The organism is Cupriavidus sp. 05N38, from assembly GCF_056397345.1.
In genome coordinates this window covers 1-56,761 of sequence record NZ_JBFTNF010000011.1, presented here as the reverse complement: position 1 = coordinate 56,761, position 56,761 = coordinate 1, and the positions used below count along the sequence as shown (strand labels likewise).

The following is a 56,761-nucleotide window of genomic DNA, read 5'->3' as shown; positions in this document are numbered from 1 at the left end:
ACCCTCATCACCGCCGCCGCGCTCGCCGCCACTGTGTTCGCCGGCTCGGCGCAGGCCGCCTATGTGAACCACGTCGTCGACAGGGCGGCACGCAACACCGCCGTGCAGGGCGCGCTTGCCCGCGAGCGCGATGCCCGCGCCGACGGTGCCCATGCCCGTGTCGATCCCTACCTGGCCGGCGCGCGCATCGCCGGGCTCGACCGCAGCGGACCGTCGGCGGATCCGGCGCGCCAGCGCGACACCTTCACCGACGGCGCCCGCACCAAGGCCGATCCTTTCACCGACGGCGCGCGCGCGTAAGCCATCGCCACAGCGCGCATGCCGGCGCGCCGGGCGGGACGCCAGGCAGGGTCCCGCGCCGGCGGCAGCAACCGGCATGCCCCCGGATAGCCGGCGGGCACGGAAATGCGTACAGGAATCCCAATGAAACAGAATTTACGGACCCGGCGCCTGGCGCGGGCGGCCGTGCTTGTTGCGCTGCCGCTGGCGGCCCTGGCACTGATGTCGGGCTGCCGGTCGGAAGATGTCGGCAAGCCCGCGCGGCAGACCGTGACGGTGAGCAAGCCCGCCGCGCGCGAGGTGCAGGACGTGGACACCTACACGGGCCGCTTCGAGGCTACCGACGCGGTGGAAGTGCGCTCGCGCGTCAGCGGCTATCTCGAGAAGATCGCCTTCCAGGACGGGGCCTTCGTCAAGAAGGGCGACCTCCTCTTCGTGATCGATCCCCGTCCCTTCCAGGCTGCCGTCATGGAGGCCGAGGGGGCGCTGGCAAAGGCGCGCTCGCAGCTGGCCCTGAGCGAGCAGGAGTTCGAGCGCGCCAACGTGCTGATCGGGACCAATACGATCGCCAGGAGCCTGTTCGACCAGCGCAAGCAGGCGGTACAGGGCGCGCGCGCCGAAGTCACCAGCGCGCAGGGCACGCTTGCCCGGGCCAGGCTGGAGCTTTCCTTCACGCGCATCGCCGCGCCGATGTCGGGCCGGATCAGCCGCAAGCAGGTCAGCGAAGGGAACCTGGTGCGGGGCGGCGACAGCGCGGCAACCGTGCTGACCAGCATCGTCTCGCAGGATCCGATCGACATCTATTTCGATGTGGACGAGCAGAGCTACCTGAGGTACGTCCGCGCGACGGCGGCAGGCGGGCAGGGTGGCGGCGCGGGGGCGGGCAGGGAGGTCACGATCTCCCTGCCCGGCGATGCGCAGCCCACGCTCGCCGGCAAGATGAACTTCGTGGAGAACCGTCTGGACAGTTCGACCGGCACGCTCAGGCAACGCGCCAGGGTGCCCAACCCGGACCTGGCGCTGAGCCCCGGGCAGTTCGGCCGCGTGCATCTCGCCAGCACCACGCCCCATGCCGCGCTGCTGGTCCCCGACGCCGCCGTCGCCACCGACGCCACGCGTCGCGTGCTCTATCTCGTCAAGCCAGACCAGACCGTGGAAGTGCGCGCGGTGACGCTGGGCAAGCTGTTCGGCAATCTGCGGGAGATCGCCTCGGGCCTGCAGGCCAGCGACAACGTCATCGTGGAAGGCTTCCAGCGCGTGCGCGCCGGGGAAGCCGTCACGCCCAGGGCGCGGGCCGCGGAGTCCAGGCTGGCGCAGCAAGGCAAGCCGGAGGCCACGCCATGAATATCGGCCGCATATCCGTGGAGCAGCCGGTGCTTGCCATCGTGCTGTCCATCGTCCTGACCATCGTGGGCGGCCTGGCGTATTTCTCGCTGGCCGTGTCCGAGTACCCGGAGATCGCGCCGCCCACCGTGGTGATCCAGGCCAGCTATCCCGGCGCCTCGGCCGAGACGGTATCGCAGACCGTGTCGACGCCGATCGAGCTGGAGGTCAACGGCGTGGAGGACATGATCTACATGTACAGCCAGGCCACCTCCGACGGTGGCCTGAACATCACCGTCACGTTCAAGCCCGGCACCGATGTCGACAAGGCCCAGGTGCTGGTGCAGAACCGCGTAGCGCTGGCCACCCCGCGGCTGCCGGAGCCGGTGCAGCGCAGCGGGGTCTCGGTGCGCAAGTCGTCGCCGACCCAGCTGGCCACCATCTTCCTGTATTCGCCGGACAAGAGCTACGACCAGCTCTACGTCTCGAACTACGCCATCCGCAACGTGGCCGACGCCCTCAAGCGCATCGACGGCGTGGGCGATATCAACCCGCTGGGCGCGCGCGAATACGCGATGCGCATCTGGCTCGATCCCGAGCGCGTGGCTTCGTTCAGCCTGGCCCCGGGCGACGTGATCGCGGCGGTTCGCGCGCAGAACACCCAGGTGGCGGGCGGCGTGGTCGCGCAGCCGCCGATCAGTGCCCAGGCCTTCCAGCCCAACCTGATCTTCGAGGGGCGGCTCAAGGAGCCGGCCGATTTCAGCAATATCATCGTCAAGCAGGGCGCGGACGGCCGCATTGTCCGCCTCAAGGACGTGGCGCGCGTGGAAGTAGGCGCGCTCGCCTATGCCACGGACAGCTATATGCTGCGCAATCCCACCATTGCCCTGCAGGTGCTGCAGCGGCCGGGGGCCAACGCGGTCGCCACCATGGCCGCGGTCGAGAAGACCATGGCCCGCCTGGGCAAGGACTTTCCCAAGGGCATCGTCTACAACATCGGCTACAACCCGACCGAGTTCATCGGCGACAGCATCGACGAACTGGTCAAGACCATCTACGAAGCCGTGGTGCTGGTCGTGCTGGTGGTGCTGGTCTTCCTGCAAGGGTGGCGCGCGTCCATCATCCCCATCCTCGCCATCCCGGTGTCGCTGGTGGGGACCTTCGCGGTGATGGCGATGCTGGGCTACTCGATCAACAACCTCACGCTGTTCGGGCTGGTGCTGGYGGTGGGCATCGTGGTGGACAACGCCATCGTCGTGGTGGAGAACGTCGAGCGCCATCTCGCCGGCGGGGCCAGCCCGCGCGATGCCACGCTGCTGACCATGAAGGAAGTGGGCGGCGCCCTGTTCGCCATCACGCTGGTGCTGTGCGCGGTGTTCGTGCCGACCGCCTTTATCAGCGGCATCTCGGGGCAGTTCTTCCGGCAGTTCGGGGTGACCATCGCCGTTTCCACCGCGATCTCGTTCTTCAGCTCCATCACCCTCGCGCCGGCGCTGGCCGCTTCGATCCTCAAGCGGCACCAGCACGGCGAGCCGGCCACGGACGCCACCGGCCTGCGCGGGCGCATGCGGCGCCTGGCGGCGGCATTCAACCGGGGCTTCGAGCGTCTTGCGCAGGCGTACGGCAGGCTGGTGCGCCGCGTCGTGGCGGCGATGCCGGCAATGCTCGGGCTCTACGTGCTGCTGATCGGGGCGACGCTGTACCTGCTGGCATCGACGCCGAAGGGCTTTATCCCGCAGCAGGACCGCGGCTACCTGGTGGTCCTGGTGCGGATGCCCGATGGCGCCACGCTGGAACGCACCAGTGCCGTGGCCCGCAAGATAGAGGACATCGCCCTGCAGGTGCCGGGCGTGGCGCGGGTGCCGGTATTCTCCGGCGTCTCGGCCGCCACCGGCACCAACTCCGCGAGCAATGCCGGCCTGTTCCCCGTGTTCAAGCCGTGGGCCGAGCGCAAGCCGCTGGGCCTTACCATCGACAAGATCGCCGCGGACCTGCGCGGCCGGCTGGCGGGCATCACCGAAGCCTCGATCGTGGTGGCCATGCCGCCGCCGGTGCAGGGTCTGGGCAGCACGGGCGGTTTCTCCATGCGCCTGGAGGACCGCGGCGGGCTGGGCACGGCGGCGCTGGCGAAGGCCACCGAAGACCTGGTCGCAGCGGCCGGCAAGACGCCAGGCATGGTCGGCGTCTACTCGCCGTACTCTGCCGCCACGCCGCAAGTCTTCGTCGAGCTGGACCGCGAGAAGGCGGAAATGCTGGGCGTGCCAAGCAAGGAGATCAACGACGCGGTGGAAACCTATTTCGGCTCCACGTATATCAACGACTTCAACATCCTCGGGCGCACCTATCGCGTCACGGCGCAGGCCGACCTGCCGTTCCGCGTCACCGCCGAGGACCTGGCGCGCCTGAAGGTGCGCAACAAGGATGGAAACATGGTGCCAGTGGGCAGCGTGACGCGCATCGAGCAACGGCCCGGGGTGGACCGGGCGCCGCGCTACAACCTCTATCCCGCCACCGAGATCAGCGGCGATACCGAGCCCGGGCTCGGCTCCGGGTTCGCGATCCGGACCATGGAAAGGCTGGCCGGCGAAGTGCTGCCGCCGGGCATCGCCTTCGAATGGACCGACCTGTCCTATCAGCAGAGCACGGCGGGGAACTCGGGCCTGCTGGTCTTCCCGCTGTGCGTGCTGCTGGTCTACCTGGTGCTTGCCGCGCAGTACGGCAGCTGGAGCCTGCCGGTGTCGATCCTGCTGATCGTGCCGATGTGCCTGCTGGCGGCGTCGCTCGGGGTGAAGGGCATGGGACAGGACATCAACATCCTCACGCAGATCGGCTTTATCGTGCTGGTGGGGCTGGCGGCGAAGAACGCGATCCTGATCGTGGAGGTCGCGCGGCAGCTCGAGGCGCAGGGCGTGGCCCTGGTCGAGGCGGTGGTGGAGGCATGCCAGCAACGGCTGCGCCCGATCATCATGACCTCGCTCGCCTTTATCCTGGGGGTGCTGCCGCTGATCCTCTCCGAGGGCGCGGGCGCCGAGATGCGCCAGGCCGTGGGCGCCGCCGTCTTCTTCGGCATGATCGGCGTCACCTTGTTCGGCCTGGTCTTCACGCCGGTGTTCTATGTCGGCATCCGCAAGCTGGTGACGCGACGAAGGGGAGCGCACGCCGCGACGCTGGCATTGCCGGAGGTGACGCAATGAACGCCGTTCGCCTGATTCCTGCTTTGCTGGCCGCCGTCGCGTTGCTGGGCGCCTGCGCCGGCGCGCCGCCCGCGGCACCCACGCCGCTGCCGCTGGCGGATGGCTATGCCAATGCCTCCCTGGCCAGCGACGCGGCGGTGCCCGATCTGTCCGGCTGGTGGAAGGGCTTTCGCGATCCCGTGCTGGACAAGCTGGTCGATGCCGCGCTGGCCGAGAACCTGGACCTGAAGACGGCGGTCGCCCGCATCGACGCGGCCCGCGCCTTGCGGGCCGGCACCGCCGCGCAGGGGCTGCCGGAAGTCAGCCTGGGTATCGACACCGCGCGGCGGCGGCTGCCGGCCGCGCAATCCCCCTCGGGGGTGCCGGTCACCGCCAACGCATTCGGGGCAGGCCTCGAAGCTTCCTGGGAAGTCGATGTCTTTGGCCGTATCCGGCAAGGCGTGGCCGCGGCCGAGGCCGACGTGAGGTCGGCGCAGGAGGACGCCCGGGCGGTCGGGATCGCGGTGACGGCCGAGGTCGTGCAGACCTATCTCGCCGCGCGCAGCCTCGAGTACCGGCTGACGCTGGTCAGCGAGAATGCGCGCAACCAGTCGGAGACGGAAAAGCTGACGCGCCTGATGTTCGACGCCGGCGCGCTGCCGGTGGCGGACGTCGATCGCGCGCAAGCCCAGGCGCAGACCACGCTCGCCCAGTTGCCGCTGCTCGAGCTGGAGCGGCAGAACGCGCTGCACCGCTTGTCCATCCTGGTGGCGGCCACGCCCGCGGAGGTCTACCAGCAGATGGAGCCGCTCGCGGCGCGCCCGCGCTGGACACCGCCCGCGGGCATCGGGACGCCGGCCGAGCTGCTGCGCCGGCGTCCCGATATCAGGGCGGCCGAGGCCCGGGTGGTCGCCGCCTATGCGCGCGTCGGCGTGGCGCAAGCCGAGCTGATGCCGCACCTGCAACTGGCCGGCGCGATCGGCGCCGTGGCGGACGGGTTCTCCGGCGCGGGGCTGGCGCGCTCAATTGCATGGATGCTGGGGGCCGGCGCCAGCGCGCCCGTGTTTGACGGCAACCGCCGCCGCAGCGTGGTGACGCTGCGGCGCGCCGAAGCGGAGCAGGCGCTCTATGCCTATCGCGCCGCGGTGCTGAGGGCGGTCGCCGAGGTCGAGAGCGCGGTGGCGGCGTCCGCGCGCAGCCGGGACCGGGTTGCCAGGCTGGCAAGCGCGACTTCCAGTGCCCGCGCTGCCTATGAGCAGATCGATCGTTCCTGGCGGGCGGGCGAGACGCCCTTTATCGATACCCTGCAGGTGCAGCGCACGCTGCTGGAGGCCGAAGACGCGCTGTGCGTGGCGCAGACGGTGGAACTGCAGAGCCAGGCCGGTCTTGTCACGGCCCTGGGGCAATAAGAACGGTCGGCGGGGCCGGATCACCGCTCCGCATGGGGCGGTGATGGCCGCGGGGCGGCAAGACCTACAATACCCCGCGCTCCTTCAGGCCCTTCACTTCCGCCTCGCTCAGGCCCAGCTCCGCCCGGAGCGCGCCCTCGGTATGTTCTCCGAGCATCGGCGGCGCCTTCACCACCACCGGCGTGGCTGAAAACCGCAGCGGGCTGCGCAGGCTCGGCGCCGTGACGCCGCGCCCGTGCGGCAGGTGCATCAGCAGGTCGCGGTGCCTGACCTGCTCATCCTCGAAGACCGCGTCGAGCTGGTTGATCGGGCCGCCGGGCACGYCGGCGCGCTCCAGGGCTGCGAGCAGATCCGCGCTTTGCCATTCGGCGATGCGCGCGCCGATGATCTCGCGCAGGGCGTCGCGGTTGTCGACGCGGCCCATGTTCTGCACGAAGCGCTCGTCGGTGGCGACCTCGGCACAGCCGAGCAGCTTGCACAAGGCGGCGAACTGCCCGTTGTTCCCGGCGGCGACGATCAGGTGGCCGTCGCGGCAGGGGAAGACCTCGGAGGGCGAGGCCACGGGGTTGGTGTTGCCGGCGCGGCGCGGCAGATTGCCGGTCATCTGGTAGCCGAGCGCGAGGTGGCCGTTGGCGGCGACCGAGGCGTCCAGCATGGCGGCGTCGATGTACTGGCCTTCGCCGGTGGCCTGGCGGTGGTAGAGCGCGCCGAGCAGGGCGACCGAGGCGTACAGCCCGGTGAGGATGTCGGTGATGGGGATGGCGGTGCGCATGGGCGCGCCGCCCGGGCTGCCGTCGGGCTGGCCGCAGGTGCTCATCAGGCCGGCCATGCCTTGCAGGATGAAGTCATAGGCCGGGCGCGCGCTGTAGGGGCCGTCCGGGSCGAAGCCGGTGACCGAGCAATAGATGATGTCGCGGCGCAGCGCGCGGATGGATTCGTAGTCGAGCCCGTATTTCTTCAGGCTGCCGGCTTTGTAGTTCTCCACCACCACGTCGCAGCGCGCGGCCAGCTGGCGCACCAGCTCGGCGCCCTCGGGCTGGGAGATATCGATGGTGACGGACTGCTTGCCGCGATTGCCGGCGAGGAAGAAGGCGGAGTCGTTGGTGACGTTGCCGTCGGCGTCGGTCAGGAAGGGCCCCAGCTTGCGGGTATCGTCGCCGTCGCCGGGCTTCTCTATCTTGTAGACGGTGGCGCCCATGTCGGCCAGGTTCTGCGTGGCCCAGGGACCGGCCACCACGCGCGTCAGGTCCAGTACCTTGATGCCTTCCAGGATTGCGCTCATGTACGTGCCAGCCAAATAAGGAGATCCGGCATCATTGGCCGGATCCGGGGTTCATGCAATTCGCCAATGCCAAAGCCGGATTACGGCGCGGCCAAAGCGTGCTAGTGGGCGGCGTGGGGCTTGTGCTCGCCAGCGTGGCCGTGGTCGGCCTCGTGCACATGCATTGCCGCCGCCTGGTTGGGGTCGAAATCGCAGCTCGGGTTGTCCGCGTCGTGCGAGTGCGGGTGCAGCGCGCCGGGGATGTGCCGGTTGTTGAGGCCGTCGGCATTGAGCCAGGCGAGCGTGGCGGCCGCGGCGCGGTCGATCAGCGTGCCGCACTGCGTATAGTCGTACGGGGAAACATCGAGCGGGCACAGCGGCGGCACCACCGAGATATGCGCCCGGTCGGCCCAGCGCTCGAGGTCCTGCACCAGTTGGCGCGCCACCAGCAGCGACAGCGCATTGAAGGCATGGTCGATGGGGCCGCGCGGCTCGCGCCTGGCCGCGCAGGCAAAGCCGGCCGGCAGCACCACCACGCGCGTGGCGCCAAGCCGGATGGCGGTGGAGACCGGGGTGTTGTTGGCCACGCCGCCGTCGATCAGCGTGCGCCCGCCCAGCGCCACCGGCGGGAACACGCCGGGGATGGCGGCGCTGGCCAGCACCGCCTGCACCAGGCTGCCGGAGGAGAGCACCACCTCCGCGCCGCTCTGCATATCGGTGGCGACCACATAGAGCGGGACTTCGGCTCGCTCCAGCGGCATGTCGCCGAAGTGGTGCGACAGCAGGCGCCGCAGCGCGGCGGATTCCACCAGGTGGCCGCGCTGCCCGCGCAGCATGCCGAACAGGCTGCGCCACGACCACGGCATCACCTCGGCGCGGCGCAGGCTGCGCCAGATCGATTCCAGTTTCGCGGTGCCGGCGGTGTGGGGGTTGCAGGCGTAGTAGGCGCCGTTGATGGCGCCGGCCGACGCGCCGATGACCATGTCCGGCTTGACGCCCCAGGCCACCAGTTCACGCAGCATGCCGGCTTCGATCGCGCCGAGGCTGCCTCCCCCGGCGAAGACAAATGCGGTTTTTTCCATGGTTCGTGGTGCAGAGCAACAGCGCTAGAAGAATCCTGACAAGGACAGCATAGGCGACATTGGGCCGGCTTGACAGGCGTTGGACGCGCGAGGGTGCGCCTATGGCACATAATGTGCATACAGTGCCAGAAAAAGCACGAGCGCGCCTGCTTTTCCGGGCCGACAAGAGAGGAGACGATGAGTAGTTCAACCGACAAATTCTCGGCCACCATGCGCGATGGCCTGGCCAATCTTGCGCGGCGCCTGCGCTTTGTGATGGAGGAGGGCTCCATCTGGCTCGACGAACAGCGCATGATCCTGCTGCATACCGCCGCACTGGGCGCGCTGCGCAAGGAGTTGGTGGATACCCTCGGCATGGAGCGGGCGCGCGGCCTGTTCATGCGCATGGGTTTCCATTCCGGCATGCGCGACGCCGAGCTGGCCAAGAAGATGCGACCCAACGAGAGCGACTTCGGCCTGCTCGAGATCGGTCCCTGCCTGCATACCATCGAAGGCGTGGTGCGGGTGACGCCGGTCAAGGTGGACATCGACATCGCCGCCGGCATCTACGATGGCGAATTCCTGTGGGAAGACTCCTTCGAGGGCGACGTGCACCGCCAGCTGTTCGGCGTCGTCGACGCGCCCGCCTGCTGGATGCAGATCGGATACGCCACCGGCTATACCTCGGCGCTGATGGGCCGCACCATCCTCTACCGGGAGGTGGAGTGCATCGCCTGCGGGCATGCGCATTGCCGCATCATCGGCAAGCCGCTGGAGGCATGGGAGGACGGCGCCGAAGTGCTGGCCCTGTACCAGCCCGACCCGGTGATCGAGACCATCCTGGARCTGCAAAGCGAGGTCGAGCACCTGCGCGCSCTSCAGCGCAACAACGGCAAGCCCGCCGACCTGGTGGGCTGCTCGCCCGAGTTCCGCGCCGCCTGGGGCCTGCTGCAGCGCGCCGCCGCCAGCAACGTGACCGTGCTCCTGCTGGGCGAGACCGGGGTCGGCAAGGAGCGCTTCGCGCAGGCGCTGCACGGCGTGAGCGCACGCGCGGACAAGCCCTTCGTGGCGGTCAACTGCGCGGCCATCCCCGACGAGCTGATCGAGTCCGAGCTGTTCGGCGTGGAGAAGGGCGCCTTCACCGGCGCGCACCAGTCGCGCCCGGGCCGCTTCGAGCGGGCGCATGGCGGCACCCTGTTCCTGGACGAGCTGGGCGAGCTGTCGCTGCCGGCGCAGTCCAAGCTGCTGCGCGTGCTGCAGGAGGGCGAGCTGGAGCGCGTGGGCGGCACCGAAGCGCGCCGCGTGGATGTGCGGCTGGTGGCCGCCACCAACGTGGACCTGGCCGAGGCGGTCAAGGCCGGCACCTTCCGCAAGGACCTGTATTACCGCCTCAACGTCTATCCCGTCACGATCCCGCCGCTGCGCGAGCGGCTCGACGACATCCGCCTGCTGGTGGAGCGCTTCGTGGCACGCTATGGCGCGCGCCACGGCAAGAAGATCGTCGGCATCACCGACCGCGCGCTGGCCGAGCTGCGCCGCTACGACTGGCCCGGCAATGTGCGCGAGCTGGAGAACGTGATCGAGCGCGGGGTCATCCTGGCCAGCAACGGCGGCCWGATCTCGGCCGACCACCTGTTCCTGCCCGCCAGCGCGCCGGCCGCCATGGACACGGCGCCGCGGCTCGGCGCGGGCGGCACCCTGCCGGCCTTGCGCGAAGCGGCCGTGCACGGCTTGCTGGACCATATGGCCGAGCAGCAGCTGGCGCTGGGCGACGTGGAAACGGTGCTGATGGAGGCGGCCATGGAGCGGGCCAACGGCAATATGAGCCAGGCCGCGCGCCTGCTGGGCATTACCCGGCCGCAGCTGGCCTACCGCTGGAAGAACCGGGGCAGCCGCGGCGCCTGAGCGCCCGATCTCCTGGCCGCCCCGCGAAAACGCTCGCCAGGCAGCGTTTCACCATTTGATGCACTCCCCCGAACGGCGCGGCCAGGCCGCCAGCGCGGCCTGCTGCACCGCATATGCCGCGCGGCCCAGCCCGCGCATGGCATTGCGCCGTCTCCGGCAAATCGCCTGTTGCACCGCGGGGCATCCGCGCCGCGCCGCAAGCCTGTCCGCAAACGTCCGCCCCGGGCGGCTTTTCACCATTTGATCAAGCCCCTTCGCCGGATTGATCAATTCATCGATGGCGCGGCACCCGGCGCTTGCGGGTAAACGCGCAGGCGAATCCCGCCTCGACGCCGCCGGCCCTTGTGCCGCCGTGCTTCGCGCTGCCTGGCACGCTCTTCGCAATAGAGCTCGTATCTGCCACCAGAGGAGCGCGCCATGATCAACCAGTCGGTCCCCCTGTTCGAAGCCACGCCGCGCTATGTGCGCGTGGACGGCCGCACGCCCGAGGGCTTCGTGCAGTTCGCCTTCAGCGTGGCGGACCCCGAGCTCAACGTCGAGCTGATCATGCCCGAGCCGATGTTCGAGGCGTTCTGCAGCGTCAACCACGTGCGCTTCCTCCCGCCGCAGGCCCCGCCGTCCGGGCAGGACGCCTGACCAGGCCGGCGGCACCCGGCCCGATCCCCCCGACAAGAACAACACGACAAGAACAACACGACCCAGGAGACCCAGCGATGCAAGTCGATATCAAGACCCAGCAGATCCAGCCCTTGCGCCAGACCTACGGCAATATCGCGCGCCGCTTCGGCGACAAGCCGGCCTCGCGCTACCAGGAAGCCACCTACGACGTGCAGTCGGAGGTCAACTTCCACTACCGCCCCACGTGGGACCCGCAGTACGCGCTCTACGACAAGCGCCGCACGGCGATCGTGATGGAAGACTGGTACGCGCTGAAGGACCCGCGCCAGTACTACTACGGCGCCTACGTCGGCGCGCGCGGCCGCCAGCAGGACGCCGCCGAGAAGAGCTTCGCCTTCGTGGAAAAGCGCGGGCTGCTGCCGGCGCTGCCGCTGGAGTGGCAGGAACGCCTGGCCGACGGCCTGCTGCCGCTGCGCCACGTGGAGTGGGCCGCCAACATGAACAACTTCTACTGCGCGGACTATGGCTGGGGCACTGCCATCACGCAGGCCTGCACCTACTGCGCGATGGACCGGCTCGGCATTGCCCAGTACCTGTCGCGCATCGGCATGCTGCTCGACGGCAACACGGGCGTGGCGCTCGAGCGCGCCAAGGCCGCCTGGATGGACAGCGCCGCGTGGCAGCCGCTGCGCCGCCTGGTGGAGCACAGCTTCGTGATCGAGGACTGGTTCGAGACCTTCGTCACCCAGAACCTGGTGCTCGACGGGCTGCTCTACCCGCTGGTGTACCAGCACGCCGACGCCGTCATCGCGCGCGCCTGCGGCACCGGGCTGGCGGTGCTGACCGAGTTCATGAACGACTGGCGCGAGGAGCATGCGCGCTGGGTCGACGCGGTGGTACAGGCCGCGGCAGCCGAGTCCGAGGCCAACCGCATGCTGCTGTCGGGCTGGGCGCGCGCGGCGCGACAGCAGGTGGGCGCGGCGCTGGTGCCGGTGGCGGACACGCTGCTGGGCGACGGCGGCGAGCAGATCGTGGCGCTGTGCCTGGAGCAGTTCGACGCGCGCCTGCACAAGCTTGGCCTTGCCTGAGGAGAGCGCCGCCATGACCGCCAATGTCTATATCGCGCTGCAAAGCAACGACGACACCCGTCCCATCATCGACGCCATCACCGAAGCCAACCCGCATGCCGTGGTGTCGCGGTTTCCGGCCATGGTCAAGATCGACGCGCCGGGGCACCTGACCATCCTGCGCGAGCTGGTGTCCGAGAAGCTCGGGCGCGAGTGGGACCTGCAGGAGATCCACCTCAACCTGATCTCGCTGTCCGGCAACATCGACGAGGACGACGACGCCTTCACGCTGCGCTGGAACGACTGAATTCGCCGCCGCGCCCGCGGCAGGCAAGCAATAACGGAGACATCATGGACGCACGCAAGAAACTCAACCTGCGCGAGAAGTACGCGACGATGACGCGCGACCTGGGCTGGGAAACCACCTACGAGCCGATGGACAAGGTCTTCCCGTACGACAAGTACGAGGGCATCAAGATCCATGACTGGGACAAGTGGGAAGACCCGTTCCGCATGACCATGGACGCCTACTGGAAATACCAGTCGGAGAAGGAGCGCAAGCTGTACGCGATCATCGACTCCTTTGTGCAGAACAATGGCCACCTCAACGTCTCGGACCCGCGCTACCTGAACGCGCTGCGGCTGTTCCTGACCGGCGTGACGCCGCTCGAATACGCCGCGCACCGTGGCTATGCCCACCTGGGGCGCCATTTCCGCGGCGCCGGCGCGCGGGTGGCGGCGCAGATGCAGTCCATCGACGAGCTGCGCCATGCGCAGACGCAGCTGCACACGCTCTCGGTCTACAACAAGTACTTCCATGGCTTCGGCGAATGGCGCCACATGCACGACCGGGTCTGGTACCTGTCGGTGCCCAAGTCCTACTTCGAGGACGCCATGAGCGCCGGCCCGTTCGAGTTCATCACCGCGATCTCGTTCTCGTTCGAGTACGTGCTGACCAACCTGCTGTTCATGCCCTTCATGTCGGGCGCGGCCTACAACGGCGACATGGCCACGGTCACCTTCGGCTTCTCGGCCCAGTCGGACGAGTCGCGTCACATGACGCTGGGCCTGGAAGTGGTGAAGTTCCTGTGCCAGCAGGACCCGGACAACATCCCCATCCTGCAGAAGTGGCTGGACAAATGGTTCTGGCGCGGCTTCCGCCTGCTCACGCTGGTCGGCATGATGATGGACTACATGCTGCCACGCCGCGTGATGTCGTGGGCCGAAGCCTGGGAGATGTACTTCGAGCAGGCCGGCGGCGCGCTGTTCAAGGACCTGGAGCGCTACGGCCTGCGCATGCCCAAGTACCACGAGGTCGCCACCAAGACCAAGGACCGCATCACGCATGAGGCCTGGGCCACCTTCTACAACTACGCCGGCGCGGCGGGCTTCCATACCTGGGTGCCCAAGCCGGACGAGATGGGCTGGCTGGCCGAGAAATACCCGGACACCTTCGAGCGCTACTACAAGCCGCGCCTGGACCACTGGCAGGAGCGCCAGGAAGCCGGCGAGCGCTTCTACAACGGCACGCTGCCGATGCTGTGCCAGACCTGCCAGATTCCCATGGTGTTCTCCGAGCCGGACGACCCCACCCAGACCTGCTACCGCGAAAGCAGCTACCACGGCATGAAGTTCCACTTCTGCTCGGACGGCTGCAAGGACATCTTCGACGGCGAGCCGGAGAAATACGCGCAGGCCTGGCTGCCGGTGCACCAGATCTACCAGGGCAACTGCGGCGGCGCCTCGCTCGATGACGTGCTCAAGTGGTATCGCCTCGACCCCGGCGCGGACAACCTCGATTTCGAGGGCTCGCAGGACCAGAAGAACTGGAACGCCTGGAAGGGCGTGGCGGGCGGCGCGGGCTGAACGACGCGCACGCAAGACCGCAGACCGCAGACCGAAGACACAAGACACAAGACACAAGACAGAAGACACAAGACAGAAGACAGAAGAGAGCAAAGGAGACCACCATGCCCGTCGTATCCATCGGCCCCTACGCCTTCGAGGCGGCAGACCGCGAAGCCGCCTTCCACGGCAACCGGCTGCTCTATATCGGCTGGGACCGCCACCTGCTGTTCTGCGCGCCGCACTGCTTCCCGTTCCCGCCCGCGATGCGCCTGCGCGACGTGGTGGAGAACGTGCTGCCTGGCGTCTACGGCTATCACCCCGACTTCGCCCGCATCGACTGGAGCCGCGTGGAGTGGCTGCGCGGCAATGCGCCGTGGCAGCCGGAGCTGGACCGCACGCTGGCGGAAAACGGCCTCGGCCACAAGGACGTGATCCGCTTCCGCACGCCGGGGCTGGACGGTATCGCAGGCAGCTGCAGCTGAGCGCGGCGCGGGTTTGAAGGAGAACCGAGATGTATTCCCTGACCATTGAACCGATCGGCCAGACCATCCCCATCGCGCCGGGACAGACCGTGCTGGATGCCTGCCTGCGCAACGGCGTGTGGCTGCCGCATGCCTGCTGCCATGGCCTGTGCGCCACCTGCAAGGTGCAGGTGGTGGGTGGCGAGTTCGAGCACGGCGAGGCATCGAGCTTCGCGCTGATGGACTTCGAGCGCGACAACGGCCAGTGCCTGGCGTGCTGCGCCACCGCGCAGTCCGACATGGTGATCGAGGCCGATATCGAGGAAGATGCCGACTCGCTCGGCCTGCCGCTGGCCGACTACCGCGCCGAAGTGGTGGCCACGCGCGCGCTCACGCCCACCATCCGCGGCATCTGGCTGCGCGTGAAGGACGGCGGCGCCGCCGCCTTCCAGGCCGGGCAGTACCTCAACCTGCGCGTGCCCGGCTGCGACCAGCCGCGCGCCTTCTCGCTGGCCAACCGGCCCGGCGACGACCTGGTCGAGCTGCATGTGCGGCGCGTGGCGGGGGGCCAGGCCACCGGCTACCTGCATGAGCAGCTCGCGGTGGGCGACGAACTGCGCTTCTCGGCACCGTACGGGCGTTTCTTCGTGCGCAAGTCCGCGCGCGTGCCGATGATCTTCCTGGCCGGCGGCTCGGGCCTGTCCAGCCCGCGCGCGATGATCCTCGACATGCTGGCCGCCGGCGAGACCTTGCCCATCACGCTGGTGCAGGGCGCGCGCAACCGCGCCGAGCTGTACTACGACGAGGAATTCCGCGCGCTGGCGGCGGCCCACCCGGGCTTCCGCTACGTGCCGGCGCTGTCCGACGAGCCCGGCGACAGCGGCTGGGACGGCGCGCGCGGCTACGTCCACGATGTGCTGCAGGGCCTTTATGGCGCCAGCGGCGGCGGCGCGGATTTTCGCGGGCACAAGGCCTACCTGTGCGGGCCGCCGCCGATGATCGAGGCCTGCATCCGCACGCTGATGCAGGGGCGGCTGTTCGAGGCGGACATCCATACCGAGAAGTTCATCTCGGCGGGCGACGCGCAGAACAGCGCGCGCAGTCCGCTGTTCAAGATCTGAACGAACCCTGCACGAGGACTCGCCATGCACAACGTGGAGATCGCCGGCAGCGGGCAGTGCTACCCGTGCGCGCCGGAGCAGAACCTGCTGCGCGCCATGGAGGCGCTGGGCAAGCGCGGCATCCCGGCCGGTTGCCGCGGCGGTGGCTGCGGCGTCTGCAAGGTGCGCATCGAATCCGGGCGCTACCACACCGGCAAGATGAGCCGCGCCTGCCTGTCGGAGGCGGAGGAGGGCAGCGGCCTGGTGCTGGCCTGCAAGGCCTACCCGGACAGCGACATCCGCCTGCGGCCGGTGGCGCTGCTGCAGCGCTGCCTGGAGCGGCGCATGCCGAAGACGTAGTCGCAGCAGAACCGTAGAACAGTAGATCAGTAGAAAAAACGCAGCAAGAAAAGATGGACCGATAACCCCATCATCAAGGATCAAGGAGACAGTCATGGCATTGACAGGCGTATTGCGTCCGGGGCACGTGGCATTGCGCGTGCTGGAGCTGGAGCCGGCGCTCAGGCACTACACCGAGGTACTCGGGCTGATCGAAACCGCGCGCGACGACAAGGGCCGCGTCTACCTCAAGGCCTGGGACGAGCATGACCACCACAGCGTGGTCCTGCGCGAGGCCGACAGCCCGGGCATGGACTACATGGGCTTTCGCGTGGACAGCGGCCGCACGCTGGAGCGGCTGGCGCACGAAGTGGAGCAGTCGGGCCTGGCCTCGGACTGCCAGTGGATTGCCGCCGGCGAGCATCCGCGCACCGGCGTGCGCTTTCGCTTCACCATCCCCACCGGCCATGCCATCGAGCTGTTCGCGGACAAGGACAAGCTGGGCTGCATGACCGGCGACAGCAACCCCGACCCGTGGCCCGACGACCTGCGCGGGATGGCGCCGAGCCGCTTCGACCATTGCCTGCTGTATGGCGACGACGTCGACGGCACGGTCAGGCTGTTCCGCGACGTGCTCGGCTTCACGCTGGCCGAGGAAGTGGTGGCCGGGCCGGACCGGATGCTGATCGGCGCCTTCCTGACCTGCTCCAACAAGGCGCACGACATCGCCTTTATCCGCCACCCCGAGAAGAACAAGTTCCACCACGCCTCGTTCAACCTGGACAACTGGGGCGAAGTGCTCAAGGCCGCCGACATCATCTCCAAGAAGGACGTCTCGCTCGATATCGGGCCCACGCGCCACGGCATCACGCGCGGCGCCACCATCTACTTCTTCGATCCTTCCGGCAACCGCAACGAGGTGTTCTCCGGCGGCTATATCCACTATCCGGACAAGCCCACCATCACCTGGACCGACAACGAACTGGGGCGGGCGATCTTCTATCACGACCGCAAGCTCAATGATGCGTTCCTGAGCGTGCTGACCTGAGCGCCGCGAGTTGAGCGGACCGGCGTGGCACCGGATGGCGCCGGTTTGCTCCCCCCTCCCACGCGGTGGGAGAGGGGAGAGCGCGCACAGCCGGCCGGGCGCCCGGCCCGGCGCAACGTCCCAACCATCGAGACAGACATGAAAGAATTCAAGAACTTCATCAACGGCGAGTGGGTCGGCACCGCCCGCCAGTTCGACGACCGCAACCCCGTCGACAACAGCCTGATCGCCCGCGTGCACGAAGCCGGGCAGGCCGAGGTGGACGCCGCCGTGAGCGCGGCCAGGCAGGCCCTGCACGGACCGTGGGGCAGGATGACCGTGGCGCAGCGCGTGGAGTTGCTGCACGCGGTGGCCGACGGCATCAACCGCCGCTTCGACGATTTCCTGCAGGCGGAGATCGCCGACACCGGCAAGCCGCTGTCGCTGGCCAGCCATGTCGACATCCCGCGCGGCGCGGCCAATTTCAAGGTGTTTGCCGACCTCATCAAGAACGTGCCGGCGGAGAGCTTCGCCATGGCCACCCCGGACGGCGGCGAGGCCATCAACTATGCGGTGCGCGCGCCGCGCGGCGTGATCGGCGTGGTGTGCCCGTGGAACCTGCCGCTGTTGCTGATGACGTGGAAGGTCGGGCCCGCGCTGGCATGCGGCAATACCGTGGTGGTCAAGCCATCGGAGGAGACGCCAGCCACCGCCACGCTGCTGGGCGAGGTGATGAACGAAGCCGGCGTGCCGCCCGGCGTCTACAACGTGGTGCACGGTTTCGGCCCCGATTCCGCCGGCGCCTTCCTGACCGCGCACCCGGATGTAGACGGCATTACCTTCACCGGCGAGACACGCACCGGCGAGGCCATCATGAAGGCTGCCGCCAATGGCGTGCGTCCGGTCTCGTTCGAACTGGGCGGCAAGAACGCCGGCATCGTGTTCGCGGATGCGGACTTCGACAAGGCCGTCGCCGGCATCACGCGCTCGGCCTTCGAGAACAGCGGCCAGGTGTGCCTGGGCACCGAGCGGGTCTATGTGCAGCGGCCCATCTTCGCGCGCTTCGTCGCCGCGCTCAAGGCCAGGGCGGAGGGGCTGAAGCTGGGCAAGCCGGGCGACGACGGCGTGAACATGGGGCCGCTGGTGTCGCTGGAGCATCAGGCCAAGGTGCTGTCGTACTACCGCAAGGCGGCGCAGGCCGGCGCCACCGTGGTCACCGGCGGTGGCGTGCCGCCGATGCCGGGCGCGCTGGCCGAAGGCGCCTGGGTGCAGCCGACCATCTGGACCGGCCTGCCCGAGGACGCGGCGGTGATCCGCGAGGAGATCTTCGGGCCCTGCTGCCATATCGCGCCCTTCGATACGGAAGAGGAGGTCGTGCGGCTCGCCAACGATACGCCCTATGGCCTGGCCGCGACCGTGTGGACCAGCGACCTCGGCACCGCCCACCGCATGGGCCGTGCGCTGGACGTGGGCATCTGCTGGATCAACGCCTGGTTCCTGCGCGACCTGCGCACGGCCTTCGGCGGCGCCAAGCAATCCGGCATTGGCCGCGAGGGCGGGGTGCATTCGCTGGAGTTCTATACCGAACTGCGCAATATCTGCGTGAAGCTGTGAGGCTGGCCATGGGCAACGAGACAAACGCGACAAACGCGACAAACGAGATGGACGTGACGAGCATCACGCGAGAACAGATCCGCGAGATCGGCGCGAGCCTGCACCAGGCACTGGTCGCGCGCGCGCCGCTGGCTCCGCTGACCGCGACCTGGCCAGGCCTGTCCATCGACGACGCCTACCGCATCCAGYTGGCCATGGTGCAGCACCGGATCGATGCCGGCGAGCGGGTGGTCGGCAAGAAGATCGGCGTGACCAGCCGCGTGGTGATGGACATGCTCGACGTGCGCCAGCCGGATTTCGGCCACTTGCTGTCCGGCATGGTCCACGGCGACGGCGCGGCGATCGCCGCCGACACGCTGATCGCGCCCAAGGCCGAAGGCGAGATCGCCTTCGTGCTCAAGGAAGACCTGGCCGGGCCGGGCGTGACCAATGCCGACGTGCTGCGCGCCACCGCCTACGTGCTGCCGTGTTTCGAGATCGTCGATTCGCGCATCCGCGACTGGAAGATCCGCATCCAGGACACCGTGGCGGACAACGCCTCGTCGGGCGTGTTCGTGCTCGGCGATGCGGCGGTGGACCCGCGCGGGCTCGACTTGGGCACCGTGGGCATGACGCTGGAGAAGAACGGCGAGATCGTTGCCACCGGCGCGGGTGCGGCCGCGCTGGGCCACCCGGCCAATGCGGTGGCGTGGCTGGCGAACACGCTCGGGCGGCTCGGCATTGGCCTGAAGAAGGGCGAGGTGATCCTGTCCGGCTCGCTGGCCGCGATGGTGCCGGTCAAGGCCGGCGACCAGCTGCGCATCAGCCTCGGCGGCATCGGCTCGGCCGGCGTGCGCTTCGTGTGAATCCCGTCTATCCGCTGCACAGGAGCTAGCCATGAACCTGACCCAAGACACCATCCTCCAGCTCGCCGAGTTCCTGGAGAACGCCGAACTCACGCGCGAGCCGGTGCGCAAGATCACCGATACCCATCCCGACATGGACTGGGACGACGCCTACGCCATCCAGGACGCGATCCGCGCCCGCAAGCAAGCGCGCGGCACCCGCATCGCTGGCCTCAAGATGGGCCTGACCTCGTTTGCCAAGATGCGCCAGATGGGCGTGACCGAACCGGTCTACGGCTTCCTGACCGACTACGGCGCCTGCATGGATGGCGGCGCCATCGACACCGCCGCGCTGATCCATCCCAAGGTGGAGGCGGAGATCGCGTTCGTGCTCAAGCATCCGCTGCGTGGCCCGGGCTGCCATATCGGCGACGTGCTGGCGGCCACGGACTTCGTGCTGCCGGCGGTGGAGGTGATCGACTCGCGCTACGAGCAGTTCCGTTTCGATCTCAAGAGCGTGATTGCGGACAACACCTCGTCCGCGCGCTTCGTCACCGGCGGCACGCACCGCGGTGCCGACGGGCTGGACCTGAAGAACCTCGGCGTGGTGCTGGAGAAGAACGGCGAGGTGGTGGCCACCGCGGCCGGCGCGGCGGTGCTGGGCCATCCGGCCAGCAGCGTGGCGATGCTGGCCAATATGCTGGGCGCGCGCGGGCGCGAGCTGCCGGCCGGCACCTTCATCATGACCGGCGGCGTGACCGAGGCCGTCGCGGTGGCGGCGGGCGACAGCATCACGGTGCGCTACCAGCACCTGGGCACGGTTTCGATGCGCTTCGTCTGAGCACGCCGCCAGCAGGTGGCTGGCCGAGCGCGAGGGCTACAGCAACGGCACCCACTGTTACGATGTCATGCTGGCCGAACTAGGCCTGCCGCACGGCATGGCAAGCCCGCGCCGAGTGCGCGGGGCCTGGCGGCACCTTATACGCAATCGATCGACCCAAGCCAGGTCAAGCCAACCCAACCCAAACCAAACCAGACCAAACCAGACTGGAGAAACACCATGCCCATCATGCAAGTCTTCCTGATCGAAGGCAGGACCGAAGAGCAGAAGGCGCGCCTCATCCGCGCGCTCACCGACGCCGCGGTGGAATCGATCGGCGCGCCGGTCGAGACCGTGCGCGTGATGATCACCGAGGTGCCGAACACGCAGTTCGGCATCGGCGGCAAGACCGCGAAGGCACTGGGCCGCTGAGGCGGCGGGGAGAACCGGCATGGACATGAGAACGAGCGGCAGGCACAAGGTGGCCATCATCGGCTCGGGCAATATCGGCACCGACCTCATGATCAAGGTGATGCGCCAGGCCAGGCACCTGGAGATGGGCGCCATGGTCGGCATCGACGCGGCTTCGGACGGGCTGGCGCGTGCCGCCCGCCTGGGCGTGCCCACTACCGAGCCGGTCCGGAGCTGGCCCGGAGTTGACCCGGAGTTGACCCGGCGCTGACCCGAAGCAGGCCCGGAGCAGACTACAATCCGTGCAGATACCTGCCTTCCCGGAAACCGCCATGACCGCACTGCGCACGCTCTATCCGCCCATCGAACCCTACGCGAGCGGCACGCTCGATGTCGGCGATGGCCACGTCATCTATTACGAGCGGGTAGGCACGCCGGGCGGCAAGCCGGCGCTCTTCCTGCATGGCGGGCCCGGCGGCGGCATCTCGGCCGAGCATCGCCGGCTGTTCGACCCCGCGCGCTACGATGTGCTGCTGTTCGACCAGCGCGGCTGCGGCCGCTCGACCCCGCATGCCGGCCTCGAGGCCAATACCACCTGGCACCTCGTCGAGGATATCGAGCGCCTGCGCCGGCTGACCGGTGCCGAGCAATGGCTGGTGTTCGGCGGCTCCTGGGGCTCGACGCTGGCGCTGGCCTATGCGCAGCGCCACCCGGAGCGGGTCAGCGAGCTGGTGCTGCGCGGCATCTATACCCTGAGCAAGGCGGAACTGGCCTGGTACTACCAGTTTGGCGTCTCGGAGATGTTCCCGGAAAAGTGGGCGCGCTTCCAGGCGCTCGTGCCGGAGGCCGGGCGCGGCGACATGCTGGGCGCCTACCGCAAGCTGCTGACCGGCAGCGATACCGCGAAGCAGCTGGAGGCCGCGGTGGCGTGGAGCCTGTGGGAGGGCGAGACCATCACGCTGCTGCCGGACGCCGCCTTCTCGGCCACGCACGGCGACGCGCATTTTGCCCTGGCCTTCGCCCGCATCGAGACACACTATTTCGTCCACGGCGGCTGGCTGGAGGAGGGACAGTTGCTGCGCGACGCGCACCGGCTCGCCGGCATTCCCGGCGTGATCGTGCATGGCCGCTACGACATGCCCTGCCCGGCACGCTACGCCTACGCGCTGCACCAGGCCTGGCCCACAGCCGATTTCCACCTGATCGAAGGCGCTGGCCATGCATGGTCCGAGCCTGGCATCCTCGACCAGCTACTCGCCGCCACGGACCGGTTCGCGGCGAATCACGGCTAGGCCTGTCGCCCGGCCCCGGCGCGCCGGTCAGGCCGGGGCGGGCTCCGCTTCCGTGCGGCTCATGCGCCGGATCGCCTGCGGCGGCTGGCCGAAGGCGCGCAGGAATGCGCGCCGCATGCGTTCGCGGTCGCCGAAGCCGGTGTCCCTTGCCACCACGTCGATCGGATGCCGGCCCGACTCCATCATCAGCCGCGCGGCTTCGACGCGCAGGTGCTCCACCGCCTTGGCCGGCGTCTGCCCGGTCTCTTCGCGGAAAGCCCGGCTGAACTGGCGCGGGCTCAGGTGCGCGGCCTGCGCCAGTTGTTCCACCGAGAGTTCCGCATGCAGGTTCTGCCGGGCGAAGTCCAGCGCCAGCTGGATGCGGTCCGACTTGGGCTCCAGCTCGAGCAGCGCCGAGAACTGCGATTGCCCGCCCGCGCGGCGGTGATAGACCACCAGCTTGCGCGCCACCTGGCGCGCGACCTCGGCGCCCGCATCCTTTTCCACCAGCGCTAGCGCCAGGTCGATGCAGGCCGTCATGCCCGCGGAAGTCCAGACCGGGCCGTCGATGATGAAGATGCGGTCTTCCTCCAGCTTCACCTTGGGATGGGCGCGCCGCAGGTGGCTGGCGAAGAACCAGTGGGTGGTGGCGCGGCGGCCGTCGAGCAGGCCGGCCTCGGCGAGGTTGAAGGCGCCCGTGCAGGTGGCGCCGATGCGGCGCGAGGATTGCGCCGCCTTTTGCAGGAAGCTGACCATGCCGGGGCTGGTGGGCAGGATTTCGTTGTCGCCCACCACCAGGATCGTGTCGAAAGGCGTGTCGTCGAACGGCTTCGTGGTGACGGCGAAGCCGCCCGAGGTGAGCACGGGGCCGCCGTGCTCCGAGAGCAGCGAGAGCGCGTAGAGCGGGCGGCCGGCGGTGAGGTTGGCGAACTCGAGCACCGAGCTGACCGCCAGGTTCATGGCCTGGAAGCCGTCGTAGACGACGATGCCGATGCGCAGCGCAGCAGGCTCGGCCTGCCCGGTCTTGGGTGGCATGGAAGGTTGCATCCGGTAGATTGATGCCAACCGACTATACGCCAGATCCGGGATGCCCACCGGCCGGCGCCGGAAGTGGCGCGCGCGGCGCCGGCGGCAAGGCTTGGCGCGGACCCAGGCCGCTCAGGCCCTTTTCCAGACCGGCGAATCCGCCACCACCACCTTGCGCGGCAGGATCTTCTGGCTGGCAAATGCATCGGCGATCCGCTGCTGCTCTTCCAGCGATGCGGCGTCGACGGTCTGGACCTGGTAAGTCCGCCGCCGGTTGGCCGCTTCCACCGTGGCCGCGTCCAGCCCGATCAGCGGCGCATGCCATTGCGCCGCGGCTGCGGGGTTCTGCTTGATCCATTCGCCGGCGCGGCGCAGTTCGTCGTAGACCGCCGCTAGCACTTCCGGGTGCTTCTGGGCGTATGGCGTGGCGGCCAGATAGAAGCGCCGGTAGCTCGCCAGGCCCTTGCCGTCGCGCAGGATGCGCGCGCTGGCCTGGCGCTGCACGGCGGCCAGGAACGGATCCCAGATCACCCAGGCGGCCACGCTGCCGCGCTCGAAGGCGGCGCGCGCGTCGGCCGGGCTGAGGTAAGCCGGCTCGATGTCGCGGATCGACAGGCCCGCGCTGGCCAGGGCCTCGAGCAGCAGGTAGTGTGCGCCGGCACCCTTGGCGAAGGCGATGCGCTGTCCCTTGAGCTGGGCGATTTCCCTGATCGGCGAATCCTGGCGCACCACGATGGCCTGCGCCTCGGGCGACGGGGTCTCGATCGCGTAGTAGGTCAGGCTGGCGCCGGCGGCCAGGGCGAAGGGCGGCACCGCGTCGGCCACGTCGGCGCTGAGGTCCAGGTTGCCGACATTGAGCGACTCCAGCAGCGGCAGCCCGGAGGTGAATTCGTACCACTGCACCGTTGCGCCGAGCGGCGCCAGCGCCTTTTCCAGCGTCTCGCGCGATTTCAGCAGGATCATCAGCGTGGAGGATTTCTGGTAGCCGATGCGCAGCGTGTGCTTTTGCGCTTGCGCGCGGGCCGGCTGCGCCAAGCCGAGCAGGGCAGCCGCCCCGGCCGCGAGCACGCTGCTGACCACCGTGCGCCGCTGTTTGTCGAGTTCTTGCGCCATTGCCGTTCCTGCATTGTCCGTCGATAAGCGCAGAAGGGTAGGCGAGCGCCGGCCGGCAGGGAACGAATAATGCCGCAGTTGCTTATGCGTCCGGCAGGGCGGGTGAGGGGGTAATGTCCATGCATTCGCGCACCCGATAAATGTCTGCGTGAATGTATTTGCACTGCGCGCAACACCTTTGAAAGCGGCCATCGGCGTTTGCCAGCGAAGGCCTGCCGCGCCGCAAACGCCGTGCTATATTCGTCCACTGTCGACGCAATGAGCGCATCTGCGGGCTCGGGCAAACGTCCTCGCCACCGCATGCCGCCCGCGCGCCCTGGTCCGGTGGCGGTGTCGACGATCTGCAGCGATCCTGCCGTTCTTTCCGTCGTTCATTCCGTCGTTCTTTCCGTCGTCCTTTCCACAAGAGACCCGCCTCGTGTCCATGGTCCAGCTGGCGCTGCGTCGCCCGTACACTTTTATCGTGATGGCGATGCTGATCGTGCTCGCCACGCCCTTCGCGCTGCTGAAGATGCCGACCGACATCTTTCCGGAAATCAACATCCCGGTCATCAGCATCATCTGGAACTACAACGGCCTGTCGCCCCAGGAGATGGGCCAGCGCATCTCGGCGCAGAACGAGCGCAGCCTGACCACTACCGTCTCCGACATCGAGCACATCGAGTCGACGTCGCTCAACGGCGTGGCGATCATCAAGATCTTCTTCCAGCCCACCGCCAACATCCAGACGGCGATCGCGCAGGTGGTGGCGGTGGAGCAGTCGCAGCTGCGGCAGCTGCCGCCCGGCATCACGCCGCCGCTGGTGATCAAGTACTCGGCCTCGAGCATCCCGGTGGTGCAGCTCGGCCTGTCCAGCCCCACGCTGCCGGAGCAGTCGCTGTTCGACGCCGCCGTGAACCTGCTGCGCCCGCAGCTCATCACCATCCCCGGCGTGGCGGTGCCGTTCCCGTACGGCGGCAAGAGCCGGCTGGTGTCGGTGGACCTCGACATGCAGGCGCTGCAGGCGCGCGGCCTCGCGCCGGCCGACGTGGTCAACGCGGTCAACCTGCAGAACCTGATCCTGCCGTCGGGCACGGCCAAGCTCGGCGAGACCGAGTTCAACGTCAAGATGAACGGCTCGCCCGACGCGATCGCCGGCCTCAACGACCTGCCGGTGCGCACCATCGGCAACAACACCACCTACCTGCGCGACGTGGCCTACGTGCGCGACGGCTTCTCGCCGCAGACCAATATCGTGCGCCAGGACGGCCAGCGCGGCGTGCTGCTGTCGTTGCTCAAGAACGGCGAGGCCTCCACGCTGGACATCGTCAGCAACCTGCGCGCGCTGCTGCCCCGCGCGCAGCAGATCCTGCCGCCGGACGTGAAGGTCACGCCGTTGTTCGACCAGTCGGTGTTCGTGAAGGCCGCCGTCAAGGGCGTGGTGTTCGAGGCGCTGATCGCCGCCGGCCTGACCGCCGCCATGGTGCTGCTGTTCCTCGGCAACTGGCGCAGCACGCTGATCATCGCGCTGACCATTCCGCTGTCGATCCTGGCGTCGGTGCTGATGCTGCACGCGCTCGGCGAAACCCTGAACCTGATGACGCTGGGGGGCCTGGCGCTCTCGGTCGGTATCCTGGTGGACCAGGCCATCGTCACCATCGAGAACATCGAGCGGCACCTGCACCTGGGCAAGCCGCTGCTGGAGGCCATCGACACCGGCGCCGGAGAAATCGGGGTGGCGGCGTTCGTGTCCACGCTGTGCATCTGCATCGTGTTCGTGCCGATGTTCTTCCTCGAGGGCGTCGCGCGCTTCCTGTTCGTGCCGCTGGCCGAGGCCGTGGTGTTCGCCATGGCGGCCTCCTATATCCTGTCGCGCACGCTGGTGCCGACGCTGGTGATGCTGCTGATGGGCGGCGCGCACACGCAGGGCGGCGACGGCAAGCCCAGCTTGCTGCAGCGGCTGTACCGCGGGTTCGACCGCCGCTTCGAGAACGTGCGGCGCGTCTACACGCTGGCGCTGTCGGCGCAGCTGGCCAACCGCAAGCGCTTCGCCACCGTGTTCCTGGGCTTCTGCGTGCTGTCGTGCGCGCTGATCCCGTTCCTCGGGCGCGACTTCTTCCCGACCGTGGACGCCGGCCAGATCCGCCTGCACATGCGCATGCCGACCGGCACCCGCATCGAGGAGACCGCGCGCGTGGCCGACAAGGTGGAGGCGGCCATCCGCGAGATGATCCCGCCCGCCGAGCTGGAGACCATCCTCGACAACCTGGGCGTGCCCAATAGCGGCATCAACCTGTCCTACAGCAATGCCGGCACCATCGGCACGCTCGACGGCGAGATCCTGATGTCGCTGCGGGAGGGCCACCGGCCCACCGAGGAGTACGTCTCGCTGTTGCGCGCCGAGCTGCCCAGGCGCTTCCCCGGCGTGGAGTTCTTCTTCCAGCCGGCCGATATCGTCACGCAGATCCTGAACTTCGGGCTGCCGGCGGCCATCGACGTGCAGTTCACGGGCAACAACCTGCAGGCCAACGCCCAGCTCGCCGGCGAGCTGGTCAAGCAGATCCGCCAGATCCCCGGCGCCGTCGACGCGCACGTGCACCAGCGCAACGACTATCCCGCCATCAACCTGGACATGGACCGCACGCGCCTGCAGCAGCTCGGGCTGTCGGCGCAGAACGTCGGGCAGAACGTGCTGATCTCGCTGTCCGGCAGCTCGCAGACCGCGCCGGCGTTCTGGCTCAATCCGGGCAACGGCATCGTCTACAGCGTGGCGGTGCAGACGCCGCAGTACAAGATCGACTCGCTCGACACGCTGCTCAACCTGCCGGTGGGCGCCGCCGCGAATGCCGCGAGCCCCGCGGCCCCCGCGAACGCCGCCACCAGCCCGGGTGGCTCGCAACTGCTGGGCAACCTGGTGCAGGCCTCCACGTCGCGCCAGCCGGCGGTGGTGTCGCGCTACAACATCCTGCCGGCGATCGACATCTACGTGAGCGTGCAGGGCACCGACCTCGCCACCGTGGCGGGCAAGGTGCAGAAACTCGTGGACCAGATGCAGGGCAAGCTGCCGCGCGGCTCGCAGCTCGTGGTGCGCGGGCAGGTGCAGACCATGCAGTCGTCGTTCATCGGCCTCGGTGTCGGGCTGGCGATGGCGATCGTGCTGGTGTACCTGCTGGTGGTGGTGAACTTCCAGTCGTGGATCGACGCGGCGGTCATCGTCGCGGCGCTGCCCGCGGCGCTGGCCGGCATCGCCTGGATGCTGTTCATCACCGGCACCACGCTGAGCGTGCCCGCGCTGACCGGTGCGATCATGACGATGGGCGTGGCCACCGCCAACAGTATCTTGCTGGTGTCGTTCGCGCGGCAGCGGCTCGACGAGGGCGTGCCGCCGCTGTCGGCCGCGCTGGAGGCGGGCGCCACCCGCATCCGCCCGGTGCTGATGACGGCGCTGGCCATGATCATCGGCATGATCCCGATGGCGCTGGGCCTGGGCGAGGGCGCCGAGCAGAACGCGCCGCTGGGCCGCGCGGTGATCGGCGGGCTGCTGTTCGCCACCGTGTCGACACTGTTCTTCGTACCGGTGGTGTTCGCCGCCGTGCACCGCTGGCTGGCCGGGCGCAAGGCGCACCGGGGCGGGGCGCATCCGCCGCTGGCTCCCACACATCAAGAGGGTTGAGGCAATGACCGAACAACGCCATGCAGAGCTGGGCCTGCACATGGGCGATGCCGGCGGGGACGATCCGCACGAGCATTTGAAGCGCCGCGAGGTGGCGCGGCGCACGCGTATCGCGGCGCTGGTGGTGCTGGCGCTGCTGGCGGTGGGCGCCGGGCGCACGCTGATCAGCCGCTATGCCGACGCCAAGGCCCTGCGCGCGGGCACCGAAGAGCGCGCCAGGCAGTACGTGCTGACCGCGTTGCCGCAGGCCGGCAGCAGCCAGTCGCTGGCGCTGCCCGGTACGCTGCAGGGTTTCGTGCAGGCGCCCATCGCCGCGCGCGCCAACGGCTATGTGAAGCGCTGGACCAAGGACATCGGCGCGCATGTGGAGAAGGGCGAACTGCTGGCCGAGGTCGAGACACCCGAGATCGACCAGCAGCTCAGCCAGGCCATCGCCGCGCGCGAGCAGGCCGCGTCCAGCCTGGCGCTGGCGCGCAGCACGGTAGAGCGCTGGGAGGGGCTGCGCAAGAAGGACGTGGTGTCGCAGCAGGAACTCGACGAGCGCCGCAGCGCGGTCACGCAAGGCGTGGCCAACGTGGCCGCGGCCGATGCCAACGTGCAGCGCCTGCGCCAGCTCGAAGGCTTCAAGCGCGTGGTGGCGCCGTTCGCCGGCATCATCACCCGCCGCAGCGTTGACGTGGGCGACCTGATCGATGGCAACCGCCAATTGTTCCTGCTCTCGCAGACCGACCCGCTGCGCGTCTACGTGAACGTGCCGCAAAGCTATGCCAATCTCGTCAAGGCAGGGCAGGAAGTGGTGGTGACGCAGGCGGAGCTGCGTGGCCAGGCCTTCAAGGGGCAGGTGGCGCGCACCGCTGCGTCGATCGACGCCGCCACGCGGACCATGCAGGTGGAGGTCACGCTGCCCAACCGCGACGGCGTGCTGCTGCCCGGGGCCTACGTCACGGTCTCGCTGCCGCTCAAGAGCAGCCAGGCGTTGCAGGCGCCGAGCAACACGTTGCTGTTCCGCGCCGAGGGCACGCGCGTGGCCGTGGTCGACGCGCAGGGCAAGGTGACGCTGCGCCCGGTCACGCTGGGCCGCTACTACGGCGCCACCGTGGAGGTCCTCGACGGCGTGGGCGCACAGGACCGCCTGGTACTGAACCCGTCGGACTCGATCGCCGACGGCGACCGCGTGGCGCTGGCGCCGGCGTCACCGGCCTCCGCGCCCGCCGCCACGGAGGCCAGGCGATGAGGCTGCGGCGCAGCGCGCAAGCGATCGCACCGGCCGTGGCGCTGGCCGCCTTGCTCGGCGGCTGCGCGGCCGGGCCCGATTACCGCAAGCCCGAGGCCGACATGCCGGCGGCATGGAAGCTCGAGCCGCCGTGGCGCGAAAGCACGCCGGGCGACAGCGTGGCCAAGGGCAACTGGTGGGAGCGCTTCGGCGATCCGCGCCTGGACGCGCTGGAGCGCCAGGCGCTGGCCGCCAGCCCGACGCTCGCCGCCGCCAACGCGCGCCTGCTGCAGGCGCGCGCGCAGGCCAATGCCGCCAACGCCGGGCTGTTCCCGCAGATCGGCATCAATGCGCGCGAGCAGCGCGCGCGGATCTCGGCCAACCGGCCGCTGACCAACTACGCCGCGCCGAACTACTCGACGGTGCAGAACGACTTCACGGCCTCGTTCACCGTCGGCTACGAGCTTGACCTGGCCGGCCGCGTGCGGCGCACGATCGAGAGCGCACAGGCATCGGCGCAGCAGTCGCTCGCCGATTTCGAGAACGTGCGATTGCTGCTGACCACGGATCTCGCCGCCAACTACTACAACCTGCGCGCACTCGACGTAGAGGTCGACGTGCTGCGCCGCTCGATCGCGCTGCAGCGGCGCGCGCTGGACCTGGTCAATGCGCGCCACGACCTGGGCGCCGCGTCGGGCCTGGACCTGGCGCAGCAGCAGGCGCTGCTCGACGCCACGCTCACGCAGGTGGACGTGCTCGCGCGCCAGCGCGGCCAGTTCGAGCACGCCATCGCCACGCTGACCGGCACGCCCGCGCCGCTGTTCACGCTGGCGCCGGAGGGGGCCGAGCTGGTGCCGCCGGCGGTGCCGCTCGGCGTGCCGTCCGACGTGCTGGAGCGCCGCCCCGACGTGGCTTCGGCCGAGCGCGCGATGGCGGCCGCCAATGCGCAGATCGGCGTGGCGAAGTCAGCGTTCTATCCCAGCGTGATCCTGGGCTCGGCCATCGGCACGGAGACGCGATCGTTCGGCTCGCTGTTCGACCTGCCGAGCCTGGTGTGGTCGCTTGGGGCGTCGGCGGCGGTGACGCTGTTCGACGGCGGCAAGCTGCGGTCCAACCTGGACTTCGCGCGTGCTGGCTATGACGGCACGGTGGCCAACTACCGCCGCGTGGTGCTGACCGCGATGCAGGAAGTGGAGGACGGCATCACGGGCCTCGCCGCGCTGTCGCGCGCCAACGACCAGCAGCAGCGCGCCGTGGGCAGCGCCAGCAAGGTGCTCGACATGGCCACGGCCCGCTACGACGGCGGCGCCACCGGCTACCTGGACGTGATCACGGCCCAGCAGGGTTTGCTGGGCGCCGAGCGCACCGCCGTCCAGTTGCGGGGGCAGCAGATGCTGACCGCAGTGTTCCTGGTGAAGGCGCTGGGCGGGGACTGGGGCGGGGCGTCGACGCTGGCCGATGGCGGGAAGTCCGGCGGAAAGACTGGCGGGCAGGCTGGCGGGCAGGTGGCCAGCAAGTAGCCGCGCGGGCCGCTGCTGCGGGTCATGGCGCGCAGCGGCGGATGCCTGTCCAGCAAGAAGCTTGTTTGGTTACTTCGCTGGGCGGCCCAAGGCGCGCTCTCCTACCCCCTTCGCTTACTGATCGTAGCCTGCAATGCGCGCCAGGGCGCTTGCAACCGCGAGCAGGCGTGCGTCATCCGCATAGCGTCCGATCAGTTGGGCTCCAATTGGCAGCCCGGCGGGGCCAGTCCCTATGCGCAATGAAACCGTGGGCAGGTGCAGCGCTGTCCAGAGTGCGCCGAAACGTGGCGAGCCCGAGTCTGCCAGGCCCAGCTCGGCTTCGCCGTCCGCGGCGGGGTAGAGCAGCACGTCGAGATCGCCGAACATGGCATCGGCTTGTCGGGTGCCGGCGTGCATGCGGCTTCGTATTTGCAGGTAGGCCTCTGTGCTCACGGTCTCCCCACCGGCCAGGCGCGTTTGCAGGCGCGCACTGAGCTGCTCGTGATGTTGCGTACGTTCATGGGCGAGCGATTGCCTGGCCTCGTAGGCGAACATGCTGCTCTGCAGATCGATCAAGGCTTCCAGTTCCTGCGGCAGCCTGCAGCGCAGCACGCTTGCGCCGGCCCGCTCGGCGCGGGCGGCGATCGCGTCGAGGGCGGCGTGCGTTTCGGGGCTGGCATGCTGCCACTGACTCGACAGGCACACGCCAATGCGCGGCCTCAACCCCGGTTGTTCGACGGCGCGTGCCTGCGCCGGGCCAAGGCAGAAGAAGGCGGCGTCGGCGACGGTGCGGGTCAGCAGGCCCACCGTGTCCTGGGTATGGCTGAGGGTCTTCACGCCGGCACTACTGATGAGGCCGAAAGTCGGCTTGTAGCCGACCACGCCGCAGTACGCTGCCGGGCGGGTGATCGACCCGGTAGTCTGCGTACCGAACGCGACCGGCACCATGAAATCCGCGACGGCGGCTGCGGAACCGCTGGACGAGCCGCCCGGCGTGCGTTCCAGGTCGAGGGGGTTGCGCGTTGCGCTCGGCGTCTGCGTGGCGAATTCGCTGGTGGCAACCTTCCCAAGTATGACGGCACCGGCTTCATGCGCAGACGCAACGCAGCCGGCGTCTGCTGCAGGGCGATGCCCGGCATAGATCGCTGCCGAGCCGTAGGCCGTGTCGTAGCCGACGGTATCGATGATGTCCTTGACGGCGACAGGAATGCCGCGCAGCGGGCCACCCGGGCGGCGATCCGCCGCACGCGCCTGGGAGAGAGCCAGATCGGCATTGACGGCGACGAAGGCCTGCACCGCGCCGTTGCGTTCCTGTATGCGCTCGAGGCAGGCATGCGTCAGCGTTTCGGCGGTAAGGTTGCCTCGCTCGATCCGGGTGGCCGCCTCAAGGGCGGTGAGACGATTGGGGGCGCGCATGAGCTGGATGCTCCTAGTTTAAGGTGATGCCGGCATTGCGGATGACAGCCGCCCAGCGATCATGTTCCTTGCCCACGAAGACGGCAAAGGCTTCGGGCGTATCGCCGACGGGCTCCGCGCCCTGGGCCAGCAGTTGCTCGCGTGTCTTGGGATCTTTCAGGATGCGGACAACTTCCGCATTGATGCGGCTGACCACTTGTTTGGGCACGCCGGCTGGCGCAAACATGCCGAACCAGCCTTCCACCACGTAGCCGGGCAGGCCCGACTCGGAAATCGTGGGAACGTCGGGCAGCAGAGGCGATTTCCGCGCCGAGGTCACGCCGAGGGCAATGAGCTTGCCGGAGCGGATATGCGGCAGGCATAGCGGGAGGTTGCAGAACATCATTTGCACGCGCCCGGCGAGCAGATCGGTCAGCGCAGGGGCACCGCCCTTGTAAGGCACGTGAAGGATATCGGTCTTCGACATGGACTTGAATAATTCGGCCGACAGGTGCTGGCTGCCACCGGCGCCTCCCGAGGCATAGCTGTATTGCTGCCTGTGCAGCAGTGCCAGCAGTTCCTTGACTGAGCGCGCGGGAACGCTAGGCGGAACCACAAGCACATTGGGCACGCTGGCCACATTGACCACCGGCACGAAGTCGCGTTGGGGGTCGAACTTGAGGTTGGTGTGGAGGCTGGCATTGATCGCGTTGGTGCTGGCCGCGCCAAAGAGCAGCGTGTAGCCGTCGCGCTCCGCCGCGGCAACATAGCCTGTGCCGATGTTGCCGTCGGCGCCCGCCCGGTTGTCAACCACGACAGGCTGGCCCCAGGCCTCACTGAGCCTGGTTGCAATGATGCGCGCCAGGGTGTCGGTCACGCTGCCAGCGCCGAACGGCACAACCATATGGATCGGCTTGACCGGGTATTGCGAATGTTGTGCCATGGCGGGCAAAGGCAGGAGGGCGCTGAAGCACACTGCGGCGATACTTCCCGCCAGGGTACGGAACAGGGCTTTGGGATTCATGTTGGAGTTCCTATGGGCAAGAATCGCGGGGCTTTGAAGGGGATATCGAAGGCAATCTTATGCTGGTCTATTCGATAGATCCAATATAATATTCCAGAGTATTCATTCATTTTTATGTATCAATGGCTCTCTCGTTGCACGCGTTGCGCCTCTTTGTTGTGGTGGCCGAGGAACTGCATTTCGGACGTGCCGCGGCGCGGCTCCATATGGCACAGCCGCCTTTGAGCCAGCAAATCCGACAACTGGAAGCCAACGTTGGTGCGGACCTGTTTGCGCGAACGACGCGGTCGGTCCAGTTGACGGAGGCGGGCAGGGTGCTCTTCGACCGGGCAAGGCAACTGCTGGCCGATGCGGACGCCGCCGGGCAGGCAGTGCTCAGGGCAGCGCATGGCGAGACGGGACGGATCTCGCTGGGATTTACAAGTACCGCCGCGTACCGCCTCTTGCCACGCATACTGTCTGCGTACCGCAGCGCCTATCCTGCCGTCGCATTCGACTTCACGGAGGCAACGTCAGCCGAGCAGTGGGATGCCTTGCGCGCCGGCAAACTCGACGTGGCGCTGCTGCGCCTGTCCACACCGACGGTGGAAGCGGATTTCGATGCGTTCGAAGCCGATCGTGAGCCGATGTTGCTGGCGTTGCCACTCGGGCATCCGCTCGCCGCAGACGCCACGGTGGCGCCAGCGGCGCTGGATCGCCTTCCGATGGTTGGATTCAGCGCGGTCGGCTCAGCCTATTTTCGCGACCTGAGCCAGAAGATCTATCATGCGGCCGGCGTGCAGCCACGCATCGATCAGGAGAGCGTACTCCCGACCATGCTCGCCCTGGTCGAGGCCGGGCTTGGCGCCGCGCTGGTGCCCGCATCGGCTGCGGAAATGCGCTCGGCACGCGTGACATACCGGCCGTTGCAAGCGGCAAAGTCCAGGCGCGGCGGCACCGTCGATGCCGTGTTGCACTGTGCACGCCCGCATGCCAGCACCAACATGGCCGCGCTCGCATTTGTCAGGCTGCTTGCCACGATGAGCGCGTCGTCGGCTCCTGCAGGCCAGGCCGGATGAACGGAGGGAGCGCAGCCTGCTCGACTATTCATTCTTTCCAGGTGTCAGTTGGGCATAGACATCGTGCGAGATGTCGAGCAGCACCGTGTGATCGATTCCGCCGCTGACGGCATAGCCGAAGTCACCGTCCAGCCAGTAGAAGACATTGACCGGTCCGTCCTGGTACAGCTGGAACGCGGTGGTGTTCGCGCTCGTGGTCCGGTGGGATATGTAGAGGGTGATCCGTTCGCCCTTGGCGTTGCGATACATGAATTGTGCAACGCCCCCACCGGCATCGGGCAGCAAACGGCCGCCGACGAGTTCGAAGCCGACCCGTGTCAGCACCGGCGGGTGCACGTTGGTGCCGAGTCGGTTTGCCAGCCATTGCACAAAATCCTGCTCACGATCGGAACCGATCTCGGCCGGGCGGACAACGTCGGGCATGTAGACCACATGTGCCACGGCCGCATTGCGTGCAAGTCCGTCCTGGCCCTGCAGGCTGCCGATCGGCTCATTGCTCGCGAGTTGACCCGTCATGCGCGGCATCATCTGACTCCCGACACCGAGTGCAATGCCCAGCACCAGCGTGGCGGCGATACCCGCAAAGCGAGGCCAGTTGGCCGCTTCGCCCCGGCCCGGGTGCCTTGCAGATGATGGCTGAAGGCGTTTGGGCACCGGCTCGGCCAGGACCCTGTCATAGCGCTCGTGGAGCAGACTGTTCAGCGAGAAATAGTCACTGATCCTTGCCGCGAGGGCCGGGTCCTGCTCCAGGGCTCGCTCAACCTGGGCGCGGCGCTCTTCCGACAGCGCCCCGTCGGCGTAGGCATGAAGATCGTCTTCGGAAATGGAAATCCGTTGTTCGCTCATTGCACCACCCTGAGTCTTGCGCTGGATTGCGAGCCCGCCATCAGTGCCCGCAACCGTTCCCGGCCACGCGACAGGCGGGACATCACGGTGCCAATCGGGACATCAAGCGCAATCGCTACATCGGCGTAGCTCATTTCCTCCAGACCCACCAGGAGGACGACTTCACGCTGTTCCACAGGCAGGCGCTGCAACGCGTAGTCGAGATCGCGAATTTCCAGCGAGCGCATTTGCTCCGGGGGCACTGCGTATTCGCCCTCATCCACGGAATCATCGTCGACCGATACGTGCACCACGCGCTCGGAGGCCCGGCGAATCTGGTTGATAAAAAGATTATGCATAATTGAGAACAGCCAGGCGCGCAAGTCAGAACCTGGACGGAACTGCTCGGTTCGGCCCAACGCGCGTTCCAGCGTGTCTTGTACAAGGTCGTCGGCCAGGTCGTGATTGTGGATCAATGCCCTGGCATACCTGCGCATCCGTGGCACATGCTCGACCAACTCATCCTGGATTTTCATGGCCCGCTCCAGTCGGGAACTGTCGTTGCCGAGGCGATCCCATCTCACTCTAGTCCTTGTCGATGCGCTCGACGTCAGCGCGAAGTCATGAGATCGGCCGCCTGCATCAAGCGCGGGGTATTGGCGCTACCGGCGAGCACGTAGTGAGTGGTACCGGTCTTCCAGGTCAGCAAACGAACATCGCCAACCCGGCGTGCGGACCAATGTGGCGTTGCCGGATCAAAAGGCAGGGCGCGGGCCTCCAGCAGGACGATACGCCGCTGATTCGGGCCTTCATAGACCGATTGAAGCACTTCAGACACCGGCCCGATGCGAACCGGCTTTCGACTCATAAGACTGAATCCGACCGAATTCAGGTCGGGCGAGGGCCTGCCTCCGGCCATGTCGATCGCACTGGGATAAGCAGGTGCACTTATTGCCTCGACCAGTGCAAGTACCGCCACACTGTCCAGCTCCTTGTTCGACGCGCTTGCGCCAGCCAGCCACCCGCCCACTGCCGCCAGCAGCACCAGGCCGGATACGAGCATGCGGGCAACCCTGCGGGTGTACCTCACGGGCCGCTTGCTGGCCGAGCGAGAATCAGCTTCCCGCGCAACGTCGTGATGAGAATACGATTGTTTGATCTGCTCGTTGAGGCGCATGTAGAAGGCAATCCTGCCAGCTTCGCTGGGGTAGCCTTCAAGATACCTGTGGAGGCTGGCGGCCTTGCCGGGGGGCAGGAGACCATCGGCATGCGCCTGGATATCGACTTCCGAGAGCCGTTCGGTGTCGGGGGCGTTGTCAAGGTGCATGGCAGCGTGCCGTAGTTAGTCAAGGGGTCTTGATTCGTAAACACGCTGGCTTCGCTTTTATTCCCGTTGGTCTCGCGGCGTCATTTGCATATTCTCCTAAGATATTGATGCCGCTCCGAGTGGCGGCTCCTGCGAGGGGTTGCCGAAATGACTATGTCCGCTGCCAGAATCGCGTCAAGCCTTGTGGCGATGGGGTGGCTGACGCTTGCCATCCATGCAATGCCGGCTCGCGCGGCCGGCAGCACGGCGGACGACGAGGGGGAGCGCGCGTTCCTGGCCGAAAACGGCGCGGCCATGACCGCCATGATGAGGCACATGGAAATCACGCCGAGCGGCAATATCGATCGGGACTTTGTCTCCACGATGGCGCCACACCACCAGGGTGCGATCGATATGGCGCAGGCCTATCTGCGCTTTGGCCACAATGAGCAACTGCGTCGTCTGGCGCAGGAGATCATCGTTGAGCAGCAGCAGGAGATCCTTGCCATGCGTCTGGCGGTAGGGCTGCCGCTACCGCCCCCGGTTGCGGCCCCCACCGACATCGGCAGGCCGACCGGCATATCAGTGCCTGTGGAGGAAGCGCACCGTGAAGGCGGTGAGCGCGTCTTGCCCGTGCATGGCCACCAACCAGAGCAGTCGCAGGAGTCAAGATGAAATTCGAATCGCTCCTTGTCCTCGTCCTGACGGTCAGTGCCCTGGCGGCGGCGGCACCGTCATTGGCTGGGCAGGCCCCCGTATCCCAGTCCGAACCGGATATCCCTGTCAGCCACCGTGACCGCCTCTATGCCGCCGAGCAATTTTCGAACACGGTTTCCGTGGTGGACCCGGTCGATCATCGTCTGCTTGGCCTGATCCGGCTCGGGGATCCTTCGCCCGGAAATTTCAGTCCGCTCTACCGTGGACAGGTGCTGGTACATGGCATGGGCTTCTCACCAGACCATCGGACCCTGGCCATTGTCTCCATCGGTTCAAATTCGGTGACGTTCATCGATACGCAAACCAATGCGGTCAAGCACGCTACCTACGTCGGCAGGGCGCCGCATGAGGCGTTCTACACGCCAGACGGCAGCGAGGTCTGGGTTACCGTGCGCGGAGAAAACTATGTTGCGGTTCTCGATGCCAAAACCTTCGAAGAGAAGACCCGTATTGTCGTGCCCGCCGGACCTGGCATGCAGATCTTCTCGCCCGATGGCAAGTACGGCTACGTGTGCTCTTCATTCAATCCGGAAACCGAGGTGATCTCATTGGCCGAGCACAAGATCGTGGGTGCGGTGAAGCAGGACAGCCCGTTTTGTCCGAATATCGCCGCCACGCCGGACGGCAGGCAGGTCTGGTTCACACTCAAGGATACTGGAAGGGTTCAGGTCTTTGACGCACGTCCTCCATTCGCCCGCATCAAGAGCTTCGAAACCGGTCCCCTCACAAACCACGTGAACTTCGCGCGCAATGCCAAGGGCAGTTTTGCCTACGTGACTGTGGGCGGGTTGAATCAGGTAAAGGTCTTTCGTACCGATGATTTTTCACAGGTGGCTACCATTCCAACGGGGAGCCTGCCTCACGGCATCTGGCCCTCGGGCGATGGCAGCCGCATGTATGTGGGTCTGGAAAATGCCGATGCCATCGCTGCCATCGACACGCTGAGCAACAAGGTGATCGCGACGGTTCCGGTAGGCCAGGCACCGCAGGCGATTGCATATGTACCGAACGCAGTGACGCAAGGGGATGGAACGCAGAACCTGGAGCCGCTTGGCATTGCCGGGCAGGCAAGCCACCTGACGCTATTGGCGCCGAACAAGGGGCAGCCGGGCGGGAAGGCAGCCGCCGCGAGCAGCATTACGTTATTCGACCAGGGGTTGGTGCAGGTGCTGCAGGCGGCGGTGACCGGCCTTCAGCCGAGGCAACCTTATGTATTGGCGCTTGCGAACAAAGCTGACGGCGGTGGGCCGCTCGAGCCGCTTGCCGTGTTCATGACGAATCCGGCCGGCGCGGCCATCGTCAATACCATCGGGCCGATCCGGCAGGTCGTTGCGCCGGGAACAAGCGCCGCAGAGGACATGCGCCGCTACCTCGTGGTAGCCCCGCAGATCTCGGGAAAGCCTGGCGCTCCGGTTCAGGTGCAGGCTCCCTGATCGCGGCGGGACCACCGGGTGGCATCAGCAGCTGTGGGTGACACGCGGTGGTTGTCGCGAGTCATCCGCAGCGCTGCAAGGATTGCTGTCATTCCAGTCTGGCGAGTGATTGAGGCCCGTTGTCAGGCATGGGTTCCGTCGATGTAGGGATCGGCAGCGCTTGCGGGAGAAATAGACGTGCCCGTGCGATCCATGCCTGCAAGGGTTCGAGCGGCGTCGATACGATCATTCAGCGCCGAATTTCAGGCACCATCGGTGAATGCGTCACGCTGTCCGATGCGGGCGCCATCGGTGAATGCGTCGCGCTGTCCGATGCGGGCACCATCGGTGAATGCGTCACGCTGTCCGATGCGGGTGCCATCGGTGAATGCGTCACGCTGTCCGATGCGGGCGCCATCGGTGAATGCGTCACGCTGTCCGATGCGAGCGCCATCGGCATAGACGTCGCGGGGCGAATTGACAGCCGCACCGGCGGCTTGGGAAGCAAGGGCGGCGGCTGTGGCAATCAGCAGGGCAGCGCCGGAGATGTGGCCGAGGCGTTTCATGAGTAGCTCCTTGGGGCATGGATGGAAAAGCTTCAACGACCGGATCCGTGCGGCCTGCAGGAGCCGCGCCATGTTGCGATCGTTACTACCGTATACGCGCCGTTATCGCGAAATATTCCCGACGTCAGACTAAAAGTTTGAGTCGGTTTCATGGATGCCTGGTGTGCATCCGATGTGCGAAGTGAGCGGACACGGCGAGCGGGTATCCCGGTTGCAGTCGCCAAAGTGATGGAAGCTCGGCGTGACAACCCCGCGTCCAGGTTGATTTCCGTGGGCATCGCGCGCGCTATCAAACGCTACCAGTGGATTGAAGCCGCCGCATTCACTAATGTCCCCTTCCGGGGCCATTGTGAACGAGGCAGCCGAGGATCCGCGCTCTTCGAGGCAAAGCACGTTACCGCGAGGGCGCCTGCGACACCAACGCTGCGCCGGTATTTCCCTGGTGCGTTTTTGCTAGTTGCTGTAGTGCCGTTTGCAGATCGGCCGGATATTTGCCTTCTCTGCTTGGCTCGTATCCCAGGGCCGCCAGTTCCTGGACTTCACGGAGCAAATCCGCTCGCGTGACGTTAGGGGCTGTGACTTGTGCGTACTGCGCGAACACTGGAGTGGCAATGAGGGCCGTTACCGAGATGACTGCTGCACAGACAATACGAATAGGGTCTTTCATGATGACGTTCCTTCACAAGATGTTTGCTATCGCGCGCTGAAAGCCGCCGGTGCTCAGTTGCGGGCCCCGTCCGTATAGCCATCCCTCGAACTGATCCGCGCACCATCGGAAAACACGTCACGTTGTCCAACGCGCGCGCCATCCGTGAAGACATCGCGCTGGCCAATACGCGTGCCGTCGGTATAGACGTCGCGAGGCGAAGTGACTGCGGCAACGGCGGCCTGCGAGGCGAAGGTGGTAACGGTGGCAATCAGCAGGGCAGCACCGGAAATTTGACTGAGGCGTTTCATGATCGACTCCTTGGCGAACGATTACAGAGATGACAGTTCAACGACCGGACCTGCGAGGCTTTATGTGCAGCGCCATGTTGCGATCGTTACTGCGTATACGCCGCGAGATCGCGGAGCATTCCCGATGCAGGATTGAAATTTCAAATTGGCGCCATAGTGCCGCGCCGCGCAGCGCACGGGCCACCACGCGAGGCTGTGATGAATGCGGAGAACGTGAAGCCGGCGCCCGTCCGGCAGCTTCCAGAATGAGACTGCCGGTCTCGTCGGGAATGTGAGATCGACGATACGTGACTCGCCTTCAGCTCGAAGGTCCTGGCCCCCATGCGCTTGGCCATGAAGCTCTGGAGGCCAGGGTTGATGGTCCGGCCGCCCAAGGAAAACCGCGGCCCACTCGGGTCCGTCAGATCGCCATAGATAGACGCGTCTTTTTCCTTGCCGCCATCCGCGCCTGCAGCTCTCCGTGTGGCTCTTTCCACATCCCATTCATCACCGCCTCGCGTCGTGACCCGTGTGCTGCACCGCACGGCCCGACCGCGTGGCGTTATGACGGCAAATCAAAATTTCGATCTGACGACGGGAATGATTTCCGATCGCGCAGCGTATACGGCAGTAACGATCGCAACGTGGCGCTGCTGCTGCAGGCCTCTCGGATCCGGTCGTTGACTGTCATCTCTCTGTCCGGTTTTCAAGGAGCTACTCATGAAACGTCTCAGCCAATTCTCTGGTGCCGCCCTGCTGATTGCCACGGCCGCCACCTTTGCCTCGCAAGCCGCCGTGGCCGCGGTCAATTCGCCTCGTGACGTCTATACGGATGGCGCGCGTATCGGCCAGCGTGATGTCTTCACGGACGGCGCACGCATCGGAGCGCGCGATGTCTTTACCGATGGAGCACGCGTCGGACCGCGCGACGTGTTCTCCGATGGTGCCCGCGTCGATTCGAGGAACGTCTACACGGACGGCGCTCGCAACTAGGCCCTGGCGCTTTCCACGCACCCGTTAGCCAATGCCTTGCCGGGGAGAGGGTTGCGTGGTTCGAGTAGCGATCTTGGCTTTGCCGTCAAAGGTATCAGGGCTACGCAAAGCTCAATGACCTCGCTTGACGAGGTGGAGAGGAATATGTCAGAAAATATCAATTCGCGTCGTCGCGGCTTCATGGGCATGACAGCCGTGGCGCTTGCCGCTGCCCAGTTTGGCGTGCCGCGTTCCGCCAGGGGCCAGACACGTTCGCCGAATTCGTCGGTCGTGCCTTCGGCCTTGCCGGGTGCCCATACATCGTTTGCGTCAATGAAGCAGGTCGACGCCGCGCTGCTTAATGTCGGCTACGCCGAGGCGGGGCCGGTCGACGGACCCGCGGTCATCCTGCTGCACGGCTGGCCCTACGATATTCATAGTTTCGTTGACGTGGCGCCGCTGCTGGCGTCGCGCGGGTATCGCGTGCTTGTCCCGTATCTGCGCGGCTACGGTACTACGCGTTTCCTGTCGCAAGAGACGATGCGCAACGGGCAACCGACTGCCGTGGCCGCAGATATCGTCGCGCTGATGGATGCGCTCAATATCCGGCATGCGACACTCGCCGGGTTCGATTGGGGGGCGCGCACCGCCGATATCATCGCGGTGCTGTGGCCGGAGCGTTGCAAGGGGCTGGTGTCGGTAAGCGGCTACCTGATCGGGAGCCAGAAAGGCGGTGCGTTGCCGCTGCCGCCCGAGGCAGAGTTCCAGTGGTGGTACCAGTTCTACCTTGCAACCGATCGCGGGCGGGCCGGCTACGAACAATATACGCACGATTTTGCCAAGCTGATCTGGAGGCAAGCCTCACCGGGATGGAAGTTCGATGACGCCACGTTTGAGCGGAGTGCATCGGCCTTCAACAATCCAGACCATGTCGCCATTGCCGTCCACAACTATCGCTGGCGGCAAGGTCTTGCCTCTGGCGAAGCAAAGTATGACGCCTTTGAGCAGCGACTTTCCCTGGCGCCGTCCATTGGTGTGCCGACCATCACCATGGAAGGCGATACCAACGGCGCACCGCACCCGGCGCCGAGCGCCTATGCGGGCAAGTTCACCGGGAAATACGAGCACAGGACTATCACGGGGGGCATCGGCCATAACCTCCCACAGGAAGCGCCTCAGGCATTCGCGCAGGCCGTGATCGACGTCGGCAGGCTTTAAGCCCGAATTGCGCGAAGCCTATGTCCAGTTCCATCGTTGCCCATGCCGACACCACCCCTTGCCGGGTAGGCAGCACTGTCGCGGTCATCGACGCCAGACCGAAGTGGGTCGATCCATCGGACGAGCACGCAGTCGACGCAGGTTGACAGCCTTCTCTCGTCCTTTCTTTCTCGGGCGAGGCCGTGAGGCCTCGCATCTCAGCGCTGGTACGACGGCGGCAGGAAGCCCGCGAAGCGCTGCTGCGTGGTCGCCTTGAACTCAGGCGACTGGTAGGCATCGCGGATGTCCTTGACGAAGGGCTTGCTCACGTCGGCGGTGCGCACGGCCACCAGATTCATGTAGTAGTCGGGGATCTTCTCCAGCGCCAGGGCTTCGGTCAGCTTGAGGCCGGAGGAGAGGGCGAAGTTGCCGTTGACGAAGGCGTAGTCCACGTCGTCGAGCGAGCGCGGCAGCTGCGCGGCCTCGAGCTGGATCAGCTTGAGCTTGTTCGGGTTGGTTTCGATGTCGCGCTCGCTGGCACGGATCKGGTCGGTGCCGGGCTTCAGCGTGACCCAGCCGGTCTGCTGCAGGATAGCGATGGCACGCGCCAGGTTGGACGGATCGTTGGGCAGCGAGACGGTGGCGCCCGCTTTCACTTCGGTCAGGGTCTTGTGCTTGCGGCTGTAGATGCCRATSGGSGCRGTGGGCACCTGSACSASYTCSGACAGCTGCAGCTTGCGGTCGCCGGAGAATTTCTTCAGGTAGGCCACGTGCTGGAAGGCATTGGCGTCGATGGCGCCATCGGCCAGCGCCAGGTTGGGCTGCACGTAGTCGCTGAACTCGACGATGGTGACCTTGTAGCCTTTCTTTTCCAGCAGGGGCTTGATGCCGTAGCGGATCTGGTCGGAGTACGGGCCGGCGGTGGCGCCGAAGCGGATTTCCTTCTTGTCCGGATCGGCCGCGCCGGCCGTCTGGATCACGCCCAGCGCGAGCACCGCGCCGATCAGTCGAATTCCTAGACCCAATTTCATCAAAGCTCCCCTTGTCGTTGGTATGTAGCGGGCCTGGGCGCGCTTGGCGCGAACAGGCAAGGGGCTCATTGTAGTGGGGGTCTTATGCGCAAGGAACGAGTTAATGCGCATGGTGATATTACGTCGGGGAATAAGCAGGCGATGCAGGCAGGCGATGCGCCTGGCCGCTTCCCCGGCCCTCTCCCGCCGGGCGGGAGAGGGGGCGGACCGGCAGCGGCGTCAGGCAGCTGCCAGCGCGCGGTCCAGGTCTTCCAGCAGGTCGTCGATATGCTCGATGCCGATCGACAGGCGCACCATGTCTTCGCTCACGCCGGCGGCCTTCAGTTCCGCTGCGTCGAGCTGGCGGTGCGTGGTGGATGCGGGGTGCGTGGCCAGCGACTTGGCGTCGCCGATGTTGACCAGGCGGGTGAACAACTGCAGCGCATCGAGGAAACGTGCGCCGGCTTCCCGCCCGCCGCTCTTGAGGCCGAAGGAGAGGATGCCGGGGCCGCGGCCGCCGAGGTAGCGCTGCACCAGGGCGTGGTCCGGGTGCTCGGGCAGGCCGGCGAAGTTGACCCATTCGACCTTGGGGCTGGCCTTGAGGTGGCGCGCCACGGCCAGCGCGTTTTCCGTGATGCGGTCCAGGCGCAGGGCCAGGGTCTCGATGCCTTGCAGGATCWGGAAGGCGTTGAACGGCGACAGCGCGGCGCCGGTATTGCGCAGGGGTACCACGCGCGCGCGGCCGATGTACGCAGCGGCGCCGAGCGCTTCGGTGTAGACCACGCCGTGGTAGGACACATCGGGTTCGTTCAGGCGCTTGAAGCGCGCCTTGTGCTCGGCCCAGGGGAACTTGCCGCTGTCGACGATGGCGCCGCCCACGCTGTTGCCGTGGCCGCCCAGGTACTTGGTGAGCGAGTGCACGACGATGTCGGCGCCATGCTCGAAGGGCCGGCACAGGTAGGGCGACGGCACGGTGTTGTCGACGATCAGCGGGATGCCGTGGTTGTGGGCCACCTTGGCAATGGCGGCGATGTCGACGATGTTGCCGAGCGGATTGCCGACCGATTCGACGAAGATGGCCTTGGTGCGCTCGTCGATGAGGTCGCCGAAGGCGGCGGGGTTGCGGCCGTCGGCGAAGCGTGTCTCGATGCCGGACAGCGGCAGCGTGTGGGCGAACAGGTTGTAGGTGCCGCCGTAGAGCTGGCTGGCCGAGATGATGTTGTCGCCGGCTTCGGCGATGGTCTGGATGGCGTAGGTGATGGCCGCCATGCCGGACGCCAGCGCCAGCGCGCCCACGCCGCCCTCGAGCGCGGCCAGGCGCTGCTCGAGCACGTCGTTGGTGGGGTTCATGATGCGGCTGTAGATATTGCCGGGCACCTTGAGGTCGAACAGGTCGGCGCCGTGCTGCGCATTGTCGAAGGCGTAAGCCACGGTCTGGTAGATCGGCACGGCCACCGCGCGGGTGGTGGGGTCGGGGGAGTAGCCGCCGTGGACTGCAATCGTCTCGATTTTCATAGTCTTTTCTTGTTGGATTTCCAGGTGGATTACGTCGTGGAAGACGTCGTGGATTACGTCGCGGATGACTTCTTGGATGACTTGGTGGCTGGACGCCGCCCGGGAGCGGGCATGGTAGCAGCGCGGGTTGGCGCTTGCCATGGCGGCGGCCGGTGATCGCACCCGGCGCCGGCCGCCATGCCCGGCCGGCGGCTGGCCGGGGTCATTGGCTGGCGAGCGGGAAGGTGGCCTGCCAGACGTTGTCCCTGACCTGGAGGGCGGCGGGAATCAGCTTTTGCTGGTGGAACAGGTCGGCCACCTGCTGCTGGACGGCCACCACTTCCGGCGTGACCGGGATCGCGCCGTAGGGCACGCGCTTGAGCCAGGCCTCCACCACCTGCACGTCCAGGCCCACGGCGGGGGCGAGCAGGGCGGCGGTCTCGCCGGGGTTCTTCGCCACCCACAGGCCGGTGGTGCGCAGTTGTTCGAGGATGGCGTTGACGACCTGGGGCTGTGCCTTGACGAAGCCGCCGGCGGCTTCGTAGAAGTTGAAGGGCGAGGGCACGCCTTCGTAGTCGGCGATGGTGCGCACCTTGAGCGCCTTCTGCGCGAGCGCATAGTACGGATCCCACACCACCCAGGCGTCCACGTTGCCGCTTTCGAAGGCGGCGCGCGCATCGGCGGGCGGCAGGTAGATCGGCTGGATGTCCTGCAGGCTCAGGCCGTTCTTCTTGAGCAGTTGCACCAGCAGGTAGTTGGAACTGGAACCCTTTTGCAGCGCGACGCGCCTGCCCTTGAGATCGGCCACGGTGCGCACCGGCGATTTGTCCAGCACGAACAGCGCCTCGTTGGTCTTGCCGCCGGGCTCCGCGCCGACGTAGACGAAGTTGGCCCGGGCGGCCTGGGCGAACACGGCGGGCGGCGCGCCGGTGTAGCCAAAGTCGATGCTGCCGGCATTGAGCGCCTCGAGCAGCTGCGGGCCGGCGGGGAATTCCTTCCACTCCACCTTGTAGCCCAGCGGCGCGAGCTTCTTGTCGAGCGAGCCCTGGGCCTTGAGCACGGCGAGCAGGCCGGCTTTCTGGTAGCCCACGCGCACGGACTGTTCGGCGGCGCCAGCGGTCGCGGACCAGGACAGGGCGGCGCAGGAGAGGGCGGCGAAGGACAGGGCGAGGCCAAGGCGGCGGGGCCAGTTGCGCAACAGGGTCATGCGATTTTCTCCGGGTGGGGTCGGGGATCGGGAGGGATCCGGGCCGGCCCCATGGTTGCGAAATCGCGGCGCGAGGGGAACGAAGCTTATTGCATTTGGATAGAACTGCCGGGGTCGCCGGGGGTCAGAGCGTGGGCCGCCGGCGCCGGCGCGCGACGCCGCGCGCACGTTGTGATTTGTGCAACTGCTTTCAAGGGTGCGCACCCTGCGACACCTTGACGCACTCGCAGAATTTTCTGACAAGCGAGCCGTTGGCGGCGTGATCGCGAAAGATGGTGCATTGTCCGATTAACCGAACAGTGTGTTCCAGGTTCCGGGTTTACCCTCGTTGCTGCAATGCGGTAGATTCGCGGCCACGATGTCTGACGTACCGCGATTCTCAGCCAGAAACCACGTTTGCCGCACCGGCAGGCGTGATGGGTATCGCGAGCGCGGCATCCTTCTGTGTGGACCGCCGCAGTCCCACGGTGCTCCGTCCTACAAGGACCGAGCCAGCCTGCTAGCCCCGTCCTACAAGGATCAAGCCAGTCTGCCGTTGATTGGCGCCTCGCCGGGCAAGCAGGTCGCTTAACCAGGTTTCCCGTTTTCCCCCAAGCCTTAAGGCTGCCTTTCGCTCGCGCCTAGGCGGCAAAACTGCGCCGCGCCGTCGTTCCGTGGCCTACACAACCAGTCGTGACATGAAGATACCCAAACTTCCGCGTTGGACGCGGTTCCTGCCCTGCGGCGGCCTGTTGCTGGCCGGCTGCAACATGACCGTGCTAGATCCCAAGGGCCAGATCGGCGCCGACGAGAAATCCATCATCCTGATCGCGACCTGGCTGATGCTGCTGGTGGTGGTGCCGGTGATCGTCCTGGTATTCACCTTCGCCTGGAAATACCGGGCCAGCAACAAGAACGCCCGCTACGAACCGAACTGGTCCCACTCCACCGGTATCGAGGTGGTGGTGTGGCTGATCCCGTGCCTGATCATCCTGGTGCTGGGCATCATCACGTGGAAGTCCTCGCACGACCTGGACCCGTACAAGCCCATCGAATCCGACGTCAAGCCGATCACCATCGAGGCCGTGGCGCTGAACTGGAAGTGGCTGTTCATCTACCCCGAACTGCATATCGCCACCGTCAACGAGATCGCGTTCCCGGTCAATACGCCGGTGAACTTCAAGATCACGTCCGATTCGATCATGAACTCGTTCTTCATCCCGCAACTGGGCAGCCAGATCTACGCGATGGCCGGGATGGAGACCAAGCTGCACCTGATCGCCAACGCAGCCGGCACCTACGACGGCATGTCCGCCAACTACAGCGGCGGCGGCTTCTCGGGCATGAAGTTCAAGGCCAAGGCCGTGTCGAACTTCGACTTCGAGCAATGGGTCAAGCAGGTACGCGCCTCGTCGCGCGAGCTGACCCTGGCTGACTACGAACAACTGGCCAAGCCCAGCGAGAAGGAACCCGTGGCGATGTTCGCCAAGGTCGATCCGCAGCTGTTCCACGGCATCCTGCACAAGTACATGGACGGCACCGGCGGCGCCATCGCCGGAAACGGTACCTCGTTCGGTCCTGTCTGCACCTCGCGCAACACCCTCGGCACCAGCCAGGTGTCCATGGCCGCGCCCGCCCTGCCGGCGCCGGGCTCGAATTCCTAGGAGTAAAGATGTTTGGCAAATTGAGTTTGGATGCCATTCCGTTCCACGAGCCCATCGTCATGGGCACGTTGTCGATGGTGGCACTGGGTGGTCTGGCGCTGTTCGCGCTGATTACCTATACCCGCAAGTGGGGTTGGTTGTGGAATGAATGGTTCACCTCGGTCGACCACAAGAAGATCGGCATCATGTATTCCGCCGTGGCGATGATCATGCTGCTGCGCGGCTTTGCCGACGCCATCATGATGCGCACGCAACTGGCGCTGTCCACCAACGGCTCGCCGGGCATCCTGCCGCCCGAGCACTACGACCAGATCTTCACCGCCCACGGCGTGATCATGATCTTCTTCGTGGCCATGCCGCTGATGACGGGCCTGATGAACCTGGTCGTGCCGCTGCAGATCGGCGCGCGCGACGTGGCCTTCCCGTTCCTCAACACGCTGAGCTTCTGGCTGTTCGTGGCCGGCGCCATGCTGGTCAACGTCTCGCTGGGCGTCGGCGAGTTCGCGCGCACCGGCTGGCTGGCCTATCCGCCGCTGTCGGGCCTGCAGTTCAGCCCTGGCGTGGGGGTGGACTACTACCTGTGGAGCTTGCAGATCTCGGGCCTGGGCACCTTGCTCACCGGCGTGAACTTCCTGGTCACCATCCTCAAGATGCGCGCCCCGGGCATGACCCTGATGCGCATGCCGGTGTTTACCTGGACCGCGCTGTGCACCAACGTGCTGATCATCGCCGCCTTCCCGGTGCTGACCGTCTCGCTGGGCCTGCTGGGTCTTGACCGCTATCTCGGCATGCACTTCTTCACGAACGAGATGGGCGGCAACGCCATGATGTACGTGAACCTGATCTGGATCTGGGGCCACCCCGAGGTGTACATCCTGATCCTGCCGGCGTTCGGTATCTTCTCCGAGATCATCTCGACGTTCTCCGGCAAGAAGCTGTTCGGCTACAAGGGCATGGTGTACGCGACCGCGGCCATCATGGTGCTGTCGTTCCTGGTCTGGCTGCACCACTTCTTCACGATGGGCTCCGGCGCCAGCGTGAACGCGTTCTTCGGCATCACCACCATGATCATCTCCATCCCGACCGGGGTGAAGATCTTCAACTGGCTGTTCACCATGTACCGCGGCCGCGTACGCATGACCACGCCGGTGCTGTGGACGCTGGGCTTCATGGTCACCTTCGTGATCGGCGGCATGACCGGCGTGCTGATGGCCGTGCCCGCAGCCGACTTCGTGCTGCACAACAGCCTGTTCCTGATCGCCCACTTCCACAATGTGATCATCGGCGGCGTGCTGTTCGGCTACCTGGCCGGCATCACCTACTGGTTCCCGAAGGCCTTCGGCTTCAAGCTSGACGAGCGYCTGGGCAAGTGCGCCTTCTGGTGCTGGCTGGTKGGYTTCTACKTSGCSTTCATGCCGCTGTACGTGCTSGGCYTSATGGGCATGACCCGTCGCCTGAACCACACCGACAACCCGGCCTGGAACCCGTTCCTGTACACGGCCGTGGCCGGCGCCGCGCTGATCGGCCTGGGCATCGTGTTCCAGGTGCTGCAGATCGTGGTGAGCGTGCGTAACCGCAAGGCGCTGGCCGACGTCACGGGCGACCCGTGGGATGGCCGCACGCTCGAGTGGGCCACTTCGTCGCCGCCGCCGTTCTACAACTTCGCGCACACCCCGGTGGTGCGTGACCTGGACGCCTTCGCCGACATGAAGGCCCGTGGCGAGCTGCCCAAGCAGGAAGCGCACTACGAGCAGATCCACATGCCGAAGAACACCGGCGCCGGCTTCTACATGGGCGCGTTCAGCTTCGTGCTGGGCTTCGCGGCCACGTGGCATATCTGGTGGCTGGCCGTCGTGGGCCTGGTGGGCATGATCGTGTCCTTCATCTTCCGCAGCAACGACGACCATATCGACTACTACGTGCCCGCACGCGAAGTCGAGGCAGTCGAAAAGACTCACTTCCAGCGCGTCGCGTCGCAGGCCTGAAACCTATGTCTACACAAGTCCTAGACCGTCATTCCGCGCATGCCGCCCCGGCGCATGCCCATGACCATTCGCACGACCACGCCCATCACGACACCAGCGCCAACACCGTGTTCGGCTTCTGGGTCTACCTGATGAGCGACTGCATCATCTTCGCCGGTCTGTTCGCCGCCTTCGCGGTGCTGCGCGGTGAAGTGGCGGGCGGCCCCTCGGGCAAGGAACTGTTCGAACTGAACTACGTCCTGGTCGAGACCTTCCTGCTGCTGTTCTCCAGCCTGACCTCGGGCATGGCGATGGTCGCCCTGCACAACGGCCAGAAGGCCCGCCTGCAGTTCTGGCTGGCCATCACCTTCCTGTTCGGCGTGGCCTTCATCGGCATGGAAATCAACGAGTTCCATCACATGATCGCCGAAGGCGCGGGCCCTGGCCGCAGCGCTTTCCTGTCGTCGTTCTTCACGCTGGTCGGCACCCACGGCCTGCACGTGGCCAGCGGCCTGCTGTGGATGGCCGTGCTGATCTGGCAGATCGCCCGCAAGGGCCTGACGCCGACCATGAACAAGCGCCTGGCTTGCTTCGCGCTGTTCTGGCACTTTCTGGACATCGTCTGGATCGGCGTGTTCACCGTGGTCTACCTGATGGGAGCGATGTAATGGAACACAGCAACGTCTCGACCGCCGGCCACGGCGCGCATGGCACCAGCGCCGGCGGCGCCAGCCACAGCAGCGTCAAGGGCTATGTCATCGGCTTCGTGCTGGCGGTCATCCTGACCGTCATCCCGTTCAAGCTGGTGATGGGCGGCACGCTGGACGGCGCCACCACGCTGGCCGTCATCCTCGGCCTGGCCGTGGTGCAGATCGTCGTGCACCTGGTGTACTTCCTGCACATGGACCGCTCCTCGGAGCAGCGCTGGAACGTGATGGCCCTGGCCTTCACCGCGCTGATCCTGGTGATCGTGGTCGCCGGTTCGCTGTGGATCATGCACAACATGAACAGCAACATGATGGTGCACTGAGAGTCTTCCTCCCGGTGTAGCGACAAAGGCGGCCTGCGGGCCGCCTTTGTCGTTTCCGGGGACGGACGGCGGCGTTCGCCGCCTTTTCCGGCTTTTCCGCCTTTCCTGCCTTGGAGCTTGTCCTGGATGAAGCGAAGCGGTCCCGGCCAGGAGAGCGGGCAAGGCAAGGCCGCRCAACGACGCCCGGCGCTTCTTGAACCGGCCTCCTACGCCGCCCGCTGTTGCGCCGCCGCGCGCGGATGCACCGGCCGCGCCAGCCCCAGGTGCTCGCGCAGCGTGGTGCCTTCGTAGCGCTCGCGGAACAGCCCGCGGCGGCGCAGTTCGGGCAACACCAGTTCGATGAAGTCATCGAGTCCGCCCGGCAGCCACGGCGGCATGATGTTGAAGCCGTCGGCGGCGCCGCCTTCGAACCATGCCTGGAGCTGGTCGGCGATGCTCTGCGGCGTGCCGTGGATGGACCAGTGCCCGCGCGCGGTGGCCACGCGCAGGTAGAGCTGTCGGATCGTCAGCCCCTCCTTGCGGGCCAGGCCCGTCACCAGCTGGAAGCGGCTCTTGGCGCCGTTGGGCTCGGGCAGGTCGTCGGGTAGCGGGCCGTCGAGCGGGTAGCCTGACAGATCCACGCCGCCGAGGTTCTGCGATAGCAGGGCGAGGCCGACGGCCGGGTGGATCAGGCTCTGCAGCTCCTCGAACTTTTCCTTTGCCTCGGCCTCGCTGCGGCCGATCACCGGGAACACGCCGGGCATGATCCTGAGCTGGTCGGGCGAGCGGCCATAACGCGCCATCCGGCCCTTGAGACCTTGGTAGAACGCGCGCGCGTCCTGGAGTGATTGCTGCGCGGTGAAGATGACTTCGGCGGTGCGCGCGGCCAGTTCCTGGCCGGCCTCGGACGAACCGGCCTGTACGATCACCGGATGGCCCTGCGGCGGGCGGGAGACGTTGAGCGGGCCGCGCACCTGGAAGTGCCTGCCATGGTGATCGAGCGCGCGCAGCTTGTCCGCGTCGAAATGCAGGCCGCTGTCCTTGTCGTAGAGAAAGGCGTCGTCTTCCCACGTGTCCCACAGGCCCGTCACCACGTCGACGAATTCCTCGGCGCGCGCGTAGCGGTCGGCGTGCTCGGGATGCTTGTCGAGGCTGAAGTTGCGTGCTTCCGCGTCGGACCACGAGGTGACCACGTTCCAGCCGGCGCGCCCGCCGCTGAGGTGGTCGAGCGAGGCGAACTTGCGCGCCACGTGGAAGGGCTCGTTGTAGGTGGTGGAGACGGTCGCCACCAGGCCGATGCGCTGCGTCACCGCCGCCAGCGCCGACAGCAGCGTGAGCGGCTCGAAGGTGGCGGCACGCGCGCTGCGCGGCAGGGTGGTGTCGTCGAGCGTGCGGATCGCCACGCCGTCGGCCAGGAATATCGTGTCGAAGGCGGCGGCCTCGGCGCGCTGTGCCAGCCGCACATAGTGGGCCAGGCTTTGCCCGGCATCGGGCTCGGCGCCGGGGTGACGCCAGCCGGCCACGTGGTGGCCGGTGGCTTGCAGGAAGGCGCCCAGGCTGAGCTGGCGCCGCGGTGTTGTCTGGCTCATCGATGACTCCGGGATCGGTCCGGGCCGCTTACGCAGCGGCGCGGGCGGCCCCCGCATGGTTGGCGGATTCGCCGTGCTTCGGGGCACCCGACTTGACCGATATGCTGTGCCGGCCGTCCACGCTGACCGGCACATCGCCGGCAATGGTGACCCGCCGCACCACGCGCTTGGCATCGCCGTAGTCGTTGATGGCGTAGTGCTGGGTGGCGCGGTTGTCCCAGATCGCCACGTCGCCCGCGCGCCAGCGCCAGCGCACGGTGTTCTCCAGCCGGTGCACGTGGTCCTGCAGCACGGCCACCAGGTGTTGCGAGTCGGAGGCCGAATAGCCCAGCAGCTTCTTGACGAAGTGCCCCAGCACCAGCGTGCGTTCACCGGTTTCCGGGTGCACGCGCACCACCGGGTGCTCGGTTTCGTAGATGGCCGAGGTGAAGACCTCGCGGTAGCGCTTGATGGCTTCGGTGCTGACCGTGTTGCGGGTGGCGGCGTAGTCGTAGTCGTTGGTGTGGAGCGCCCACAGGCGGTCGGCCAGCTCGCGCAGGCTTTCGGGCAGATCTTGGTAGGCGGCGGCCGTGTTGGCCCATACGGTGTCGCCGCCGGCGGCCGGGATGGTCACGCCGCGCAGCACCGAAACCTGGGGATAGGCCAGGTCGAAGGTGACGTCGGTATGCCACGAGTTGGCGCGCCCGCCGTGCTCGGAATCGAGTTCGAGCAGGAAGCGCGTGCCGTCGCGCGAAGGCACGGTGGGATGGGGCACCGGCGTGCCGAAGCGGCTGGCGAAGCCTTCCTGCGCGGCATCGTCCAGGTGATCCTGGCCGCGGAAGAACAGTACCTTGTGGCGCAGCAGGGCCGCGCGCACGGCGCCGAAGGTGGCGGAATCGAGATCCGGCGCCAGGCGCAGGCCGCGGATCTCCGCGCCGATGCGCCCGGCTACCGGGTGGATGTCGAGTTCGACTTGCGTTGCGGCTTGCTGCTGGGTCATGAGATTCTCCTGTGGGTATCTTGCGTGCGGCGGGTACGTCAGATCGCGAAGCGGATATGGGGCGGCAGCCGGGTGGCGTCCACATCCGGCTCGCGCTTGATCGGCGCTTCGGCGAGATCGGCCGGGCGCCCGGTGAACTCCTGCAGCACATCGTCCTTGACGCGCGCGAAGGACGCGGAGGCGCGGTCGCGCGGGTGTGCCAGCGGCACCGGCAGGATGCGCCGGATGCGGCCCGGGCGCGGCTCCATCACCACCACGCGGTCGCCCAGGTAGATGGCTTCCTCCACGTCGTGGGTGACCAGGATCATGGTGATGCCCTCGGCCTGCCAGATGCGGTGCAGCTCCTGCTGGAGATAGGCGCGGGTGAGCGCGTCGAGCGCGCCGAACGGCTCGTCGAGCAGCAGGATCTCGGGGCGCGTGACCAGTGCGCGCGCGATCGCCACGCGCTGCGACATGCCGCCGGAGAGCTGGTGCGGGAAGGCGGTCTCGAAGCCGGCAAGGCCCACCAGCTCGATATGCTCGCGCACGGTGCGGCGCTTGTCGGTCTCGGTGAGGTTGGCGTTGAGCAGGGCCATGCGGATGTTCTGCTCCACCGTCAGCCACGGGAACAGCCGGTGCTCCTGGAACACGATGCCGCGGTCCAGGCTGGTGCCGGCCACGCGCTTGCCGTCGAGCAGGATCTCGCCCTTGTAGTCCTCCTCCAGGCCGACCACCAGCCGCAGCAGGGTGGATTTGCCGCAGCCGCTGGCGCCGACGATGCTGACGAACTCGCCCGGGGCGATCGACAGCGTGATGTCCTCAAGAACAGGCAGGGGCGCGCCCTTGACCTGGTATTGCTTGCGCAGGTGCTCGATGCTGAGCGTGCCGGCGTGGGCCATGTGGTTCTCCGGAAAAGTGTTCGGTAGTGCGAAGAGGAATTGGGTGGGCGGCGCGATCAGAGAGAAGCGAAGCGGGCCCGGCCAGGCGCGCGGCCGCTGACAGTGCAGGCGGGTGCGGCAAGGCCGCGCAACGCCTCCGGGATCTCTCTGATCGTGCCTCCTAGAATGCCGCGACGGAGCGGCCGCGCCATGCCAGCAGGCGACCCTCGATGCGGCTGGCGAGCCAGTTCAGCGTGAAGCCGACCAGCCCCACCACGATCACGCCGAACAGCACCAGGTCCATCCAGAAGTTCTCGCGGCCGTCGACCATGGTGTTGCCGATGCCCTTGCCGGCCACCAGCAGGTACTCGGCGCCGAGCGTGGCCAGCCACGCATAGATCAGCGCCAGGTGGATGCCGGCGAAGATCGACGGCGAGGCCGCCGGCAGCACCACGCGCAGCAGCACCTGCCAGCGCGAGTACTTCAGCACGCGCGCCACTTCCAGCAGATCGGCCGGCACGCYGCGGATGCCCTCGAAGGTGTTGAGCACCACCGGAAAGAAGGCCGCCAGCGAGAGGAACACGACCTTGGCCGTATCGCCAAGCCCGAACCACACCGAGATCAGCGGGATCCACGCGAACAGCGAGATCTGCTTGACGGTGTGGAAGGTCGGCCCGGCCACCTGCTCGAGCAGGCGCGAGAGCCCCAGCGCGGCGCCGAACAGCAGGCCAACGCTGGCGCCCAGCGCGAAGCCGGCGAGGTCGCGCCACAGGCTGGCGCGCAGCGCGTCGAACAGGGCGCCGCTGCGCACCTGCTGCACCGCCGTGTCCCATACCTTGGAGACCGGCACCAGCAGCGGCGAGGTGCTCCAGCCGAAGCGCACCGCGGCCCACCACAGCACCACCAGGGCAAGCGGCAGGATCCAGCCGCGCAGCGGCCGGGGAATGCGCAGGGTGCGCAGGGTGCGCGCAAACGATTCTGTCATCTTGGGTCCTTCGCTTCGGTTGCTTCAGAGACCGGGCTTGCGCCAGCGCAGCACCGCCGCCTCGGCCAGTGCCAGCGCCTTGTCCAGCGCGAAGCCGACCACCCCCACCACGATCACCGCGGCGATCACCATGTCGAGCTGGAACAGCTGGCGGCCGTACACGATCATGTAGCCCAGCCCCTCGGACGAGGCCAGCAGCTCCACCACCACCAGTGCCAGCCATGCATGCGTGAGGCCGTAGCGGATGCCGTTCCAGATCGGCGCGGCGGCCGCGGGGAACACCACGCGCGACAACATCTGCCAGCGCGTGAAGCGCAGCACGCGCGCCACCTCGATATAGCGCGTGGGCACGTTCTGGATGCCCTTGTAGGTATTGAGCGCGATCGGCACCAGCGAGGCCTTGGCGATCAGGATGATCTTGAGCGCCTCGTCGATGCCCACCAGCAGCATCAGCAGTGGCAGCCATCCCAGCACCGGCACCTGGCTGAAGGCCTTGAAGGTGGGATAGACGTAGTCGCGGAAGTTCGGCGACAGGCCCATCGCCACGCCCAGCGCGAGGCCGCCGGCCAGGCCGAGGGCAAAGCCGCCGGCCACGCGCACCGCGCTCACGGCCAGGTTGGCCTGCAGCTCGCCGCTCGCGTAGAGATCGCTCAGCGTGTGCCACACCGCGTCGGGCGCGGGCAGTACCTGCGGGGGAATCCATTCGAAGCGTGCCGCCACGTACCAGGCCAGCAGCAGCGCCAGCGGCAACGGCCAGGCCAGCAGCCACGCCAGGTGTTGCCGCCCGGGGCGCCAGGCGCGCCCTGGCTCGATATCCGCTACGGAGGCCGCGCCGGCCTGCCCGGGCAGCGTCAGGGTCTCGTTGGCCGCCATTGCGTCAGGCTCCGAGGATCTTGCCGTTGGGCTGGTAGACCGGCCAGTAGCTCTGCAGGCTCAGGTCGTCCAGCGCGGCCTTGAGGAAGCGCGTGTCGATCCACTGGTCCACATCGAACTTGGCGCGCGACAGGCGCAGCCGGTAGGCCTGCTCGGTGGCATCCTTGTAGCGGCCCACCAGGAAGGGATCGAAATTGGGGTTCAGGCGCACGCGCAGCGGCTCGCCTTCATAGTCTTCCTTCCAGTGTTCGTACGGCGTGCCGGCGCGTGCCCAGGTGCGCAGCACGTCTTCGCGGTTCTTCTCGTCGGAGGACCAGCGCGCGGCCTGCACCGCGGCCTTGACCAGGTGCTGGGTGGCCTCCGGGTATTTGCCGGCGAAGTCGTCGGTTACCAGCACATGGCTCTGGCGCGTATAGACGGGTGACTGGTTCTTGCTCGAATAGAGGATGCGCACCGCGCCCTTGTCGCGCAGGCGCAGGATGTCCATCGCGCCGATGGCGGCATCCAGGTCGCGCGTGGTGAGCGCGGCGAGATAGCTGGCGGTGTCCAGGTTGAGCAGGCGCAGGTCCTTCTCGCCGAGGCCGTTGGCCTCGAGCAGGCGCAGCGCCGGCAGATGCATATTGGTGCCCTTGAACAGCGACACGCGCTTGCCGCGCAGGTCCGCCACGGTCTTGAGCGGTGAGTCCGGCGGCACGCCGATATAGATATTGGTGCGCACGCCGGTGGCCAGTATCAGCCGTGTCTTCAGGCCCGCCGCGCGCGCCACGATGGCGGGCAGGTCGCCCTGCATGGCGAAATCCAGTTGCTTCGTGCTGAGCGCTTCATTCACCGCCGGGCCCGCGCCCTTGAAGAAGAACCACTCGACGCGCGTGCCGGCTGGCTTGAACGCTTCTTCCAGCCAGCCGCGCGCATGCGCGATGGCCATCGAGCTGCCGGCGAAGCTGGGCGGGGTGCCGGTGGCGGGTTGCGCCACGCCGATGCGGATCACTTCCGGGCGGGCGGCGCCGGTGGCGCTGAATACGCTCAGCGGGCTGGACGCGGCGGCGGCACCGAGGCCGGACCAGGCAAGGCGTTTAAGCAGGCTTCGTCGCGTGAGTGCCATTGTGTTCGGGTTCCTGTGCAAAGCAGTGAGAAGTTCATCGACGGCTCCCAAGATACGCGGCGCCCGCGGCGCGGCAGAAGGAATGTTTTTGGCTTTGGTTATCGGCTGCGCGCATATGCACCGGTGCGGCGCGGCGCGGTGGCGCAGCGCATATGCGCATGCGTTTTCCTTCCTTCCGCGCGGGTGCGCGCTGGCTTAGAGTGCGCCATTTCCGATGCGCCGCCGACACGAGCCCACGCGCAAGAGCAAAGCCAATGACCAACGAGAACAACAAGAAAATGCCCCCGCAGCTCGCGCGGCGCCGCTTCCTGCGGCACGGCGCAGGCC

General features: G+C 67.0%; 51 protein-coding genes and 1 pseudogene (1 of these 52 cut by a window edge). 32 read left to right on the top strand and 20 right to left on the bottom strand.

The genetic code is table 11. The features are described 5' to 3' along the window. The 4 genes from AC1DK4_RS10785 to AC1DK4_RS10770 form a co-directional block, all read left to right on the top strand. Positions 1–300, top strand: the 3' portion of a protein-coding gene (locus tag AC1DK4_RS10785; RefSeq protein WP_441614254.1) for a hypothetical protein. The gene continues 12 nt to the left of window position 1, outside the view; the window shows 300 of its 312 coding nt (coding positions 13–312); its start codon lies off the left edge, out of view; the stop codon is at positions 298–300. Positions 301–423: 123 nt separating this feature from the next. Beyond that, complete coding sequence (locus AC1DK4_RS10780; protein WP_441614255.1) at positions 424–1,623, top strand: efflux RND transporter periplasmic adaptor subunit; 1,200 nt, start codon at positions 424–426, stop codon at positions 1,621–1,623. After that, complete coding sequence (locus AC1DK4_RS10775) at positions 1,620–4,796, top strand: efflux RND transporter permease subunit (RefSeq protein ID WP_477131522.1); 3,177 nt, start codon at positions 1,620–1,622, stop codon at positions 4,794–4,796. Before AC1DK4_RS10780 ends, AC1DK4_RS10775 begins: the two co-directional genes overlap by 4 nt. Beyond that, positions 4,793–6,184, top strand: coding sequence for an efflux transporter outer membrane subunit (locus AC1DK4_RS10770; protein ID WP_441614257.1), 1,392 nt, complete (start codon positions 4,793–4,795; stop codon positions 6,182–6,184). The genes AC1DK4_RS10775 and AC1DK4_RS10770 overlap by 4 nt, the downstream gene beginning before the upstream one ends. A gap of 64 nt (positions 6,185–6,248) precedes the next feature. Here the strand turns inward: AC1DK4_RS10770 and AC1DK4_RS10765 are convergent, their stop codons facing one another. Next, entirely contained in the window at positions 6,249–7,466 is a 1,218-nt protein-coding gene (locus AC1DK4_RS10765) for a CaiB/BaiF CoA transferase family protein (RefSeq protein WP_477131521.1), read from the bottom strand. Between the two features lie 101 nt (positions 7,467–7,567). Further along, positions 7,568–8,527 (bottom strand): patatin-like phospholipase family protein, encoded by a 960-nt coding sequence (locus AC1DK4_RS10760; RefSeq protein ID WP_441614259.1) that lies wholly within the window; start codon positions 8,525–8,527, stop codon positions 7,568–7,570. A 177-nt stretch (positions 8,528–8,704) separates the two neighbouring features. Here AC1DK4_RS10760 and poxR point away from each other — a divergent pair, with 177 nt between their 5' ends. The 15 genes and pseudogenes from poxR to pip all read left to right on the top strand — a co-directional run bounded on the left by poxR (position 8,705) and on the right by pip (position 21,832). Further along, on the top strand, positions 8,705–10,411 hold the full coding sequence (poxR, locus tag AC1DK4_RS10755) for a phenol degradation transcriptional regulator PoxR (protein WP_477131520.1): 1,707 nt from the start codon (positions 8,705–8,707) through the stop codon (positions 10,409–10,411). A 417-nt stretch (positions 10,412–10,828) separates the two neighbouring features. Further along, entirely contained in the window at positions 10,829–11,047 is a 219-nt protein-coding gene (locus AC1DK4_RS10750) for a phenol hydroxylase subunit (protein WP_441614262.1), read from the top strand. 77 nt (positions 11,048–11,124) lie between these two features. Further along, positions 11,125–12,117 carry an aromatic/alkene monooxygenase hydroxylase subunit beta gene (locus AC1DK4_RS10745; protein ID WP_441614264.1) on the top strand — a complete coding sequence of 331 codons (993 nt, stop codon included), beginning with the start codon at positions 11,125–11,127 and terminating at the stop codon, positions 12,115–12,117. Between the two features lie 13 nt (positions 12,118–12,130). Next, positions 12,131–12,403, top strand: coding sequence for an MmoB/DmpM family protein (locus AC1DK4_RS10740; protein WP_441614266.1), 273 nt, complete (start codon positions 12,131–12,133; stop codon positions 12,401–12,403). A gap of 44 nt (positions 12,404–12,447) precedes the next feature. After that, a complete protein-coding gene (locus AC1DK4_RS10735; RefSeq protein ID WP_441614268.1) occupies positions 12,448–13,962 on the top strand; it encodes an aromatic/alkene/methane monooxygenase hydroxylase/oxygenase subunit alpha in 1,515 nt (504 codons plus the stop codon). A 104-nt stretch (positions 13,963–14,066) separates the two neighbouring features. Further along, positions 14,067–14,426, top strand: a complete 360-nt coding sequence (locus AC1DK4_RS10730; protein WP_441614270.1) for a phenol hydroxylase subunit P4 — start codon at positions 14,067–14,069, stop codon at positions 14,424–14,426. Between the two features lie 29 nt (positions 14,427–14,455). Then, positions 14,456–15,526 (top strand): NADH:ubiquinone reductase (Na(+)-transporting) subunit F, encoded by a 1,071-nt coding sequence (locus tag AC1DK4_RS10725; RefSeq protein ID WP_441649858.1) that lies wholly within the window; start codon positions 14,456–14,458, stop codon positions 15,524–15,526. Positions 15,527–15,550: 24 nt separating this feature from the next. Next, positions 15,551–15,865: a 2Fe-2S iron-sulfur cluster binding domain-containing protein gene (locus tag AC1DK4_RS10720; RefSeq protein ID WP_441614274.1), complete on the top strand. Its 315-nt coding sequence runs from the start codon at positions 15,551–15,553 to the stop codon at positions 15,863–15,865. A 94-nt stretch (positions 15,866–15,959) separates the two neighbouring features. Further along, the gene (locus AC1DK4_RS10715) at positions 15,960–16,892 is read left to right on the top strand and encodes a catechol 2,3-dioxygenase (RefSeq protein WP_441614276.1); all 933 of its coding nucleotides are present in this window, start codon (positions 15,960–15,962) and stop codon (positions 16,890–16,892) included. A 138-nt stretch (positions 16,893–17,030) separates the two neighbouring features. After that, positions 17,031–18,485, top strand: coding sequence for a 2-hydroxymuconic semialdehyde dehydrogenase (locus AC1DK4_RS10710; RefSeq protein WP_441614278.1), 1,455 nt, complete (start codon positions 17,031–17,033; stop codon positions 18,483–18,485). Between the two features lie 62 nt (positions 18,486–18,547). Further along, the gene (dmpE, locus tag AC1DK4_RS10705; RefSeq protein ID WP_441614364.1) at positions 18,548–19,330 is read left to right on the top strand and encodes a 2-oxopent-4-enoate hydratase; all 783 of its coding nucleotides are present in this window, start codon (positions 18,548–18,550) and stop codon (positions 19,328–19,330) included. Positions 19,331–19,361: 31 nt separating this feature from the next. Beyond that, positions 19,362–20,150, top strand: coding sequence for a 2-oxo-3-hexenedioate decarboxylase (gene dmpH, locus AC1DK4_RS10700; RefSeq protein ID WP_441614280.1), 789 nt, complete (start codon positions 19,362–19,364; stop codon positions 20,148–20,150). 219 nt (positions 20,151–20,369) lie between these two features. Then, the gene (locus tag AC1DK4_RS10695) at positions 20,370–20,561 is read left to right on the top strand and encodes a 2-hydroxymuconate tautomerase (protein WP_441614282.1); all 192 of its coding nucleotides are present in this window, start codon (positions 20,370–20,372) and stop codon (positions 20,559–20,561) included. A gap of 19 nt (positions 20,562–20,580) precedes the next feature. Next, a pseudogene (locus AC1DK4_RS10690) lies at positions 20,581–20,760 on the top strand (acetaldehyde dehydrogenase (acetylating)); the annotation flags it as partial. 112 nt (positions 20,761–20,872) lie between these two features. Next, positions 20,873–21,832 carry a prolyl aminopeptidase gene (pip, locus tag AC1DK4_RS10685; protein WP_441614284.1) on the top strand — a complete coding sequence of 320 codons (960 nt, stop codon included), beginning with the start codon at positions 20,873–20,875 and terminating at the stop codon, positions 21,830–21,832. Positions 21,833–21,859: 27 nt separating this feature from the next. Here pip and AC1DK4_RS10680 read toward each other — a convergent pair whose 3' ends face one another. Both AC1DK4_RS10680 and AC1DK4_RS10675 read right to left on the bottom strand, forming a co-directional pair. Beyond that, positions 21,860–22,846, bottom strand: a complete 987-nt coding sequence (locus AC1DK4_RS10680) for a GlxA family transcriptional regulator (RefSeq protein WP_441614286.1) — start codon at positions 22,844–22,846, stop codon at positions 21,860–21,862. Between the two features lie 123 nt (positions 22,847–22,969). Continuing rightward, entirely contained in the window at positions 22,970–23,950 is a 981-nt protein-coding gene (locus AC1DK4_RS10675; RefSeq protein ID WP_441614288.1) for an aliphatic sulfonate ABC transporter substrate-binding protein, read from the bottom strand. Between the two features lie 418 nt (positions 23,951–24,368). Between AC1DK4_RS10675 and AC1DK4_RS10670 the strand changes: the two genes are divergently transcribed. Genes AC1DK4_RS10670 through AC1DK4_RS10660 form a run of 3 tightly spaced genes read left to right on the top strand, consistent with a single transcriptional unit; the run spans position 24,369 to position 30,335 of the window. Further along, positions 24,369–27,602 carry an efflux RND transporter permease subunit gene (locus tag AC1DK4_RS10670; protein ID WP_441614290.1) on the top strand — a complete coding sequence of 1,078 codons (3,234 nt, stop codon included), beginning with the start codon at positions 24,369–24,371 and terminating at the stop codon, positions 27,600–27,602. 4 nt (positions 27,603–27,606) lie between these two features. Further along, positions 27,607–28,836: an efflux RND transporter periplasmic adaptor subunit gene (locus AC1DK4_RS10665; RefSeq protein ID WP_441614292.1), complete on the top strand. Its 1,230-nt coding sequence runs from the start codon at positions 27,607–27,609 to the stop codon at positions 28,834–28,836. Continuing rightward, a complete protein-coding gene (locus AC1DK4_RS10660; RefSeq protein ID WP_441614293.1) occupies positions 28,833–30,335 on the top strand; it encodes an efflux transporter outer membrane subunit in 1,503 nt (500 codons plus the stop codon). Before AC1DK4_RS10665 ends, AC1DK4_RS10660 begins: the two co-directional genes overlap by 4 nt. Before the next feature lie 114 nt (positions 30,336–30,449). Here AC1DK4_RS10660 and AC1DK4_RS10655 read toward each other — a convergent pair whose 3' ends face one another. Further along, on the bottom strand, positions 30,450–31,730 hold the full coding sequence (locus tag AC1DK4_RS10655; protein WP_441614295.1) for an amidase: 1,281 nt from the start codon (positions 31,728–31,730) through the stop codon (positions 30,450–30,452). A gap of 13 nt (positions 31,731–31,743) precedes the next feature. Then, on the bottom strand, positions 31,744–32,733 hold the full coding sequence (locus AC1DK4_RS10650) for a tripartite tricarboxylate transporter substrate binding protein (RefSeq protein ID WP_441614297.1): 990 nt from the start codon (positions 32,731–32,733) through the stop codon (positions 31,744–31,746). Between the two features lie 134 nt (positions 32,734–32,867). Between AC1DK4_RS10650 and AC1DK4_RS10645 the strand changes: the two genes are divergently transcribed. Continuing rightward, a complete protein-coding gene (locus AC1DK4_RS10645) occupies positions 32,868–33,791 on the top strand; it encodes a LysR substrate-binding domain-containing protein (RefSeq protein ID WP_441614299.1) in 924 nt (307 codons plus the stop codon). 24 nt (positions 33,792–33,815) lie between these two features. On the opposite strand, the gene AC1DK4_RS10640 is transcribed toward AC1DK4_RS10645, so the two are convergent. The 3 genes from AC1DK4_RS10640 to AC1DK4_RS10630 form a co-directional block, all read right to left on the bottom strand. After that, complete coding sequence (locus AC1DK4_RS10640; protein ID WP_441614301.1) at positions 33,816–34,637, bottom strand: anti-sigma factor family protein; 822 nt, start codon at positions 34,635–34,637, stop codon at positions 33,816–33,818. Beyond that, positions 34,634–35,152 carry an RNA polymerase sigma factor gene (locus tag AC1DK4_RS10635; protein ID WP_441614303.1) on the bottom strand — a complete coding sequence of 173 codons (519 nt, stop codon included), beginning with the start codon at positions 35,150–35,152 and terminating at the stop codon, positions 34,634–34,636. Before AC1DK4_RS10635 ends, AC1DK4_RS10640 begins: the two co-directional genes overlap by 4 nt. 74 nt (positions 35,153–35,226) lie before the next feature. Beyond that, complete coding sequence (locus tag AC1DK4_RS10630; protein ID WP_441614305.1) at positions 35,227–35,943, bottom strand: anti-sigma factor family protein; 717 nt, start codon at positions 35,941–35,943, stop codon at positions 35,227–35,229. 153 nt (positions 35,944–36,096) lie between these two features. Here AC1DK4_RS10630 and AC1DK4_RS10625 point away from each other — a divergent pair, with 153 nt between their 5' ends. The 3 genes from AC1DK4_RS10625 (at position 36,097) to AC1DK4_RS10615 (ending at position 38,623) form a co-directional block, all read left to right on the top strand. After that, entirely contained in the window at positions 36,097–36,597 is a 501-nt protein-coding gene (locus AC1DK4_RS10625; RefSeq protein ID WP_441614307.1) for a DUF305 domain-containing protein, read from the top strand. Then, entirely contained in the window at positions 36,594–38,072 is a 1,479-nt protein-coding gene (locus AC1DK4_RS10620; RefSeq protein ID WP_441614309.1) for a YncE family protein, read from the top strand. Before AC1DK4_RS10625 ends, AC1DK4_RS10620 begins: the two co-directional genes overlap by 4 nt. A gap of 128 nt (positions 38,073–38,200) precedes the next feature. After that, positions 38,201–38,623 (top strand): hypothetical protein, encoded by a 423-nt coding sequence (locus AC1DK4_RS10615; RefSeq protein ID WP_441614311.1) that lies wholly within the window; start codon positions 38,201–38,203, stop codon positions 38,621–38,623. Positions 38,624–39,011: 388 nt separating this feature from the next. Here AC1DK4_RS10615 and AC1DK4_RS10610 read toward each other — a convergent pair whose 3' ends face one another. Next, positions 39,012–39,284, bottom strand: coding sequence for a DUF4148 domain-containing protein (locus AC1DK4_RS10610; protein ID WP_441614313.1), 273 nt, complete (start codon positions 39,282–39,284; stop codon positions 39,012–39,014). Between the two features lie 53 nt (positions 39,285–39,337). Beyond that, positions 39,338–39,574 carry a hypothetical protein gene (locus AC1DK4_RS10605; protein ID WP_441614315.1) on the bottom strand — a complete coding sequence of 79 codons (237 nt, stop codon included), beginning with the start codon at positions 39,572–39,574 and terminating at the stop codon, positions 39,338–39,340. Between the two features lie 699 nt (positions 39,575–40,273). On the opposite strand from AC1DK4_RS10605, the gene AC1DK4_RS10600 reads away from it, so the two are divergent. Then, the gene (locus AC1DK4_RS10600; protein ID WP_441614316.1) at positions 40,274–40,546 is read left to right on the top strand and encodes a hypothetical protein; all 273 of its coding nucleotides are present in this window, start codon (positions 40,274–40,276) and stop codon (positions 40,544–40,546) included. A 144-nt stretch (positions 40,547–40,690) separates the two neighbouring features. Continuing rightward, positions 40,691–41,743 (top strand): alpha/beta hydrolase, encoded by a 1,053-nt coding sequence (locus tag AC1DK4_RS10595; RefSeq protein WP_441614366.1) that lies wholly within the window; start codon positions 40,691–40,693, stop codon positions 41,741–41,743. A 197-nt stretch (positions 41,744–41,940) separates the two neighbouring features. Here AC1DK4_RS10595 and AC1DK4_RS10590 read toward each other — a convergent pair whose 3' ends face one another. The 3 genes from AC1DK4_RS10590 to AC1DK4_RS10580 form a co-directional block, all read right to left on the bottom strand. Then, entirely contained in the window at positions 41,941–42,753 is an 813-nt protein-coding gene (locus AC1DK4_RS10590) for a MetQ/NlpA family ABC transporter substrate-binding protein (protein WP_477131519.1), read from the bottom strand. 219 nt (positions 42,754–42,972) lie between these two features. Beyond that, a complete protein-coding gene (locus tag AC1DK4_RS10585; protein ID WP_477131518.1) occupies positions 42,973–44,247 on the bottom strand; it encodes an O-acetylhomoserine aminocarboxypropyltransferase/cysteine synthase family protein in 1,275 nt (424 codons plus the stop codon). 202 nt (positions 44,248–44,449) lie between these two features. Further along, complete coding sequence (locus tag AC1DK4_RS10580) at positions 44,450–45,433, bottom strand: aliphatic sulfonate ABC transporter substrate-binding protein (protein WP_441614322.1); 984 nt, start codon at positions 45,431–45,433, stop codon at positions 44,450–44,452. 677 nt (positions 45,434–46,110) lie between these two features. Between AC1DK4_RS10580 and cyoA the strand changes: the two genes are divergently transcribed. The 4 genes from cyoA to AC1DK4_RS10560 are packed head-to-tail and all read left to right on the top strand — an operon-like array spanning position 46,111 to position 50,070. After that, positions 46,111–47,076 (top strand): ubiquinol oxidase subunit II, encoded by a 966-nt coding sequence (cyoA, locus tag AC1DK4_RS10575; protein WP_441614324.1) that lies wholly within the window; start codon positions 46,111–46,113, stop codon positions 47,074–47,076. Between the two features lie 8 nt (positions 47,077–47,084). Then, the gene (cyoB, locus tag AC1DK4_RS10570; protein WP_477131517.1) at positions 47,085–49,061 is read left to right on the top strand and encodes a cytochrome o ubiquinol oxidase subunit I; all 1,977 of its coding nucleotides are present in this window, start codon (positions 47,085–47,087) and stop codon (positions 49,059–49,061) included. Between the two features lie 5 nt (positions 49,062–49,066). Beyond that, positions 49,067–49,708, top strand: a complete 642-nt coding sequence (gene cyoC, locus AC1DK4_RS10565; protein ID WP_441614328.1) for a cytochrome o ubiquinol oxidase subunit III — start codon at positions 49,067–49,069, stop codon at positions 49,706–49,708. After that, positions 49,708–50,070, top strand: a complete 363-nt coding sequence (locus AC1DK4_RS10560) for a cytochrome o ubiquinol oxidase subunit IV (protein WP_441614330.1) — start codon at positions 49,708–49,710, stop codon at positions 50,068–50,070. Before cyoC ends, AC1DK4_RS10560 begins: the two co-directional genes overlap by 1 nt. Positions 50,071–50,276: 206 nt before the next feature. On the opposite strand, the gene AC1DK4_RS10555 is transcribed toward AC1DK4_RS10560, so the two are convergent. The 6 genes from AC1DK4_RS10555 to AC1DK4_RS10530 form a co-directional block, all read right to left on the bottom strand. Next, positions 50,277–51,638 carry an LLM class flavin-dependent oxidoreductase gene (locus AC1DK4_RS10555; protein ID WP_441614332.1) on the bottom strand — a complete coding sequence of 454 codons (1,362 nt, stop codon included), beginning with the start codon at positions 51,636–51,638 and terminating at the stop codon, positions 50,277–50,279. A gap of 28 nt (positions 51,639–51,666) precedes the next feature. Then, positions 51,667–52,617 (bottom strand): TauD/TfdA dioxygenase family protein, encoded by a 951-nt coding sequence (locus AC1DK4_RS10550; RefSeq protein WP_441614334.1) that lies wholly within the window; start codon positions 52,615–52,617, stop codon positions 51,667–51,669. A gap of 38 nt (positions 52,618–52,655) precedes the next feature. Further along, positions 52,656–53,495, bottom strand: coding sequence for an ABC transporter ATP-binding protein (locus tag AC1DK4_RS10545; RefSeq protein ID WP_441614336.1), 840 nt, complete (start codon positions 53,493–53,495; stop codon positions 52,656–52,658). Between the two features lie 160 nt (positions 53,496–53,655). Continuing rightward, positions 53,656–54,459: an ABC transporter permease gene (locus tag AC1DK4_RS10540; RefSeq protein WP_477131516.1), complete on the bottom strand. Its 804-nt coding sequence runs from the start codon at positions 54,457–54,459 to the stop codon at positions 53,656–53,658. A gap of 24 nt (positions 54,460–54,483) precedes the next feature. Further along, a complete protein-coding gene (locus AC1DK4_RS10535; RefSeq protein WP_441614340.1) occupies positions 54,484–55,332 on the bottom strand; it encodes an ABC transporter permease in 849 nt (282 codons plus the stop codon). Between the two features lie 4 nt (positions 55,333–55,336). Continuing rightward, entirely contained in the window at positions 55,337–56,434 is a 1,098-nt protein-coding gene (locus AC1DK4_RS10530; RefSeq protein ID WP_441614342.1) for an ABC transporter substrate-binding protein, read from the bottom strand. Positions 56,435–56,761: the final 327 nt, after the last annotated feature.

Bases quoted from the DNA above. Each gene is read 5' to 3' on its own strand.
- AC1DK4_RS10740 (WP_441614266.1), top strand. From the start codon at position 12,131: ATGACCGCCAATGTCTATATCGCGCTGCAAAGCAACGACGACACCCGT.
- AC1DK4_RS10615 (WP_441614311.1), top strand. From the start codon at position 38,201: ATGGGTTCCGTCGATGTAGGGATCGGCAGCGCTTGCGGGAGAAATAGA.
- AC1DK4_RS10710 (WP_441614278.1), top strand. From the start codon at position 17,031: ATGAAAGAATTCAAGAACTTCATCAACGGCGAGTGGGTCGGCACCGCC.
- cyoA (WP_441614324.1), top strand. From the start codon at position 46,111: ATGAAGATACCCAAACTTCCGCGTTGGACGCGGTTCCTGCCCTGCGGC.
- AC1DK4_RS10630 (WP_441614305.1), bottom strand. From the start codon at position 35,943: ATGCACCTTGACAACGCCCCCGACACCGAACGGCTCTCGGAAGTCGAT.
- AC1DK4_RS10635 (WP_441614303.1), bottom strand. From the start codon at position 35,152: ATGAAAATCCAGGATGAGTTGGTCGAGCATGTGCCACGGATGCGCAGG.
- dmpH (WP_441614280.1), top strand. From the start codon at position 19,362: ATGAACCTGACCCAAGACACCATCCTCCAGCTCGCCGAGTTCCTGGAG.
- AC1DK4_RS10725 (WP_441649858.1), top strand. From the start codon at position 14,456: ATGTATTCCCTGACCATTGAACCGATCGGCCAGACCATCCCCATCGCG.
- AC1DK4_RS10595 (WP_441614366.1), top strand. From the start codon at position 40,691: ATGTCAGAAAATATCAATTCGCGTCGTCGCGGCTTCATGGGCATGACA.
- AC1DK4_RS10660 (WP_441614293.1), top strand. From the start codon at position 28,833: ATGAGGCTGCGGCGCAGCGCGCAAGCGATCGCACCGGCCGTGGCGCTG.
- AC1DK4_RS10555 (WP_441614332.1), bottom strand. From the start codon at position 51,638: ATGAGCCAGACAACACCGCGGCGCCAGCTCAGCCTGGGCGCCTTCCTG.
- AC1DK4_RS10695 (WP_441614282.1), top strand. From the start codon at position 20,370: ATGCCCATCATGCAAGTCTTCCTGATCGAAGGCAGGACCGAAGAGCAG.
- AC1DK4_RS10550 (WP_441614334.1), bottom strand. From the start codon at position 52,617: ATGACCCAGCAGCAAGCCGCAACGCAAGTCGAACTCGACATCCACCCG.
- AC1DK4_RS10625 (WP_441614307.1), top strand. From the start codon at position 36,097: ATGTCCGCTGCCAGAATCGCGTCAAGCCTTGTGGCGATGGGGTGGCTG.
- AC1DK4_RS10650 (WP_441614297.1), bottom strand. From the start codon at position 32,733: ATGAATCCCAAAGCCCTGTTCCGTACCCTGGCGGGAAGTATCGCCGCA.
- AC1DK4_RS10780 (WP_441614255.1), top strand. From the start codon at position 424: ATGAAACAGAATTTACGGACCCGGCGCCTGGCGCGGGCGGCCGTGCTT.
- AC1DK4_RS10735 (WP_441614268.1), top strand. From the start codon at position 12,448: ATGGACGCACGCAAGAAACTCAACCTGCGCGAGAAGTACGCGACGATG.
- AC1DK4_RS10730 (WP_441614270.1), top strand. From the start codon at position 14,067: ATGCCCGTCGTATCCATCGGCCCCTACGCCTTCGAGGCGGCAGACCGC.
- AC1DK4_RS10560 (WP_441614330.1), top strand. From the start codon at position 49,708: ATGGAACACAGCAACGTCTCGACCGCCGGCCACGGCGCGCATGGCACC.
- AC1DK4_RS10535 (WP_441614340.1), bottom strand. From the start codon at position 55,332: ATGGCGGCCAACGAGACCCTGACGCTGCCCGGGCAGGCCGGCGCGGCC.
- AC1DK4_RS10680 (WP_441614286.1), bottom strand. From the start codon at position 22,846: ATGCCACCCAAGACCGGGCAGGCCGAGCCTGCTGCGCTGCGCATCGGC.
- AC1DK4_RS10760 (WP_441614259.1), bottom strand. From the start codon at position 8,527: ATGGAAAAAACCGCATTTGTCTTCGCCGGGGGAGGCAGCCTCGGCGCG.
- AC1DK4_RS10720 (WP_441614274.1), top strand. From the start codon at position 15,551: ATGCACAACGTGGAGATCGCCGGCAGCGGGCAGTGCTACCCGTGCGCG.
- AC1DK4_RS10620 (WP_441614309.1), top strand. From the start codon at position 36,594: ATGAAATTCGAATCGCTCCTTGTCCTCGTCCTGACGGTCAGTGCCCTG.
- AC1DK4_RS10675 (WP_441614288.1), bottom strand. From the start codon at position 23,950: ATGGCGCAAGAACTCGACAAACAGCGGCGCACGGTGGTCAGCAGCGTG.
- AC1DK4_RS10745 (WP_441614264.1), top strand. From the start codon at position 11,125: ATGCAAGTCGATATCAAGACCCAGCAGATCCAGCCCTTGCGCCAGACC.
- AC1DK4_RS10665 (WP_441614292.1), top strand. From the start codon at position 27,607: ATGACCGAACAACGCCATGCAGAGCTGGGCCTGCACATGGGCGATGCC.
- AC1DK4_RS10750 (WP_441614262.1), top strand. From the start codon at position 10,829: ATGATCAACCAGTCGGTCCCCCTGTTCGAAGCCACGCCGCGCTATGTG.
- AC1DK4_RS10605 (WP_441614315.1), bottom strand. From the start codon at position 39,574: ATGAAACGCCTCAGTCAAATTTCCGGTGCTGCCCTGCTGATTGCCACC.
- AC1DK4_RS10580 (WP_441614322.1), bottom strand. From the start codon at position 45,433: ATGACCCTGTTGCGCAACTGGCCCCGCCGCCTTGGCCTCGCCCTGTCC.
- pip (WP_441614284.1), top strand. From the start codon at position 20,873: ATGACCGCACTGCGCACGCTCTATCCGCCCATCGAACCCTACGCGAGC.
- AC1DK4_RS10640 (WP_441614301.1), bottom strand. From the start codon at position 34,637: ATGAGCGAACAACGGATTTCCATTTCCGAAGACGATCTTCATGCCTAC.
- AC1DK4_RS10545 (WP_441614336.1), bottom strand. From the start codon at position 53,495: ATGGCCCACGCCGGCACGCTCAGCATCGAGCACCTGCGCAAGCAATAC.
- AC1DK4_RS10770 (WP_441614257.1), top strand. From the start codon at position 4,793: ATGAACGCCGTTCGCCTGATTCCTGCTTTGCTGGCCGCCGTCGCGTTG.
- AC1DK4_RS10530 (WP_441614342.1), bottom strand. From the start codon at position 56,434: ATGGCACTCACGCGACGAAGCCTGCTTAAACGCCTTGCCTGGTCCGGC.
- AC1DK4_RS10610 (WP_441614313.1), bottom strand. From the start codon at position 39,284: ATGAAAGACCCTATTCGTATTGTCTGTGCAGCAGTCATCTCGGTAACG.
- AC1DK4_RS10600 (WP_441614316.1), top strand. From the start codon at position 40,274: ATGAAACGTCTCAGCCAATTCTCTGGTGCCGCCCTGCTGATTGCCACG.
- AC1DK4_RS10655 (WP_441614295.1), bottom strand. From the start codon at position 31,730: ATGCGCGCCCCCAATCGTCTCACCGCCCTTGAGGCGGCCACCCGGATC.
- cyoC (WP_441614328.1), top strand. From the start codon at position 49,067: ATGTCTACACAAGTCCTAGACCGTCATTCCGCGCATGCCGCCCCGGCG.
- AC1DK4_RS10715 (WP_441614276.1), top strand. From the start codon at position 15,960: ATGGCATTGACAGGCGTATTGCGTCCGGGGCACGTGGCATTGCGCGTG.